The sequence below is a fragment of the Pseudomonas sp. 3HC3 genome, from assembly GCF_044904505.1.
In the GTDB taxonomy this organism is placed as follows: domain Bacteria; phylum Pseudomonadota; class Gammaproteobacteria; order Pseudomonadales; family Pseudomonadaceae; genus Aquipseudomonas; species Aquipseudomonas putida_Y.
Genome location: NZ_JADDRH010000009.1, coordinates 57,043 through 113,756, shown reverse-complemented (window position 1 = coordinate 113,756; position 56,714 = coordinate 57,043). Strand labels below are relative to the sequence as shown.

The 56,714-nt window shown below is 61.2% G+C and carries 54 protein-coding genes and 1 riboswitch (2 of these 55 only partly in view); of the genes, 26 read left to right on the top strand and 28 right to left on the bottom strand.

Annotated features, from left to right (window positions below; translation table 11 throughout):
• Positions 1-708, bottom strand: the 5' portion of a protein-coding gene (locus INQ47_RS14790; RefSeq protein WP_404701999.1) for a hypothetical protein. Its footprint begins 333 nt before the window's first position; only the first 708 of its 1,041 coding nucleotides appear in the window; the start codon lies at positions 706-708; its stop codon lies off the left edge, out of view.
• Positions 709-969: 261 nt separating this feature from the next.
• On the opposite strand from INQ47_RS14790, the gene INQ47_RS14785 reads away from it, so the two are divergent.
• Positions 970-1,854: a sugar nucleotide-binding protein gene (locus INQ47_RS14785; RefSeq protein ID WP_404701998.1), complete on the top strand. Its 885-nt coding sequence runs from the start codon at positions 970-972 to the stop codon at positions 1,852-1,854.
• On the top strand, positions 1,847-2,779 hold the full coding sequence (locus INQ47_RS14780) for an NAD-dependent epimerase/dehydratase family protein (RefSeq protein ID WP_252460342.1): 933 nt from the start codon (positions 1,847-1,849) through the stop codon (positions 2,777-2,779). Before INQ47_RS14785 ends, INQ47_RS14780 begins: the two co-directional genes overlap by 8 nt.
• 30 nt (positions 2,780-2,809) lie before the next feature.
• Here the strand turns inward: INQ47_RS14780 and INQ47_RS14775 are convergent, their stop codons facing one another.
• Complete coding sequence (locus INQ47_RS14775) at positions 2,810-3,253, bottom strand: helix-turn-helix domain-containing protein (RefSeq protein ID WP_103443409.1); 444 nt, start codon at positions 3,251-3,253, stop codon at positions 2,810-2,812.
• Positions 3,254-3,355: 102 nt separating this feature from the next.
• Here INQ47_RS14775 and INQ47_RS14770 point away from each other — a divergent pair, with 102 nt between their 5' ends.
• Positions 3,356-4,561 (top strand): MFS transporter, encoded by a 1,206-nt coding sequence (locus INQ47_RS14770; protein WP_404701997.1) that lies wholly within the window; start codon positions 3,356-3,358, stop codon positions 4,559-4,561.
• Here INQ47_RS14770 and INQ47_RS14765 read toward each other — a convergent pair.
• From INQ47_RS14765 to INQ47_RS14745, 5 genes are all read right to left on the bottom strand, one after another.
• The gene (locus INQ47_RS14765) at positions 4,549-5,232 is read right to left on the bottom strand and encodes an OmpW family protein (RefSeq protein WP_021783920.1); all 684 of its coding nucleotides are present in this window, start codon (positions 5,230-5,232) and stop codon (positions 4,549-4,551) included. The genes INQ47_RS14770 and INQ47_RS14765 overlap by 13 nt on opposite strands.
• A 109-nt stretch (positions 5,233-5,341) precedes the next feature.
• On the bottom strand, positions 5,342-5,854 hold the full coding sequence (locus INQ47_RS14760; RefSeq protein WP_404701996.1) for a DUF3299 domain-containing protein: 513 nt from the start codon (positions 5,852-5,854) through the stop codon (positions 5,342-5,344).
• A gap of 126 nt (positions 5,855-5,980) precedes the next feature.
• Positions 5,981-7,246, bottom strand: coding sequence for an ABC transporter permease (locus tag INQ47_RS14755; RefSeq protein ID WP_404701995.1), 1,266 nt, complete (start codon positions 7,244-7,246; stop codon positions 5,981-5,983).
• Complete coding sequence (locus INQ47_RS14750; protein ID WP_209968263.1) at positions 7,246-7,956, bottom strand: ABC transporter ATP-binding protein; 711 nt, start codon at positions 7,954-7,956, stop codon at positions 7,246-7,248. The genes INQ47_RS14755 and INQ47_RS14750 overlap by 1 nt, the downstream gene beginning before the upstream one ends.
• Positions 7,957-8,550: a DUF2796 domain-containing protein gene (locus tag INQ47_RS14745; protein ID WP_404701994.1), complete on the bottom strand. Its 594-nt coding sequence runs from the start codon at positions 8,548-8,550 to the stop codon at positions 7,957-7,959.
• Positions 8,551-8,680: 130 nt separating this feature from the next.
• On the opposite strand from INQ47_RS14745, the gene INQ47_RS14740 reads away from it, so the two are divergent.
• Positions 8,681-9,025, top strand: a complete 345-nt coding sequence (locus tag INQ47_RS14740; RefSeq protein ID WP_404701993.1) for a hypothetical protein — start codon at positions 8,681-8,683, stop codon at positions 9,023-9,025.
• Between the two features lie 150 nt (positions 9,026-9,175).
• Here the strand turns inward: INQ47_RS14740 and trxA are convergent, their stop codons facing one another.
• Genes trxA through INQ47_RS14725 form a run of 3 tightly spaced genes read right to left on the bottom strand, consistent with a single transcriptional unit; the run spans position 9,176 to position 11,186 of the window.
• The gene (gene trxA / locus INQ47_RS14735; RefSeq protein ID WP_404701992.1) at positions 9,176-10,048 is read right to left on the bottom strand and encodes a thioredoxin; all 873 of its coding nucleotides are present in this window, start codon (positions 10,046-10,048) and stop codon (positions 9,176-9,178) included.
• Between the two features lie 31 nt (positions 10,049-10,079).
• Positions 10,080-10,739, bottom strand: coding sequence for a class I SAM-dependent methyltransferase (locus INQ47_RS14730; RefSeq protein WP_404701991.1), 660 nt, complete (start codon positions 10,737-10,739; stop codon positions 10,080-10,082).
• Complete coding sequence (locus INQ47_RS14725; protein ID WP_404701990.1) at positions 10,740-11,186, bottom strand: YbaY family lipoprotein; 447 nt, start codon at positions 11,184-11,186, stop codon at positions 10,740-10,742.
• 106 nt (positions 11,187-11,292) lie between these two features.
• On the opposite strand from INQ47_RS14725, the gene nrdR reads away from it, so the two are divergent.
• The 12 genes from nrdR to INQ47_RS14665 all read left to right on the top strand — a co-directional run bounded on the left by nrdR (position 11,293) and on the right by INQ47_RS14665 (position 20,046).
• Entirely contained in the window at positions 11,293-11,757 is a 465-nt protein-coding gene (gene nrdR / locus INQ47_RS14720) for a transcriptional regulator NrdR (protein WP_003255402.1), read from the top strand.
• A gap of 2 nt (positions 11,758-11,759) precedes the next feature.
• Positions 11,760-12,890, top strand: a complete 1,131-nt coding sequence (gene ribD / locus INQ47_RS14715; protein WP_404701989.1) for a bifunctional diaminohydroxyphosphoribosylaminopyrimidine deaminase/5-amino-6-(5-phosphoribosylamino)uracil reductase RibD — start codon at positions 11,760-11,762, stop codon at positions 12,888-12,890.
• A 42-nt stretch (positions 12,891-12,932) separates the two neighbouring features.
• Entirely contained in the window at positions 12,933-13,598 is a 666-nt protein-coding gene (locus INQ47_RS14710) for a riboflavin synthase (protein WP_003255399.1), read from the top strand.
• 18 nt (positions 13,599-13,616) lie between these two features.
• Positions 13,617-14,708: a bifunctional 3,4-dihydroxy-2-butanone-4-phosphate synthase/GTP cyclohydrolase II gene (gene ribBA, locus INQ47_RS14705; protein ID WP_021783930.1), complete on the top strand. Its 1,092-nt coding sequence runs from the start codon at positions 13,617-13,619 to the stop codon at positions 14,706-14,708.
• A gap of 91 nt (positions 14,709-14,799) precedes the next feature.
• A complete protein-coding gene (gene ribE / locus INQ47_RS14700) occupies positions 14,800-15,276 on the top strand; it encodes a 6,7-dimethyl-8-ribityllumazine synthase (RefSeq protein ID WP_003255395.1) in 477 nt (158 codons plus the stop codon).
• On the top strand, positions 15,273-15,773 hold the full coding sequence (gene nusB / locus INQ47_RS14695) for a transcription antitermination factor NusB (protein WP_003255393.1): 501 nt from the start codon (positions 15,273-15,275) through the stop codon (positions 15,771-15,773). The genes ribE and nusB overlap by 4 nt, the downstream gene beginning before the upstream one ends.
• Positions 15,774-15,791: 18 nt before the next feature.
• Positions 15,792-16,760, top strand: a complete 969-nt coding sequence (gene thiL, locus INQ47_RS14690; protein ID WP_028697793.1) for a thiamine-phosphate kinase — start codon at positions 15,792-15,794, stop codon at positions 16,758-16,760.
• Entirely contained in the window at positions 16,757-17,260 is a 504-nt protein-coding gene (locus INQ47_RS14685) for a phosphatidylglycerophosphatase A (protein ID WP_028697792.1), read from the top strand. The genes thiL and INQ47_RS14685 overlap by 4 nt, the downstream gene beginning before the upstream one ends.
• 16 nt (positions 17,261-17,276) lie before the next feature.
• Positions 17,277-18,020 carry an ABC transporter substrate-binding protein gene (locus INQ47_RS14680; protein WP_021783933.1) on the top strand — a complete coding sequence of 248 codons (744 nt, stop codon included), beginning with the start codon at positions 17,277-17,279 and terminating at the stop codon, positions 18,018-18,020.
• A 180-nt stretch (positions 18,021-18,200) separates the two neighbouring features.
• On the top strand, positions 18,201-18,818 hold the full coding sequence (ribA, locus tag INQ47_RS14675) for a GTP cyclohydrolase II (protein WP_003255389.1): 618 nt from the start codon (positions 18,201-18,203) through the stop codon (positions 18,816-18,818).
• Positions 18,815-19,234 carry a hypothetical protein gene (locus INQ47_RS14670; protein ID WP_021783934.1) on the top strand — a complete coding sequence of 140 codons (420 nt, stop codon included), beginning with the start codon at positions 18,815-18,817 and terminating at the stop codon, positions 19,232-19,234. Before ribA ends, INQ47_RS14670 begins: the two co-directional genes overlap by 4 nt.
• Complete coding sequence (locus INQ47_RS14665) at positions 19,234-20,046, top strand: cobalamin-binding protein (protein ID WP_404701988.1); 813 nt, start codon at positions 19,234-19,236, stop codon at positions 20,044-20,046. Before INQ47_RS14670 ends, INQ47_RS14665 begins: the two co-directional genes overlap by 1 nt.
• On the opposite strand, the gene INQ47_RS14660 is transcribed toward INQ47_RS14665, so the two are convergent.
• The 5 genes from INQ47_RS14660 to ribB all read right to left on the bottom strand — a co-directional run bounded on the left by INQ47_RS14660 (position 20,024) and on the right by ribB (position 26,094).
• Entirely contained in the window at positions 20,024-21,895 is a 1,872-nt protein-coding gene (locus INQ47_RS14660) for a TonB-dependent receptor domain-containing protein (RefSeq protein ID WP_404701987.1), read from the bottom strand. The two genes, INQ47_RS14665 and INQ47_RS14660, sit on opposite strands and share 23 nt — an antisense overlap.
• Positions 21,896-21,998: 103 nt before the next feature.
• The gene (gene dxs / locus INQ47_RS14655) at positions 21,999-23,894 is read right to left on the bottom strand and encodes a 1-deoxy-D-xylulose-5-phosphate synthase (RefSeq protein ID WP_010951809.1); all 1,896 of its coding nucleotides are present in this window, start codon (positions 23,892-23,894) and stop codon (positions 21,999-22,001) included.
• A gap of 177 nt (positions 23,895-24,071) precedes the next feature.
• Entirely contained in the window at positions 24,072-24,959 is an 888-nt protein-coding gene (gene ispA, locus INQ47_RS14650; RefSeq protein WP_404701986.1) for a (2E,6E)-farnesyl diphosphate synthase, read from the bottom strand.
• On the bottom strand, positions 24,956-25,198 hold the full coding sequence (locus tag INQ47_RS14645; RefSeq protein WP_003255380.1) for an exodeoxyribonuclease VII small subunit: 243 nt from the start codon (positions 25,196-25,198) through the stop codon (positions 24,956-24,958). Before INQ47_RS14645 ends, ispA begins: the two co-directional genes overlap by 4 nt.
• A gap of 245 nt (positions 25,199-25,443) precedes the next feature.
• Complete coding sequence (gene ribB / locus INQ47_RS14640) at positions 25,444-26,094, bottom strand: 3,4-dihydroxy-2-butanone-4-phosphate synthase (RefSeq protein ID WP_404701985.1); 651 nt, start codon at positions 26,092-26,094, stop codon at positions 25,444-25,446.
• A gap of 80 nt (positions 26,095-26,174) precedes the next feature.
• A riboswitch (FMN riboswitch) is annotated at positions 26,175-26,316 on the bottom strand.
• A gap of 149 nt (positions 26,317-26,465) precedes the next feature.
• On the opposite strand from ribB, the gene INQ47_RS14635 reads away from it, so the two are divergent.
• The 6 genes from INQ47_RS14635 to INQ47_RS14610 all read left to right on the top strand — a co-directional run bounded on the left by INQ47_RS14635 (position 26,466) and on the right by INQ47_RS14610 (position 38,375).
• Positions 26,466-27,446, top strand: coding sequence for a zeta toxin family protein (locus INQ47_RS14635; RefSeq protein WP_404701984.1), 981 nt, complete (start codon positions 26,466-26,468; stop codon positions 27,444-27,446).
• Between the two features lie 448 nt (positions 27,447-27,894).
• Entirely contained in the window at positions 27,895-29,475 is a 1,581-nt protein-coding gene (locus INQ47_RS14630; protein WP_404701983.1) for a diguanylate cyclase, read from the top strand.
• Positions 29,476-29,608: 133 nt separating this feature from the next.
• A complete protein-coding gene (locus INQ47_RS14625; protein ID WP_404701982.1) occupies positions 29,609-30,739 on the top strand; it encodes a response regulator in 1,131 nt (376 codons plus the stop codon).
• 62 nt (positions 30,740-30,801) lie between these two features.
• A complete protein-coding gene (locus INQ47_RS14620) occupies positions 30,802-32,499 on the top strand; it encodes a putative bifunctional diguanylate cyclase/phosphodiesterase (protein WP_404701981.1) in 1,698 nt (565 codons plus the stop codon).
• A 46-nt stretch (positions 32,500-32,545) separates the two neighbouring features.
• Entirely contained in the window at positions 32,546-37,423 is a 4,878-nt protein-coding gene (locus INQ47_RS14615; RefSeq protein WP_404701980.1) for a PAS domain S-box protein, read from the top strand.
• On the top strand, positions 37,413-38,375 hold the full coding sequence (locus INQ47_RS14610) for a diguanylate cyclase domain-containing protein (protein ID WP_404701979.1): 963 nt from the start codon (positions 37,413-37,415) through the stop codon (positions 38,373-38,375). The genes INQ47_RS14615 and INQ47_RS14610 overlap by 11 nt, the downstream gene beginning before the upstream one ends.
• Positions 38,376-38,549: 174 nt before the next feature.
• On the opposite strand, the gene INQ47_RS14605 is transcribed toward INQ47_RS14610, so the two are convergent.
• The 10 genes from INQ47_RS14605 to INQ47_RS14560 all read right to left on the bottom strand — a co-directional run bounded on the left by INQ47_RS14605 (position 38,550) and on the right by INQ47_RS14560 (position 48,789).
• Entirely contained in the window at positions 38,550-39,020 is a 471-nt protein-coding gene (locus INQ47_RS14605) for a hemerythrin domain-containing protein (protein WP_404701978.1), read from the bottom strand.
• A 557-nt stretch (positions 39,021-39,577) separates the two neighbouring features.
• Positions 39,578-40,279, bottom strand: a complete 702-nt coding sequence (locus INQ47_RS14600; RefSeq protein WP_404701977.1) for a helix-turn-helix transcriptional regulator — start codon at positions 40,277-40,279, stop codon at positions 39,578-39,580.
• Between the two features lie 185 nt (positions 40,280-40,464).
• Positions 40,465-40,992: an inorganic diphosphatase gene (gene ppa / locus INQ47_RS14595; protein WP_003255365.1), complete on the bottom strand. Its 528-nt coding sequence runs from the start codon at positions 40,990-40,992 to the stop codon at positions 40,465-40,467.
• 92 nt (positions 40,993-41,084) lie between these two features.
• Positions 41,085-41,900, bottom strand: coding sequence for a zinc-dependent peptidase (locus INQ47_RS14590; protein ID WP_404701976.1), 816 nt, complete (start codon positions 41,898-41,900; stop codon positions 41,085-41,087).
• A gap of 20 nt (positions 41,901-41,920) precedes the next feature.
• The gene (locus INQ47_RS14585) at positions 41,921-42,568 is read right to left on the bottom strand and encodes a DedA family protein (protein WP_021783945.1); all 648 of its coding nucleotides are present in this window, start codon (positions 42,566-42,568) and stop codon (positions 41,921-41,923) included.
• Positions 42,569-42,757: 189 nt separating this feature from the next.
• On the bottom strand, positions 42,758-43,216 hold the full coding sequence (locus tag INQ47_RS14580) for a GNAT family N-acetyltransferase (protein WP_021783946.1): 459 nt from the start codon (positions 43,214-43,216) through the stop codon (positions 42,758-42,760).
• Positions 43,217-43,324: 108 nt separating this feature from the next.
• Positions 43,325-44,143: an ethanolamine ammonia-lyase subunit EutC gene (eutC, locus tag INQ47_RS14575; protein ID WP_404701975.1), complete on the bottom strand. Its 819-nt coding sequence runs from the start codon at positions 44,141-44,143 to the stop codon at positions 43,325-43,327.
• Between the two features lie 8 nt (positions 44,144-44,151).
• Positions 44,152-45,546 (bottom strand): ethanolamine ammonia-lyase subunit EutB, encoded by a 1,395-nt coding sequence (locus tag INQ47_RS14570; RefSeq protein WP_104886750.1) that lies wholly within the window; start codon positions 45,544-45,546, stop codon positions 44,152-44,154.
• Between the two features lie 46 nt (positions 45,547-45,592).
• On the bottom strand, positions 45,593-47,041 hold the full coding sequence (gene eat / locus INQ47_RS14565) for an ethanolamine permease (RefSeq protein WP_021783949.1): 1,449 nt from the start codon (positions 47,039-47,041) through the stop codon (positions 45,593-45,595).
• Between the two features lie 227 nt (positions 47,042-47,268).
• Positions 47,269-48,789, bottom strand: a complete 1,521-nt coding sequence (locus tag INQ47_RS14560; protein ID WP_021783950.1) for an aldehyde dehydrogenase family protein — start codon at positions 48,787-48,789, stop codon at positions 47,269-47,271.
• Between the two features lie 255 nt (positions 48,790-49,044).
• Here INQ47_RS14560 and INQ47_RS14555 point away from each other — a divergent pair, with 255 nt between their 5' ends.
• The 4 genes from INQ47_RS14555 (at position 49,045) to INQ47_RS14540 (ending at position 53,386) form a co-directional block, all read left to right on the top strand.
• Positions 49,045-51,060: a sigma-54-dependent Fis family transcriptional regulator gene (locus INQ47_RS14555; RefSeq protein ID WP_404701974.1), complete on the top strand. Its 2,016-nt coding sequence runs from the start codon at positions 49,045-49,047 to the stop codon at positions 51,058-51,060.
• Between the two features lie 66 nt (positions 51,061-51,126).
• Entirely contained in the window at positions 51,127-52,476 is a 1,350-nt protein-coding gene (mpl, locus tag INQ47_RS14550) for a UDP-N-acetylmuramate:L-alanyl-gamma-D-glutamyl-meso-diaminopimelate ligase (protein WP_003255349.1), read from the top strand.
• Entirely contained in the window at positions 52,473-53,102 is a 630-nt protein-coding gene (gene ubiX / locus INQ47_RS14545) for a flavin prenyltransferase UbiX (RefSeq protein WP_013970698.1), read from the top strand. The genes mpl and ubiX overlap by 4 nt, the downstream gene beginning before the upstream one ends.
• Positions 53,099-53,386, top strand: coding sequence for a YceK/YidQ family lipoprotein (locus INQ47_RS14540; RefSeq protein WP_404701973.1), 288 nt, complete (start codon positions 53,099-53,101; stop codon positions 53,384-53,386). The genes ubiX and INQ47_RS14540 overlap by 4 nt, the downstream gene beginning before the upstream one ends.
• A gap of 107 nt (positions 53,387-53,493) precedes the next feature.
• On the opposite strand, the gene INQ47_RS14535 is transcribed toward INQ47_RS14540, so the two are convergent.
• The 3 genes from INQ47_RS14535 to INQ47_RS14525 all read right to left on the bottom strand — a co-directional run.
• Entirely contained in the window at positions 53,494-54,138 is a 645-nt protein-coding gene (locus INQ47_RS14535) for an oxidoreductase (RefSeq protein ID WP_252459503.1), read from the bottom strand.
• A 27-nt stretch (positions 54,139-54,165) separates the two neighbouring features.
• A complete protein-coding gene (locus INQ47_RS14530; protein ID WP_404701972.1) occupies positions 54,166-55,899 on the bottom strand; it encodes a C13 family peptidase in 1,734 nt (577 codons plus the stop codon).
• 212 nt (positions 55,900-56,111) lie between these two features.
• Positions 56,112-56,714, bottom strand: partial view of a 2,3-butanediol dehydrogenase gene (locus INQ47_RS14525; protein ID WP_404702009.1) — the 3' portion only. Its footprint extends 462 nt past the window's final position; the window shows 603 of its 1,065 coding nt (coding positions 463-1,065); its start codon lies beyond the right edge, outside the window; the stop codon is at positions 56,112-56,114.

Sequence of the window (56,714 nt, the reverse complement as noted above, 5' to 3'; positions counted from 1 at the left end):
TCCCTGAGCGAAGCAGTCACTGCGTGTGAAGTCGAAAGACTTTGAAGTCAGCGCAAGTGTGTCCAGGTTACTCAAGCGTTCGATGATTTCCCGGAGTGGGAAGACATTCGTAGGTTCATTGGCGGGGTTCCAGCGCGCAGTGAGAATCAGTGCTGAGGGAGCAGGGGAGTGAGCGTTGCTGGCGTTTGTTGAGCAGTTGTAAGGTGCTTCAGTGTGTGGCCCTAAGCGCAAGCCCGCATGCGAGCTGGTTTCAACCTCCAGGCAGGGATCTTCGTCGGGTCGCAGGACGCGGCCACCGCCCTTGAAGTTGCCGACCAGGCGGACCTGTTTGCCATCGTTGTCGATATCGAAGGCGAAACTGCGGTGGCGTACGAGTTCCAGCAGCAGTTGATTGCGCGAGGCAAGGTATTGGCAGCGAGGGCTTTGCGCCAGGGCGGTAATGTCGGGTAGGTATTCTGGTATTGGCTCGTTGGCACAGTGCATCTGCCTGTACATCAAGGCAGATAGATGGCCTTCACTGAAGCGCCGGAGGAGCGCACGCTGTTCTTCACTCAAGGCTTTTTCGAGTTGATCGGCGAATATACGAGCCTGAAGTGCTACTCCTTTAGCCTCCGGTCCACCCAAATCAGCAAGGGTTTGGCTTGCAAAGGCTATGGCCTGGCTTTGCTCTGGGTAAAAATCCAGGTACGCAGCTTCGGAATGAGGCATTGAACGTTCCTTGTAGTTTTTTTGTGAGGCTCCCTGCCTGGCAAGTGGGGAGTCGACTATTCAATGCAGTTATGCCGATACGTGGAAGTCAGCCCATTCCTCGTATGTCGTAGGAGATTTCTGTCTGTGGCGGTATTGAGCGGTGAAACTGTGGAATCGCTCCCGCCTGCGGCATCCAACGGGGCCGGTGTTGGACTTCCCGGGCAGGAAACCGCAAAATAACCCCTTTACTTCATCAACCTCTCCGGATCTGCTGACTCTATGCGTATGCGCCTAATGCTGTTGGGTGGTGGCAATGCCCTCGGGCAAGCGCTGATTCGTCTTGGGGCCGAGGAGGACATCGCATTCCTGGCACCGCGCCCGCCCGAGAACGGCTGGGCGCCCTCAAGCCTCACTCAGCTGCTCGATGACCATCGCCCCGACGCGCTGGTCAACCTGGCCTATTACTTCGACTGGTTCCAGGCCGAGTCGGTCAGCGATCAGCGCCTGGCCCAACAGGAACGGGCGGTGGAGCGGTTGGCAGAGCTGTGCCAGCACCATCAGATCACCTTGGTGCAGCCATCCAGCTACCGTGTGTTCGATGGCTCGCGGGCCACGGCCTATAGCGAAAAGGACGAGCCAGTGCCACTGGGTCTGCGTGGCCAGGCGCTATGGCGCATCGAGCAGAGCGTGCGTGCGGCCTGCCCGCAGCATGTGCTGCTGCGCTTTGGCTGGTTGCTGGACGAGAGCATCGATGGCGCATTGGGACGCTTCCTGACCCGTGCCGAGCAGCCACAGGAGCTGCTGCTGGCCGATGATCGACGTGGCAACCCGACGCCGGTCGATGATGCCGCCCGAGTGATCCTGTCGGTGCTCAAGCAACTCGATTGCAATGCGCCGCTGTGGGGCACCTACCATTACGCTGGCAATGAGGCGACCACGCCGCTGGCGCTGGGCCAGGCGATCCTCGCCGAGGCCGGTCAATACCGCCAGCTGGCCGTTCAGGCCCCCACGCCGCAGGCCCATGCCGCGCGCCCGGATGCCAGCGAAGAACCACAACACGCGGTACTGGCCTGCAAGAAAATCCTTCATACCTTCGGTATCAAGCCGCGTGCCTGGCGCGCTGGCTTGCCACCTCTACTGGACCGGTTCTACCGCCATGGCTGACGCCCCCATCCTGATCACCGGCGGTGCCGGCTTCATTGGCTCCCACCTGTGCGATGCGTTGTTGGGCAAAGGCTACGCCGTACGCATTCTCGACGACTTCTCCACCGGCCGGCGAAGCAACCTGCAGGTCGACCACCCACGGCTGGAACTGATCGAAGGTGATGTTGCCGATGCCGGGCTGGTCACTCAGGCTGCGGCTGGCTGCCGTGCTGTGGTGCATCTGGCCGCGGTGGCCTCGGTTCAGGCCTCGGTCGAAGACCCGGTGCGTACTCACCAAAGTAACTTCATCGGTACCCTCAACGTTTGCGAAGCCATGCGCGTGCATGGCCTGCGCCGGGTACTGTTCGCCTCCAGCGCAGCGGTATACGGCAACAATGGTGAAGGGAAGTCGATTTCCGAAGACACACCCAAGGCGCCGTTGACCCCTTACGCCGTGGACAAGCTGGCCAGTGAGCAGTATCTGGACTTCTACCGCCGCCAGCATGGCCTGGAGCCGGTGGTGTTTCGCTTCTTCAATATCTTCGGGCCGCGGCAGGACCCTTCCTCGCCGTATTCCGGGGTGATCAGCATCTTCTGCGAGCGTGCTGTGCAGGGCTTGCCGATTACGGTGTTCGGTGATGGCGAGCAGACCCGGGACTTCCTCTACGTGGGCGACCTGGTGCAGGTGATGGTACAGGCACTGGAGCAGCCGCAGGTCGAGGAGGGGGCGGTGAACATCGGGCTGAACCAGGCGACCTCACTGAACCAGTTGCTGGCTGCGCTGGAGAAGGTTGTAGGGAGCTTGCCAGCGATCAGCTATGCGGCGGCGCGATCGGGTGATATCCGCCATTCGCGAGCGGATAACCAGCGGTTGTTGGCGCGGTTCGAGTTTGCGCAGGTGACGCCGATGGTTGAAGGCCTGGCAAAGCTTCTCGGTAAAGGCTGAACCCCTCGGGGCTGCGCCGCGGCCCTGACATCACCCATGCCGCACCCTTCTGCGCTGGCAATCTTCGGGATGTAAGGCCCGCCCATCCTGGCTGCGGACCTGCAATATTTGAAGCGCTTGCCCCGTCACGCCGTCCACCAGCTCCGAACGCGTTTCACCCGCCTCGAACAGAAACCGCTCCCCCCACTGCCTCAAACCAACCACCACTGGAAATACCGACTGCCCTTTGTCGGTCAGCACGTACTCTTTGTAGGCACTGCCATCCGACGCCGGCTGTGTCATCAGCAACCCACTTTCCACCAACAGCTTTAGCCGCGAGGTGAGGATGTTCTTCGCCAACCCCAGGTTCTTCTGAAATTCACTGAAGCGCCGTAGGCCGTCAAAGGCATCGCGCAGGATCATCAGCGCCCAACGGTCACCCAGCACCTCCAGAGCCCGGGCCACGGGGCACTGCGCATTGTTTTCATCGAGCATGGGGCACGCCTGTCTTGATTATCTGGTTGCAGATTAAAACCACATTTGTTAAATAGCCAGCGTGTGGTTTCAAATTGAAACCAGATTCCAGAGGCTGGCCCGATGACACCTTCGCTGACACGCTGGATAACCCTGTTGCTTGCCACCACCAGTGCGATGGCTGTGGCGACGGTGTACTTCGCTCAACCGCTGCTTGAGTCGATGGCTGCTGAGTTGGGGGTGGCGCAGCAGCAGATTGGCTGGGTAGTCGGCGCGACCCAGGCGGGCTACGCCCTGGGGCTGCTACTGATTGTGCCGCTTGGGGATTTGATCGACCGTAAACGTCTGTTGCTCGGCCAGATGCTGTTCTCGGCGCTTGCGCTGGTCGGCGTTGGCATGGCGCCGAACTGGGCAATATTGCTGCTGGCTCTGGCTATCACCGGGTTGATGGCCGTCATGGTGCAGGTGATGGTGGCTCATGCCGCGAGCCTGGCCTCACCTGGGCAGCAAGGGCAGGCGGTAGGCACCGTCACCAGTGGCGTGGTGCTGGGTATTCTGCTGGCACGGCTGGCTTCGGGCGGGCTTGCTGACCTGGCCGGTTGGCGAAGTGTGTACCTGGTCGCCGCAGGACTGTTGATGTTGTTGGCGCTGGTGCTGTGGCGCAGTCTGCCCGGAGGGCAGCCGATGAGGAGCCGGCCGCGTTACCGGGCGCTGATCATGGCCCAGTTCAGCTTGTATCGGCACGACCGGTTGCTGCGCCAGCGCGGCGTGTTCGGTGTGTTGATCTTCGCCGCATTCAGCGTGCTGTGGAGTGCCATGGTCATGCCACTCAGTGCTGCGCCGCTGGCGCTGAGCCATACCGAGATCGGCCTGTTTGGCCTGGCAGGTGTCGCGGGTACGCTGGCGGCTTCGCATGCCGGTCGTCTGGCTGACCTTGGGCGGGGTGAGCGTACGACCGGGGTGTCGTTGGCCCTGCTGATGCTGTCGTGGCTGCCAACAGCGTTCGTCGAGCATTCAATGCTGGCCTTCGTGCTGGGTGTGCTGATGCTGGACTTTGCCGTGCAGGCAGTACATGTCACCAACCAGAGCCTGTTGCTGGCCGGGCGTGGTGCGATGGCTAGCCGTTTGATCGGCGCCTACATGTGTTGCTATTCGCTGGGTAGCGGTTTGGGGGCCGTGCTGGCGAGCTGGGTGTTTGCACACTGGGGCTGGGTTGCGGTGTGTGGGCTTGGCATGGGCATCAGTGCCGCCGCGCTGTGCTACTGGCTATGGCTGCAACGCGCGAGGGCGGCCGAGGCCGCCCTGCAATGTTCAGGTCAGAACTTGTAGCCAAGGCCGACCATATATACCCACGGGTCGACGTCAACGTCGACCTTGGTCTTGCTGTAGCCAAGGGCGGTCGGGCCGTTGACGCTGGCCTTGGTGTCGATGTCGACGTACCAGACCGAGGCGTTTACCAGCAGGTTGTCGGTCAGCATGTAGTCCATGCCCAGTTGGCCGGCGATACCTACCGAATCCTGCAGCTTGAGGTTGCTGAAGCCTTGTTGCTTGCGTGCGCTGCTCAAGTCTTCGTCAAAGAACAGGGTGTAGTTGATACCGACGCCAGCGTACGGCTGGAAGCGCGAATTCGGCTCCATTGGGTAGTACTGCAGCGACAGCGTCGGCGGCAGTTGCTTGATGTCCGCCAGCTTGCCGTCCAGCCCGCCGCCCAGACCTTTTACGGCGACGGTGTGCTTGAACGGGGTAGCTGCCAGCAGCTCCAGGCCGATGTGGTCGGTGAGCATGTAGGCAAAGGTCAGGCCCAACTGGGTATCGCTGTCCAGGGTCGCCTTGGTGCCCGACACCTTGTTGCCGTCGAACTTGAGGTCGCCGCTGCTCTCGTTCGGGGCGGTGGTGATGGCGCCTGCGCGCAGGATCATGTCCCCCGCCTGATAGGCGTGGGCGGCAGGGGCGGCGAGCGCAAGGGCCACAAGCGAGGCACCCAGCAAGGACTTGTTCATGGAAGCTCCCAAAGGACGTTATTAATCGAGTAGTCCAATGGTACGGAGCTGGTTAAACGGAAAGTTTGACCCAGCTCAACGAAGCGTCTTCACGAATTCGAAACAGTTCTCATCTCAGCTCATAAGCGTAGATTTTCTCGGCTTCCATCTGGTAACCGGCGTCGGCCAGTTCGCTGCTGGAAGCTCTAACCTGCATCTTTCCCTCGATCCAGTAGGGCTGGTAGAGGTCTTCGACGCGCACGCCCATCTCGCTGAAGATATGCACGATCTGGTTCGGCGGTGGCGGCGGCACGTGGATGCACGCACCGTAGTAAGGGACCAGCAGGAATTCGGTGGTGCGGCCTTCTTCGCTGACCTCCAGTGGCACGATGTAGCCGGGGAGCTTGACCTGTTGGCCGTCGAGGCTTTTTACCACTGGCGCATTGGGCGCCTGCTGGCGCGCGGGTGGGGCGGATTCGGCAGACAGGGCGTTGCTGAGCTGTGACATGTCGTGCAGCGGGGTGAGTTGCGGCGGGATGACCGGTGCACCTTCAGGGATCAGGGCGGGCCAGTCCAGCTCCTTGGGTTCGACGGCCCATAGAGGCATCGCTACCAGCAACAGCAGGGCCAGCAGCATTTGCATTGCCGGCCTCTTCGCGGGCATGCCCGTTCCCATAGGTACTGCACAAGGTCCGAAGCCTGCGGGGCTCCCTGTGGGAGCGGGCGTGCCCGCGAAGCAGGCGGTGAGATGTTTGATCATTACGCGCACTCAGAGGTGGATGGACAGGCCGTCGGCCAGCGACTGCCGGTAGGCCCGCCACGCCGGCACGCTGCCCATCAGCAACGCCGCCCCCAGGATGATAGCCAGCAAGGTCCATTCATGAGTACTCGGCAGAGCCAGTGGCAAATACAAACCATAGTTGGCCTGCACATACCCCTGTGCCAGGGCGATACCCGCATATAGCAAGCCAAGCCCTGCCACGATACCGACCGACGCCAGTGACAGTGCTTCCAGTACCAGCAACCCTGCAATATGCCAAGGCCGGGCCCCGACTGAACGCAATATTGCCATTTCTCGGCGGCGTTCGTTGAGGCTGGTGAGAATCGCCGTGAGCATGCCGATCAAACCGGTCAGCACCACGAACAGTGACACCACGAACAATGCCTGCTCTGCGGTGCCCATCAGGCTCCACAGCTCTTGCAGGGCGACCCCAGGCAGGATCGCCAGCAACGGCTCGCTGCGGTATTCGTTGATTTCCCGCTGCAGACTGAAGGTTGCGATCTTGCTGTTCAGGCCAAGCATGAATGCAGTGATGGCAGCAGGTTGCAGGTCCATCGTACGGGCCTGCTCGGCGCTGATGCGCCCGGCGCCACGGGCGGGTACGCCGTTGTGCCAGTCGATATGGATCGCCTCCATGCCGCCCAGGCTGATATGCAAGGTGCGGTCGACAGGTGTGCCGGTGCGCTTGAGTATGCCGACCACGGTAAACGGCTTGTCGTCGTGCTTGACCAGACTGATTGCGGCCACACCGTGGGCCAGCACCAGCCTGTCACCCAGCTTGTAGTGCAATGCCTCGGCCACTTCGGCGCCGAGCACCACCTCGAAGGGGTCGTTGGCAAACTCACGCCCCTGGCTCAGTTCCAGATGCTGGCGGCGGCCGTACTGATAATGGCTGAAGTAATCTGTGGTGGTACCCATCACTCTGTAGCCACGGTGCGAGTCGCCCAGCGAGATCGGGATTGCCCACTTCACCCGTGGGTCCTGGGCATAGTGCTGAAAGCTGTCCCAGCGGATGTTATTGGTCGCGTTGCCAATGCGGAACACCGAATACAGCAGCAGGTTTACCGAGCCAGAGCGTGCACCGACGATCAGGTCGGTGCCGCTGATGGTGCTGGCGAAGCTGGCACGGGCTTCGGTACGGACCCGCTCAACAGCCAGCAGCAGGCACACCGACAGGGCAATGGCGAAGGCGGTCAGAAACGCGGTGAAGCGGCGGTTGGCCAGGCTGGCCAAGGCAAGGCGGAGCAGGTACATCAGGCCTCCCGGGGCTTGGCGGCACGGTTCAGTTCAGCAAGCGACAGGTGACGGTCGAACAGCGGTGCCAGGCTCTGGTCGTGGCTGACGAACAGCAGGCTGGCGCCGGCGGCGCGGCACTCATCGAACAGCAGGCGGATGAACGCTTCGCGGGTGTCTGCATCCAGAGCCGAGGTCGGTTCGTCGGCAATCACCAGCTCAGGCTGGCCGATCAGTGCGCGGGCGGCTGCGACCCGCTGCTGCTGGCCGATCGACAGGCTGTCGGCGCGGCGGGCAAGCATGGCAGGGTCGCCTAGGCCCAGGTGGGTCAGCAGCGTGCTGGCCGCCTGGTCAACACTGCCATGGCGCTGCTCGGCGCGTGCCTTGCGGCTGCGCGAGAAGCGGCAGGGCAGCTCGACGTTTTCACGTACCGAGAGGAACGGCAGCAGGTTGAACTGCTGGAATATGTACCCTGTGTGATCGACCCGAAAGCGGTCGCGGGCGCCCTGGCTCAGGCTGCCGAGATCCTGGCCGAGCAACTGGATGCGGCCCTGAGCCGGCACGTTCACCCCGCCCAGCAGGCCCAGCAAGGTCGTCTTGCCACTGCCGCTAGGGCCTTTGAGAAACAGTGCTTCACCAGCGTCCAGGCGCAATGCCGGAATATCCAGCAGCGGCGGGTGGCCTGGCCAGGCGAACACCAGGTCATGCAGATCGATCAACGGCTGGTTCATTCAGAAGGCGACCGCTGCCTTGGCCGGCGTGGTTTCCACGCCTTTCTGGCCATTGGGGCCGATCAGTTGCACGTTGATTTTCTGGGTGGCGGGGAAGGCCTTGAACAGCGGCGCCAGGTCCAGCTGGGTCAGTTTGTCGGGGTTGGCGCACGTCAGCTGATAGTGGGCGCCGATGTCGCTGTGCTGATGGCCGTGTTCATGTTCATGTTCATGTTCGTGCTCGTCACCATCGTCGTCGGCCTTCGAAGCGTCACCGAACAGAGGGCTTTCCAGCGCCTGCTGCTCTTCCTTGCAGTCCGCGGCAGCAGATAGGCCGAACAGCTTCAGTGGTTGTTCAAGTTGCTGGCGCACGGCGGCGACTTTGGCCTTGTCGGCATCGCTGCTGGCGGCATGCTCGAAGCCGACCAGGTTCATTGCCGGGCTGTCCAGCTCCAGTTCCAGGGTATTGCCATCGAGTACCGCGTTGAGCTTGGCCACGCCATGCTCGTGGGCGCCGAGCGAGCCGTGGGCGTGGTCATGATCATGGTCATCGTGGGCATGGGCAACGGCCAGTGGCAGCAAGGCGAAGGGCAGGGCGAGCAGCAGGCGACGCATGGACGACTCCGGAGCGGGCTGAAAGATTCGGTTATGTTATAACAACTTTTCTGCTTGCCGCCAGTCTGTGTGGCACAGGTTTCATGTTGCGGTAGCATGGGTACATTGACGTGGGCTCAAGGAAAGCATCGTGAGAATTCGTGGACAGATTGGTGACTGGCCGGTGGACCTGACCATCGAGCTTACGCCTGAAGAGTGGGCGCAGTTGGGGCGGCAGACCGAGGTGCCGGTGGTAGCCCAGGCGGCTGCGACAGCTGCGGTGGCCGGGCCGCGCCAGAATGACGCTCAGTGGGCTGCGGCGCGTGAAGTGTTGCGTCTGGCAGGACAGATGAGCGGGCCGGAATTGCTGGACCGGCTGGAAGGGTTGGCCGGGAGTACGGCGGCGGGCAAACGGCTGCTGGTGCGTTTGCGGCACAGCAGTGAGGTCAAGGTGGAGAGTGGCGTGGATGCGCCGGTTTATCACTGGTTAGGGTGAGCGCTGTTTTCGCTGTTGGAGCAAAGCCTGCGCGGTCGCCTGTAGGAGCGGGTTTACCCGCGAACACCGGCAGAGCCGGTGCCATCCACCGCGTTGGCTTCTTCGCGGGCATGCCCGCTCCCACAGGTACAGCGCAGGCTTCAAGGTCACTCAGAACATTGCCGCCGACAGCTTGCGACGATAAACACCAACCAGCGGGTGATCGCCACCCAGCAATTCGAACACCTGCAACAGCGCTTTCTGCGGCAGCCCGTTCTCGTAGCCACGGTTACGCTGGAACAGCTTCAGCAGCCCTTCCAGCGCCGCCTCATACTGCTGGCGCGCCAGTTGCTGAATGCTCAGCTGATAAGCCGCCTCGTCGTCTTGCGGGTTCTGCGCCAGGCGGCTTTTAAGGTCAGCCACTTCCGGCAGGCTGGCGGCCTGGCGCAGGAAGGTCAGCTGGGCCTTGGCGCCGGCCAGTGCAGCTTTGTGTTCGTCAGTCTTGACCGCATCCAGCACCACTTGCGCTTCGCCCAACTCGCCACGCTCGGCCAGGCAGCGGGCATACAGAATCAGCGCTTCGGCATTGCTGTTGTCCTCACCCAGCAGCGTCTGCAACAGCGCTTCGGTTTCGGCAAAACGGCTTTCGGCAAACAGCGCCTTTGCCTGCTCCAGTGGTGAGGCAGTGGGCGCGGCTGGCATTTGTACATGCGGCTCGAGCATGGCGCGGATCGCCGATTCCGGTTGTGCCCCGGCAAAGCCGTCTACCGGCTGGCCGTCCTTGAACAGCACCACTGTCGGCAGGCTACGGATGCCGAACTGGGCAACCACCTGTTGCTCCACGTCGCAGTTGATCTTGGCCAGCAGCAGTTCGCCCTGGTAACCCTCGGCAATCTTTGCCAGCAATGGCATCAGTGCCTTGCACGGCGCGCACCACTCGGCCCAGAAGTCCACCAGCACCGGTTTGTGGAAGGAGTTCTCGATCACCAGTTGCTGGAAGTTGGTATCGGTGGCGTCGAAAATGTAAGGCGTGTCTTGGGTCATCGCGACTCTCGCAAACTCGTGTATGGCAACACTATAAGGTGTCGCGGCTGGCGTGGTACAGGCTGACCCGGCGGAATTCGTGTGGCTCGGCCAGGTCCGGCAGGGTCAGTGCTTCGAGCACGCCCAATTGCTGGTACAACGGGTGGCGAAAGTCACGTACCCGCGAGTCGGCCACCAGGGCCTGGCGACCGCGGCTCAGGAAGGCATCCAGCAGCGGCAGGTTGGCGCGGTCGTACAGCACATCGGCAACCAGGATCAGGTCGAAGCGGTCTTCCTCGGCAAAGAAATCGCTGCTGTAGCTTAGTGTCACCCCGTTCAGTGCCGCATTCGCACGGCAGGCATCAAGGGCCAGCGGGTCGAGGTCGCAGGCCATCACTTCCAGTGCACCGGCGCGTGCAGCAGCAATGCCGGCGATACCAGAGCCGGCACCAAAGTCCAGCACGCGCTTGCCCGCCACCCACTCCGGGCGTTCGGCCAGGTAGCGGGCCATTGCAAGCCCACTGGCCCAACAGAAGCTCCAATAGGGCGGCTCTTCGAGAATGCGCCGGGTTTCTTCGCTGCTGAAGGCGCGATCCATGTTCTGGTCGTCGATCAGCCATAGCTTCAGGTCGCAATCGGGCAGTTCGCTGACGATCAGGCGCGCTTCACCGATCAGGCCGCAGAGGGCCTGTTGCAGGGCCAGCGGCGCCACTTAAGGCGCCTTCTCGAAACGCAACGGGCCGGTAGCCTGGGTCTGTGCCTGGGTAATGCGCACCGGGGGCAGGTGCATGATCAGCTGGCCGGAGTTGCTGGCGCGGCCACGCAGTTCGACCCGGGCACCAGGCGGGAAGGCTTCGGGGTTGAAACGCAGGTGGTAGGGCAGTGCCTGGCCAGTACCGGTCAGGTTACTGCTGGCCAGCAGGCGCTGCGGGCGGTCGCGTTCGTCGATGACCAGCAAGGCCAGTTCCACTTCGGCACCCGCCGGGACTTCCAGCAAGGTGCCGCTCAGCTCGCGCTGGTAGGCCGGTAGCGGGCCCGGTACTTCGGCCTTGGCCGAGCGGGCTGGCGTGGGCGCCGGGTTGTCGGTCTTTGGCCTGTCGCTGCCGCAGGCAGCAAGCAGAGCGGCGCAGCACAGCACGACGAGCGCTCGGTAGTGCATGGGGGAGTCCTTCACGGGCATATTTCCCATGGATGTTAACCCCTTTGGCTTGTCTTGCCAGTGCAATGCGCTACCATGGCCCTCCCTTTTTTTGTTGCCTGCCACCATGCACTGTCCCTTTTGCGGTGCCAACGACACCAAGGTCATCGACTCTCGCCTCGTTGCAGAGGGCGAGCAGGTGCGCCGCCGCCGTGAATGCGTGGCCTGCGGCGAGCGCTTCACCACCTTCGAAACCGCCGAGCTGGTGCTGCCCCGGCTGATCAAGCAGGACGGCACACGTCAGCCCTTCGACGAAGAAAAGCTGCGCGCCGGCATGCAGCGGGCGCTGGAAAAGCGTCCGGTCAGTGTCGAGCGCCTGGAGGCTGCGTTGGCGCACATCAAGAGCCGGCTGCGAGCCACTGGCGAACGCGAAGTCAAATCGCTGGTGGTCGGTGAAATGGTCATGGCCGAGCTGCGCAAACTCGATGAAGTGGCCTATATCCGCTTTGCCTCGGTGTACCGGCGCTTCCAGGACCTCGACGAGTTCCGCGAAGAAATCGACCGCCTGGCCCGTGAGCCAGCTAAAGAGTGAACATGCCCAGCCAAGCCGCCATCCTTGATGCCCACTACATGGCCCGCGCGCTGGAGCTGGCGCGCAAAGGCCTGTACACCACCCACCCGAACCCGCGGGTAGGCTGCGTGATCGTGCGTGATGGCGAGGTGGTTGGCGAAGGCTGGCACGTACGCGCCGGCGAGCCGCATGCGGAAGTGCATGCCCTGCGTCAGGCGGGTGAACTTGCCCGCGGGGCTTGTGCCTACGTCACCCTGGAGCCATGCAGCCACCATGGCCGTACGCCGCCGTGTGCCGAAGCGCTGGTCAAGGCCGGCGTGGCGCGTGTAGTAGCCGCCATGCAGGACCCTAACCCGCAAGTGGCGGGACAGGGCCTGCGCCGCCTGGCCGAAGCCGGAATCGAAGTGGCCAGCGGGGTGCTCGAAGCCGAGGCCCGCGCCCTCAACCCAGGCTTCCTCAAGCGCATGGAGCACTGCCTGCCGTTCGTTCGCGCCAAGCTGGCCATGAGCCTGGATGGCCGCACAGCCATGGCCAGTGGTGAAAGCCAGTGGATCACCGGCCCGGCCGCCCGCTCGGCGGTACAGCGCCTGCGCGCCCGTTCCAGCGTGGTGCTGACCAGCGCCGCCAGTGTACTGGCCGATAACGCACGCATGACCGTGCGTGGCGCCGAGCTGGGCCTGGATGCCGAAACCACCGCCCAGGCACTCAGCCGCACACCATTGCGAGTGTTGATCGATGGCCGCCTGCGCCTGCCACTGGCTGCGCCGTTCTTCCAGGCCGGTCCAGCTCTTGTGGTGACTGCTGTCGCAGATGACCCGCGCTATGCCGCTGCCGGCCACGAATTGCTCAGCTTGCCGGGCGACAATGGCCAGGTCGACCTTGCGGCGCTGCTGCAGGCCCTGGCCGCCCGCGGCGTAAACGAAATCCTGCTGGAAGCTGGTGCTGGCCTGGTGGGTGCCTTTGCCAGGCTGGGCCTGGTCGATGAGTTCCAGCTGTTCGTCGCCGGCACCTTCCTCGGCTCCCACGCCCGCCCATTACTGGACTGGCCACTGGAAAAGATGAGCGAGGCGCCGCGGCTGAAAATTACCGAAATGCGCGCAGTGGGCGATGACTGGCGGGTCACGGCCATCCCCCTGCCGGCGCCCGGCGTATAATGCCGGGCTTGCCCCGCGCAAACCGTTTTTGAGGAAGACCCCATGTTCACCGGCATCATCGAATCCATCGGCACCATCCGCAGCCTGACCCCCAAGGGTGGTGACGTGCGCGTCTACGTAGAGACCGGCAAGCTCGATCTGGGAGACGTCAAGCTCGGCGACAGCATCGCCGTCAACGGTGTTTGCCTCACGGCCGTAGAGCTGCCGGGCGACGGCTTCTGGGCCGATGTCAGCGTCGAAACCCTCAAGCGTACCGCCTTCATCGATCTCAAGAGTGGCAGCAAGGTCAACCTGGAGAAAGCCCTGACGCCCACCACCCGCCTGGGCGGGCACCTGGTCAGCGGCCACGTCGACGGGGTCGGCGAAATCATTTCGCGCAGCGATAACGCTCGCGCCATCCAGTTCCGCGTGCGTGCACCAAAGGAACTGGCCAAGTACATCGCCCACAAGGGTTCGATCACCGTCGACGGCACCAGCCTGACGGTCAACGAGGTCAATGGCGCCGAGTTCGAGCTGACCATTGTCCCGCACACTCTGTCCGAAACCATCATGGCCGATTACCGTGCAGGGCGTCGGGTAAACCTTGAGGTCGACCTGCTGGCCCGTTACCTGGAGCGCTTGCTACTGGGTGACAAGGCCGCCGAACCGAGCAAGGGCAGTGGCATTACCGAAAGCTTCCTGGCCGCCAATGGCTTCTTGAAATCCTGATTGAGAAGGGGGTGCCGCGTGGCGCTCAACAGCATCGAAGAACTGGTCGAAGACATCCGCCAGGGCAAAATGGTCATCCTGATGGATGACGAAGACCGCGAGAACGAAGGCGACATCATCATGGCAGCCGAATGCTGCCTGCCCGAGCACATCAACTTCATGGCCAAGCACGCCCGTGGCCTGATCTGCATGCCGATGACCCGCGAGCGTTGCGAAACGCTGAAGCTGCCGCTGATGGCACCGCGCAACGGCTCTGGCTTCGGCACCAAGTTCACCGTGTCGATCGAAGCCGCCGAAGGCGTCACCACCGGTATTTCCGCCGCCGACCGCGCACGCACTGTGCAGGCTGCTGCTGCCAAGGACGCCAAGGCCGAAGACATCGTCAGCCCAGGTCACATCTTCCCGCTGATGGCCCAGCCAGGCGGTACGCTGGCCCGCGCCGGCCACACTGAAGCCGCCTGTGACCTGGCGCGCATGGCCGGTTTCGAGCCAAGCGGTGTGATCTGCGAAGTGATGAACGACGACGGCACCATGTCGCGCCGCGCCGAACTGGAAGTGTTCGCCGCCGAGCACGGCCTGAAGATCGGCACCATCGCCGACCTGATCCACTACCGCATGATCCACGAGCGCACCGTGCAGCGTGTCTCCGAGCAATCGGTGGAGAGCGAGCTGGGTGAGTTCAACCTGGTCACCTACCGTGACGCGGTCGAAGGCGACGTGCACATGGCCTTGACCCTGGGCAAGATCTGCGCCGAAGAGCCGACCTTGGTACGGGTACACAATATGGACCCACTGCGTGACCTGCTGCTGGTCAAGCAGCCAGGCCGCTGGAGCCTGCGCGCGGCCATGGCCGCCGTGGCCGAGGCCGGCAGCGGTGTGGTCTTGCTGCTGGGCCATCCGCTGGACGGCGATGTGCTGCTGGCGCACATCCGCGAAAGTGCGGGCGATGCGCCGACCAAGGCACCGACCACCTACAGCACTGTGGGGGCCGGTTCGCAGATCCTGCGCGACCTCGGCGTGCGCAAGATGCGCCTGATGAGTTCGCCTATGAAGTTCAACGCGATATCCGGATTCGATCTGGAAGTTGTAGAATACGTGCCCTCCGAGTGACTTGAGGCGGCATTGACGCCCTCTGCTCGAGTCCAGACCCCTGTCGAGGCCGCTTGTATGCGGCCTCGCTCTTGAAGATGAGAATATCGGAATGACCCTGAAGACCATCGAAGGTACCTTCATCGCCCCCAAAGGTCGCTATGCTTTGGTGGTTGGCCGCTTCAACAGCTTCGTTGTCGAAAGCCTGGTAAGCGGTGCCGTTGACGCCCTGGTACGCCATGGTGTCAGCGAAAGCGACATCACCATCATCCGTGCCCCGGGTGCATTCGAGATCCCGCTGGTGGCACAGAAGGTCGCCCAGCAAGGCGCCTACGACGCGATCATCGCCCTGGGCGCCGTGATCCGTGGCGGTACCCCGCATTTCGAATACGTGGCGGGCGAATGCACCAAGGGCCTGGCCCAAGTGTCCATGGAGTTCGGTGTTCCGGTGGCCTTCGGCGTACTGACCGTCGACTCCATCGAGCAAGCCATCGAGCGTTCTGGCACCAAAGCCGGCAACAAAGGTGCTGAAGCTGCCCTGTCCGCACTGGAAATGGTCAGCCTGCTGGCGCAGTTGGAGGCCAAGTGATTAGCGACGAAAGCGATCGTTTCAACCCGCGCGATCCAAAACCTGCGGATGCCGGCAAGCCCTCGAAGAGCGCCAAGCGCCGCGAAGCCCGCAAGCTCGCGACCCAGGCCCTCTACCAGTGGCACATGGCCCAGCATTCGCTGAACGAGATCGAAGCGCAGTTCCGGGTGGATAACGATTTCACCGATGTCGACGGTGCCTATTTCCGCGAGATCCTGCATGGGGTCCCGGCAATCAAGGGCGAAATCGACAAGGCGCTGGTGCCTTGCATGACCATCGCACTGGAAGAGCTCGACCCGGTCGAGCTGGCCGTGCTGCGCCTGTCCACCTGGGAGCTGATCAAGCGCGTCGACGTGCCGTACCGCGTCGTGATCAACGAAGGTGTGGAACTGGCCAAGGTCTTCGGTGCCACTGACGGCCACAAGTTCGTCAACGGCGTACTGGACAAGCTCGCTCCGGCGCTGCGTGAAGCAGAAGTCAAGGCGAACAAGCGCTGATCCTGGCGCTGCCTGGCCATGGGTGAGTTCGAGCTGATCAACCATTACTTCGCCGCTGCGCCCTGTGCGCAGGGCGGCGAGGGCGTGGCGCTGGGTATCGGCGACGACTGCGCCCTGCTAGACCTTCCCCCCGGTGAGCAACTGGCGGTGTCGACCGATACCCTGGTCGCCGGGGTGCACTTTCCTGCTGTTTGCGATCCGTTGCTGCTTGGCCAGCGTTCGTTGGCTGTGGCGGCCAGTGACCTGGCAGCCATGGGCGCGACTGCAATCGGCTTCACCCTCGCACTGACCCTGCCTGATGTTGGCCCGGACTGGCTGGCGGCCTATGCCGACGGCCTTGGTCGCATGGCCCACCGTTGCCGCATGAGCCTGATCGGTGGTGACACTACGCGCGGCCCGCTGAGTATCACCGTCACCGTGTTCGGCCGCGTGCCGGCTGGCCAGGCCTTGCGCCGCAGCGGTGCAAGGCCGGGTGACCTGTTGTGTGTCGGTGGTTCGCTGGGCAAGGCCGCCGGTGCATTGCCGCTGGTGCTGGGTGAGCGCGAGGCGCCTGCCGCGCAGGCCGAACCGCTGCTGGCCCATTATTGGTCACCGATGCCGCAGCTCACACTCGGTGCCCTGCTGCGTGGCCGGGCCACGGCGGCGCTGGACATCTCCGACGGGCTGCTCGCCGACTGTGGGCATATTGCCAAGGCATCCGGTGTCGCGTTGGAGGTGAACCTGGCGCAAGTGCCAGTGTCTCCTGCTCTGGAGGCCTTCCTCGGCCGGGAAGCAGCGGTGAAGGCGGCGCTTACCGGTGGCGACGACTACGTACTGGCCTTCACCTTGCCACCCGAGGCGCTGGCGCCCTTGGCAGCCTTCGATTTTATCGAAGTGCATACCGTCGGCCGTGTGCTCGAAGGGCAAGGCGTGACCTTGCGCGACGCGCAGGGCCAGGACATCACCCCCGTTCAGCGGGGCTATCAACACTTCAGGGAGATACCGTGACCGATCACCCCAATCAGGTGCCTGCGGAGTTCGTTCCGCCTTCGGTCTGGCGCAACCCGTGGCACTTCATCGCTTTTGGCTTTGGTTCTGGCACCTTGCCCAAGGCGCCGGGTACCTGGGGTTCGCTGGTGGCCATACCGTTCATCCCGCTGTGGCAGATGCTGCCCGACTGGGGTTACTGGTTGTTGCTCGGCGTGAGCATGCTGTTTGGCTTCTGGTTGTGTGGCAAAGTTGCCAATGACTTGCGCGTACACGACCATGAAGGCATTGTCTGGGACGAGATTGTCGGCATGTGGATCACCCTCTGGCTGGTGCCGGAGGGCTGGCAGTGGCTGTTGGCAGGGTTCCTGCTGTTCCGCTTCTTCGACATCCTCAAGCCGTGGCCGATTCGCTGGATCGACCGCCATGTGCACGGGGGCGTCGGCATCATGCTCGACGATATCCTGGCCGGCGTGTTTGCTTGGCTGGGCATGCAGGTTCTGGTGTGGGCGGTTGCCTGAAACAGGGGGCGCGTGAATGGCCATAAGGACTGTGCTGCTGGCAATGCTGCTGAGTGTTGCCCCGTGGGTAATGGCTGCCGAGGGCGTGCCGAAACAGATCCATCTGGTTAGCGAGGAGTGGCTCGACTACACCAACGCCGACGGTACCGGGGTAGCCTGGGATGTGCTGCGCAAAGTGTTCGAGCCGGCCGGGGTCAAGGTGGTTACCCAGAGCGCGCCCTACAGCCGGGCGGTTGGCCTGGTCAAGCGCGGCGAGGCTGACGCCTGGGTTGGCTCGTACAAGGAAGAGAATGACTACAATCTGTACCCGCGCTGGCACTTCGATATGGACCATATCTATGCCCTTGGGCTGGCCAGCAAACCTGCGCCTACCCTGGAGACCATCGGCAAGTACCGGTTGGCCTGGGTGCGTGGTTACGATTACGGCAGCTACTTGCCCAATGTGCACGAGTTCCGCGAAATCCAGCGTCGCGAGGGCATTTTGCCAATGCTCGATCATGACCGGGTGGACTACTACATCGATGCACTGACCGAGGTCGACTACGTGCTCGGGCAAGCCTCCCAGCCCGAGCGCTTCCGCCGTACCCATGTGGCCGAGTTGCCGTTGTACCTGGCCTTTGCCCGTAACGACCAAGCCAAGGCCCTGCGCGACCTGTTCGACAAGCGCATGAAAGAGCTGGTACGTAGCGGCGAGCTGAAGCCGATTTTCGAGCACTGGAAACAGCCCTATCCATTCAATGCGGATAGTCGCCCGCACTGAGACTGAATACATCAAGGTATAGCGCGGTCCGCTGTGGCGGCGGGCTGGTGATTGAGGGATGGCTTTTAATAAGTATCGAACTTTTCGATCTTAACCCACTGTATACAGCCAGCCCACATCCCCCAACCTGCTGATACAATCGGCCCACGAGAAATTTCCTACTTATTCCAGGAGCACAACGTGCCCGTCGTCTTTGTTGCCGCCTCTAAACTCCCGACGCCCTTCGCGACCTTCACCATGCATGGTTTCCTCGACGAAGCCACAGGCCGTGAGCATGTGGTGCTCAGCCTGGGTGATATCGCGGACGGCCAGCCGGTATTGGGGCGCCTGCATTCCGAGTGCCTGACCGGCGATGCACTGTTCAGCCAGCGCTGCGACTGCGGCTCGCAGTTGGAAGCCGCGCTGCAGGCCATCGCCCGCGAAGGCCGTGGGGTGCTGTTGTACCTGCGTCAGGAAGGCCGTGGCATCGGCCTGCTGAACAAGATCCGCGCCTACGAACTACAGGATGGCGGCGCCGACACCGTAGAGGCCAACGAGCGCCTGGGCTTTGCTGCCGACCAGCGTGACTACGCCATATGCCTGCCGATGCTCGAGCACCTGGGCGTGAAGTCGCTGCGCCTGATGACCAACAATCCGCGCAAGGTCAAGGCCCTGACCGATATGAACATCGTGGTTGCCGAGCGTGTGCCGCTGCACACCGGGCATAACCCGCACAACCGCTACTACCTGGCGACCAAGGCCGGCAAGTTGGGGCACATGCTGGGCAACGAACACCAGGGCGAGGTGCCCCAGGCGTGACCCGCGCCGAGGTCAAGCGGCGCCTGGCGCTGGCCTGGTGGCAGTACCTGGCGGTTGGCCTGGTGCCGCTGCCCGTCATGGCTTGGGCCTTTGGGGGAGGCGATGCGCTGATCCCGGTGCTGGCCATGCCACTGTTCATTGCCGGTGCGGCCACCATGTTCCTCAGCCTGCCGCGCTTCGGCGCCTACAAGCGCGCACTTATTGCCACCTCCAAGGTGCTTGGCACGGGCGAAGAACCCACTGCCTGGATCGAACTGGCGCGGGTACGGCGCATGGCCATGCTGTATGCCTGCTTTCCGGCTTGGGTCGCCGCACTGTCGGTGCTGGTCGGCCTGGAGGCTGTGCCGCAGATTCTGCTCGCACTGTCGACGGTTGTAGTGCTGTACCTCTATCGTATTCCGCGTCAGTTAGGCTGATGCGACTGCTACCTGGCCTACTGGCGTTTTTCGCCTGTACCGTGCTGGCTGCAGAACCGCTGCGTGTTGTCAGTCTGGCCCCTTCAATGAGCGAGATCATGCTTGAGCTGCAGGCCGACGACCTGCTGGTGGGCGTGCTCGATGGCGGCGAACGGCCGGCTGCGCTGCGCCACTTGCCTTCGGTCGGGCGCCAGGGGCAACTGAACATGGAGCGCCTGCTCAGCCTGCGCCCTGACCTGTTGCTGCTGTGGCCAGGCAGTGTGCCACCGGCCCAGCGCGACCAGCTCAAGCACCTGGGTATCGCCACCTTCAGCGCCGAACCCCACGACATCAGCCAGCTGATCGAGCAGATCGAGGCCATTGCCGGGCGTATCGGGCGTGCCGAGCAAGGCCACTCATACGCGCGAGCCCTCCGTGAGCGGCTGCAGCAGCTGCGCCAGCAGTATCGGCGTGACGAACCCTTGCAGGTGTTCTATCAAGTCTGGGATCGGCCGTTGTACACGCTCGGTGGCCGCCAGGTGGTGACCGACGCCCTGGCCGTGTGCGGGGCGCGCAATGTGTTCGCCGACCTTGGCCAGCCGGCGCCACAGGTGAATGTGGAGTCCGTGCTGCTGCGTAATCCGCAGGTCATCCTGGCAGCCGATGAGGCGCAACTGGCAAGCTGGAAGGCCTGGCCGCAGATTCGAGCGGTTGCTGATGGTCGCCTGCTGGTGGTGCCGGACAAGGGGCTGGAGCGCCCCAGCGGGCAGATGATCGAAGCCACCGCCCGCTTGTGTGCGTTGCTGGACGCTAAAGCGCCGGTGTCCAGGTGATGCTGAAGAGCACAGTGCGGCCCTCTTCGCGGTAAGGGTGATACGCACCCTCGTAGCTGTAAAGGGCGCGGCTGTAGCTGCGGTCCAGCAGGTTATCCAGCTTGGCTTCGAGTTTCAGTTCGTCGCTAGCCGCCCAACTGCCGCGCAATCCCAGCAGGCCATAGCCACCGATACGGTTACGGTTGGCCTCATCATCATAACTGCTGCTGACCGCCTGCCAGCTGGCACCCACGCTGAAACGCCCGAACTCACGGTCCAGGTCCAGGCTCATGGTGCGGCGGGCGCGGCGGGCGAGGGTGTGGCCAGTGTCGCGGTCGCGTGGGTCGATCAGCGCCAGGCCAAGCTGGCTGTGCCAGGCGCCCCATTGCTGCGCCAGCGCCATTTCCACGCCATTGATTCGTGCTGAGGCGACGTTTCGGGGTATCGAGTCCTGGCCAAAGATGATCGCGTCCCGCAGGTCGGTGCGGTACAGCGAAGTCTCCAGCCGGCTCTCTGCAGTCAGCTGGCTGCGCCATTGCAGCTCGTAGCTTCTGGAGTGCTCTGGGTCCAGGTTCGGGTTGCTGAACTGTGGGTAATACAGGTCGTTGAATGTTGGCGCACGGAAGCCTTCACTGTAGGAAAGCAGCACATCGTTGTGCGCGTTCAGCGGTACGGTCAGGCTGCCGCTCCAGGTGGTCTGGCCACCAAACTGCTGGTTGCGGTCATGGCGCACGCCCAGCTCAGTGGAGAACTGCTCGCCCTGATAGCGGTGCTGGGCGAACACGGCACGGTTCCAGCGGCTGTCCTCAGTGAAATCGGTACTGCCGTGTACGCGGTCTTCGTACCAGTCGCCACCGATCAGTACGGTGTTCTGTTCGCCAAAGGCCAAGTCGTTCTGCCAGGTAGCCTGATCGCGGTAGGTGTTGAACACGAAGCGCTCAGCGCTGAGCTTGTCGCGTTTGTCGTCCCGGTTTTCGCTATGTGCCAGTTCAAGGCGTGAGTGCCAGGTTTCGGTGACCTGAACGTCAACGTAGCTGCCCAGGCTGCTGACGCTGAAGTCGGTGTAGGGTTGTTGACCGAAGCTTTCGAAGGTGACCGGGTCGAAGCCTCCGAACGGATTGTCGTACTCGCTGCGACCACGGCTGTCGAGCAGGTTCAGGCCGGCTTCGACGCGCTCACCGAAGGTGTGGCTCAGGCTCAGGTTCAACGCCTTGTTGCGGTAGGCGTCGTGGTCACCATCGCTGGCGAAGGACGGCCCGGTCGAGTCGATGCCGGTTGTTTCATCCAGGCTGGCGCCAAGGTTGAAGCGAGTTGTGTCGTTGCCACCAGAAAGCCCCAGGCTGCGTTGGAATGTCTGGTTGCTGCCGGCGGCCATGCGCAGGCGTGGCTGCAGACCGGGGCCATTGCTGCGTCGGGTGAATATCTGGATCACCCCACCAATGGCATCGCTGCCGTACACCGCCGAGCGCGAGCCACGCAGCACTTCAACCCGCTCGATCTGGTCGACGTCCAGAAACTGCAGGCCGCTGTCGCCCGAAGTGGCATTGGCGATGCGTACGCCATCGACCAGCACCAGGCTTTGCGCCGCTTTGGTGCCACGGATAAAGATGCCAGGCAGGCTGCCACGGCCACCGGTAGGTGCCACTTGCACGCCCGGTACGCGGGAGAGCAGCTCGGTGACGCTGGTGGGTTGCAGGCGGTCAATGTCGGTGCGGGTGAACACCGTGTTTGCAGCACTGGTGGCGGTACGCGACTCGACCTGGCGGCTGGCGCTGATCAGCACGTCGGGGAGCTTGAGGGCGTCGTCGCGTTCAGCGGCCAGAAGGAATGTTGGAGCGCAGAGAATTGCGGCGCAGGCAGACTTCTTCATGGGCAGTTCCAAAGCATTCGCGGGTCAACCCGCACCCACAGGACTTCCACAGATCTTGAGCACTGTGCAGTCCCTGTAGGAGCGGGTCACCCGCGAAAGAGCCCTAGAGGCCGAGCCTGGCCATGCGGGCCTTCACCGAGGCCTCGATCCCGGCCGCATCCAGCCCGCACTCAGCCAGCATTTGCGCAGGCTTGGCATGCTCGACATAGATATCCGGCAGCCCCAGGTGCAGAAGCGGCTTGAGCACTGCCTGGCTGGCAAGGAACTCACCCACAGCAGCGCCCGCGCCACCCATGATGGCGTTTTCTTCGATGGTTACCAGCAGCTCATGGCTGCCTGCCAGCTCCAGCACCAGTGCCTCGTCCAGCGGCTTGACGAAGCGCATGTCGACCACTGTGGCGTTGATCTGTTCGGCCACTTGCATGGCCTCGGCCAGTTGTACGCCGAACACCAGCAGGGCCACTTTCTCGCCCTGGCGGCGGACCACACCCTTGCCGATCTCCAGTGGTTGCAGGTCACCGCTGATCGGCGCATTCGGGCCGGTACCACGCGGGTACCTTACAGCTGCCGGGCCGTTGTACAGGTGGCCGGTGCTGAGCATCTTGCGCAGCTCGTTCTCGTCGCTGGGGGTCATCACCAGCATGCCCGGGATGCAGCGCAGGTACGACAGATCGTAGCTGCCGGCGTGGGTCGGGCCATCCTCGCCGACCAGGCCGGCACGGTCGATGGCGAACAGCACGTCGAGGTTCTGCACCGCCACGTCGTGGATCAGCTGGTCGTAGGCACGCTGTAGGAAGGTGGAGTAAATCGCCACCACCGGCTTGCTGCCCTCGCAGGCCATGCCGGCCGCCAAGGTCACGGCATGTTGCTCTGCGATCGCAACGTCGAAGTAGCGCTCAGGGTAGCGCTCGCTGAAGTCGACCAGGTCCGAGCCTTCCTTCATCGCTGGGGTAATGCCCACCAGGCGGTTGTCGGCGGCGGCCATGTCGCACAGCCACTGGCCGAACACCGCGGAATACTTCGGGCCGCTGGCTTTCTTCGGCGCGGCGGGCTTGTCGGCCGGCTCCAGCTTGGTGATGGCGTGGTAGCCGATCGGGTCGATCTCGGCAGGGGCGAAGCCTTTGCCCTTCTTGGTGACCACATGCAGGAACTGCGGGCCCTTCAGATCACGCATGTTGCGCAGGGTGGCAATCATGGTGGGCAGGTCGTGGCCGTCGATCGGGCCGATGTAGTTCCAGCCCAGCTCTTCGAACAGCGTGCCTGGCACCAGCATGCCCTTGGCGTATTCCTCGGTGCGACGGGCGATTTCCCAGGCACCTGGCAGTCGCGACAGCACTTTCTTGCTGCCTTCGCGCATGCTCGCGTAGGTGCGGCTGGAGAGGATCTTGGCCAGGTAGTTGGACAGGCCGCCGACGTTGCGCGAAATCGACATGTCATTGTCGTTGAGGATCACCAGCATGTCGGCATTGACTTCCTGGGCGTGGTTCAACGCCTCGAATGCCATGCCGGCGGTCAGCGCGCCATCACCGATCACCGCGATCGACTTGCGCGCGCTGTTCTGCAGGCGGGCAGCAATGGCCATGCCCAGCGCGGCGCTGATCGAGGTGCTGGAGTGGCCAACGCCAAAGGTATCGTACTCGCTTTCGCTGCGGCGCGGGAAGGCCGCGATGCCGTCCTTCTGGCGCAGGCTGAGCATGCGGTTACGGCGCCCGGTGAGGATCTTGTGCGGGTAGGCCTGGTGCCCCACGTCCCACACCAGCCGGTCGTCCGGGGTGTCGAACACGTAGTGCAGGGCGATGGTCAGCTCGATCACGCCCAGGCCGGCACCAAAATGCCCACCGGTCTGCCCGACGGTGTAGAGCAGTTCCTGGCGCAGTTCGTCGGCCAGCGTCTCCAGGTCGGCTTCGGCCAACCGACGCAAGCCGGCAGGCGTGTCAGCGCGGTCGAGCAACGGCGTGACCGGGCGTTCGCGGGGGATCTCTTGAAACGTCGTGGGCATCAGGCGAGTCGTTATAGGTGTGTGAAGACGCGGCAGTTTACCCCATTGTGGGAAAAGTGCCCATTCGACCACAGGTTACGCGGCCCCCTGTAGGAGCGGGTTTACCCGCGAATGCGTCGGCAAATTCAAGATCGCATTCGCGGGTAAACCCGATCCTACGGGGATAGGTGACGCTGTTTAGTTACGGCGTTCGACGATGTAACGCGCCAAAGCCCGCAGCGGTTCGGCCGTTTCGCCGAACCCTTGCAGTGCGGTCAGCGCCTGGTCGCGCAGTTCGATTGCATAGGCTTTGGCGGCTTCCAGGCCCAGCAGGGCCGGGTAGGTCGGTTTGTCACGCGCTATGTCTGCACCTTGGCGTTTGCCCAGGGTGGCCGTGTCGCTTTCCACGTCGAGGATGTCGTCCTGCACCTGGAATGCCAGGCCAATGGCCTGTGCATATGTCTGCAGGGCATCCAGCTGTGCCGGTTCGGCGCGGGCGCTGGCCAGGGCGCCGAGGCGTACGCTGGCTTCGATCAGCGCGCCGGTCTTGTGTCGGTGCATGAACGCCAGCGCCTGTTGATCCAGCTTCTGGCCCACCGAACCGAGATCGATGGCCTGGCCGCCAACCATGCCGGCCGGGCCGGCAGCTTTGGACAGTACCTGAACCATGGCCAGGCGAATGCTGTCGATCTGCGGGCTCAGGCATGGGTCGAGCAGGGCACTGAAAGCCAGGCTCTGCAAACCGTCGCCAGCAAGGATGGCGCACGCTTCGTCAAAAGCCTTGTGGGTGGTTGGCTGGCCGCGACGCAAATCGTCGTCGTCCATGGCCGGGAGGTCGTCATGTACCAGCGAGTAAGCATGGATCAGCTCGACCGCGCAGGCTGCACCGTTGGCCTGCTCGGCGGGGGCGCCCAAGGCTTCGCAGGCCGCGTAGGCCAGCAACGGGCGCACGCGTTTGCCGCCGTTCATCACGCTGTAGCGCATGGCGGCGTAAAGGCGTTCCAGCTCTTTGGTCGGGGCGATGAACAGCGGTTCGAGGGCTGCGTCGACGCGCGCCTGGCAACTGGCCTGGTAGGTGCCAATCATGCTTCGGGCTCCGCGTCGAAGGGCTGGGCAGCCAGTTCGCCGTCGCGCTCCAGCAGAATTTGCACCTTCTGTTCGGCCTGGGCCAGGGCGCCCTGGCAATCACGGGTCAGGGCGATGCCTTGTTCGAAGGCGGCCAGCGACTCTTCCAGCGACAACTCGCCGTTCTCCAGGCGCTCGACCAGTGCTTGCAGGTCTGCGAGGGATTGCTCGAAATCGAGGGAGGCTTTTTTGCGGGCCATGGCGACTGTCTCGGTGGCATTCAGAACGGCGCGACACTAGCAGAGCGGGGCGGGGGGAGCAAACTTGTGTGGAGCAGGCCTCTGGGGCGAACCTCGATACTGTATGAAACAAACAAGGCGATCGCGCGCAGGCACAGATGTTACTGGCCCGAAAAAATGTAGGAGCGAGCTTGCTCGCGATGCGCCGCGTGGGCGGCGCTCGATTTCAGCGCCGCCATCTACCTCAAGTCAGGCGCAGGAAACCATCAAGCCGTAGCAGCTTCCCGTTCCACCATCGCCTCACGGTACTGCGCCAGTTCCTCGATGGTCAGCACCGGCAAATTGTACTGCCGCGCATATACCGCCACCTGCTCACCACGGGCCATGCTGCCATCGGGGTTCATCAGCTCGCACAAGACCGCTGCCGGGCGCAGGCCGGCCAGGCGCGCCAGGTCTACCGAGCCTTCGGTGTGCCCACGGCGGGTCAGCACCCCGCCATTGCGAGCGCGCAGCGGAAAAACATGCCCCGGGCTGACGATATGGCGCTGTTCGGCGCTGGAGCGCAATGCTGCGTCAATGGTGGTGATGCGGTCCTGGGCGCTAACCCCGGTGGTGATACCTTCGGCCGCTTCGATGGTAACGGTGAAACCGGTGCCGTGCCGGGCCTGGTTGTTCTGCACCATGGGCGCCAGTTGCAGTTCGTCGACGGTGGCTTCGTCCAGGCACAGGCAGACGATGCCGCTGCAATCGCGAATCATCATGGCCATGGTCTGCAGCGAAATGTTCTCGGCGGCAGCAATGATGTCCGCTTCGTCCTCGCGGTCGTCATCGTCGAGCAACAGTACAGGGCGCCCGGCCTTGAAGGCGGCGATGGCGGCGGAAACATTGGGGAATTGCGCGTGGTGCTGGGTGAACATGAAACGCTCCTCGTGAATGATCGATGAACGTCTCGGGGCGAACAAAATGCGCGCGCAAGGGCGCCCGGATGGCCCCTGCATAACGCCTTCTTTCATCCGGACTATGACCGTCGGCTCTGGAGTTGCACCAGATCTGCTGACCCCCGACATGGTCGGGGCGCTCGCGGGCTCATCTTTCGATTTACCGCCGGTGGGGACTTTCACCCCGCCCTGAAGACCGCCCAAGCATACAGCACAGTGCCGCCTCACTGGCAACCCGCTGTTCTACTACCTTCGATGAGACTTGCAGCAGTAACCATCTACCCCTTTTCACCTGCCGCAGCGCCTACCTTCGTGACGGTCACATTGGCAAACCCAGGAAACGAACCGTCATGTCCTCTCTCTATCCTTTTACCGATACCGATCTCCATCTCGCATTCAGAAAGGTCGTCGACACTTTGTTCGACAAGAAGCGCGACTACGTCGACGGCGTGCTCAAGCCCAAAATGCTCATCATTGCCGGTGCACAGGGCTCGGGTAAGACGTACTTGCTGGAAAACACGCTGCTGAAGAGCGGGCGGTACGACAATTATGTTCGCCTTTACGAAACCCATTTTCGTGAACTGCACCCTCATTATCGGGCGATGGAAGACAAAGGCGTGCTGCATGTCTATGAGCATACCGAGTCGTTCATCTGGCGCCTGGGGGCAATGATTTGCACGTATGCGATGGAAAACAAATACAACATCATCATGGAGACCGCCCTCGACAGCCCTCATTTCGCTGATTTTCCACCTGAAGCCGCCAGGCAGGGCTATCAGAGCGAGGTCCACCTGATAGCGTGCCAGAAAGAGTTCAGCCACTGGTCGACCCTGGACCGTGTGGTCAACAGCGTTGGCAATCATGAAATCGAGCGTGTGGTCAGCCTGACGCAGATAGAAGAGGCGCAAATCAATGGCAGGTCCATCATCGATGCTTTCGAAAACGCCTGTATCGAGGTACCGGGTTCCGAAATCGTGATCTATCGACGTGGCCTGGAGACGGCTAAGAACAGCCTGCCGGTCTGTCACAGCACCTGCCCGGAAAAAGGGCTTCTCGTGCCCCAGCAGACCTATCAGGGCAGAGCATTCTTCCGCGGGGCAGACCTGAAGATCGACTTCAAGGTCCAACGCAGCCCCCAGGCCGATTTCCCCTGTTCCTATATTCAGTATGCGCAGGTGGTGCATGCCGGCCTGCTGGGTTCGGAACACCGTCGGGCGATGGCCGAACTCAATTGCAAAACCCTCGGTCAGGCTCAGAAGCTGATGTCGCAGTTGCCTGTCGATGTCTATCGCGAGCTGTGCCTGTACGTGCTCAAGTACGCGAAACCTTGAGTCGACCAGGGGCAGGGCTGATCACTGGCCAGGCATGCCTTCGATCACCCGCGCCTGTCGGACAATCGGCCATCCCGCCACCACAGTGACGGGGTGTGCATTTCTTTGTCCTTTTGTCTGCTGCCCCTAAATCCATTCTTCAGCGTCCAATGGGTTGTTGTCATTGGATCTTCATTCTGGATGTTGGGGCAGGCTGACCCACGGAACTTCAATGCAATCATTGAGCACCTTAAGCCGTGAGCTCACATCGCATTACGGGATATCAGCCAGTTCACCATGAGTTACCTGTTGGTCACAGGTGGGCAGGCATGAGAGACTCACTACAAGTTAGACCGCTGTTTGGGATATTGCAGGTATCGCGCAAGGGCCGGAAAAAGCTTGAGATTTCGCGTGTTTCATGAATCTTGTGATTTGACCAAGCTAGATTTTCCTGCTCTTGGAACAATGAATGCCTAGCCAATCGAAACCCAGGTTGAACCTGCGTATTGTACTGCTCACGTTTGCGTTGATCAGCGCGGCAGCCACGCTTGCCAACACATTCTGGGTAATGTTCAAAACGCAAGAGCAAGAGCTCATTGGGAACGCGCTAGATGCTAACAGAGCCTACGCTATGCGCATCGCTACAGGCGTAGAAGAGGTACTAAGCTCGGACCTTGATCGTCTCGGATACAGCGCGACGATTGTCGCAGAGACATTCACCGATCAGCAGCAACTAGAGCTTGAGGTTCGACGGCTGCTTGGACAGGATGACAGCTTCAATTCAGTGCTTATCGCCAATGCCGACGGCACCATCGTTGCGTCCGCACCAGAGATTTTGCACCTGAATGGTCAAGCGCTTCAAAAGCGTGAGCCGCTGCAGCGGCGTCAGCCAATGATCAGTAATGCCTTTGAGTCCCTCTCCGGCAATCTGGTGGTTTTCGTTTCCTATCCGGTTTTCGATGTGCAAGGGCAATACCTTGGACTCGTGGGGGGCACGCTTCGTTTGGCGCAGGAGAATTCACTGCGAGCCCTGATGGATTTGAACCATCGACAAAATGGTGCCTACGTCTTTCTCGTGGACAGCCAGCGTCGTGTGCTTTACCACCCTGATCCTCGGCAGATCGGCAGGATCATCAAGCAAGACAAGATCGTTGATGCTGCATTGAGCCAAGCGCTTGGCTCCATCCGGGCGGTGGATGGTCAGGGTAATGAGATGCTTGCGGGCCATGCGATGATTTCCAGTAGCCACTGGGGGATAGTTTCTACGCAACCCATGGCTGGCATTCAGGATTCATTGTGTACGAGTGCGCTGAAGGTCGCCAAAGGCATCATACCGCTGGGCTTGCTGGGCTTGCTGCTGATCTGGTGGCTGGGCATTCGGCTCTCCAGGCCATTGTCTCGCTTGGCGGACAGTGCCAAACGGTTGGACTTACCTGAAAGCTATGAGCGCATCAGCATGATTCCTGTGGACTATGCGGAGAGCTGGCAATTGCGTCGAGCGCTTTTGCTCAGTGCAACTCTATTGCAGGAAAAAATCGGCACGCTCAACCGCCAGGCTCAAACAGATGCACTCACGGGGCTGGCCAATCGTCGGGCGATGCAAGACGCACTTGCCGTCTGGTTGGAGACGAAAAACTCAATCGCTGTGATTTCGCTGGATATTGATCATTTCAAGCGTGTGAATGACACCTATGGTCATGCCGTCGGTGACGAGACACTCAGTGCGGTGGCCGCGTTGATGAAGCAGAACGCTCGGCCCAGCGATCTGCTTTGCCGTACTGGCGGTGAAGAGTTCGTTGTGCTGCTTCCCGAGAGTTCGATCGCAGCGGCGACAGCTCTCGCGGAGCGGTTACGTCTCTCGATAGCATCGGCCGACCTGGAAACAGTAGGCCACATCACTGTTTCACTGGGCGTGGCGCTGTGGCGGCCTGGTGACTCGATGGCGGAGGTTTTCGATAAGGCAGATCAACTGCTCTATCGTGCCAAACAGCAAGGGCGTAATCAGGTGGTAGCAGAAACACGATCAAGGGTAATCGAACGAGTGCACTGATACACCCTTTGCCGGAGCGTGCTATACCCTAGGCACTTGCAGCACTGGTGCAGTCTGGCTTAGCTTCGTGGGTGCCCAGCGGCACTGCTGACAGCGAGCAGGCGTAAGGCCTTTTTCAACGGAGTGATTCGTCTTGTCGATACGCATCATGGTGGTAGACGATGATCCTTGGATGTCTGAGCTGATCCGCCAGATGATCCATGCTTCTAGGCCCGCGACCGAGGTCGAGTGCTTTTCTTGTGTCGAAGCTGCGATGGCGGCGTGGGCAAGTGGTCACTACCAATTGGTGTTGTCTGACTGGAATCTTCCCGACGGTGCAGGTGTCGACTTGCTTCGCTTTATACGCACGTCTGATACGGAAATACCCTTGGTGGTCATTACTGGGCGCTCTGACCGGCAGAGCGTTTTGGAAGTAAGGCAATTGGGTGTCAGTGCTTACATCACTAAACCTTTTGATGTTCCTGCCGTCATGGCAAAGATCAATGCACTGTTGCCGGATGACGAGCTGGCCCCGGCGGTGCCTACCCTCAGTGATAGCCTGGATACTTACCTGAGTCAGTTGTCGGCTTCCGATCTGGACCTTCCACTGTTTTCCAGTGTGAAAGAAAGCCTCCAGCAAGCCTTCAGTGGTGTGCCGATGGATTTCCGCGAGCTGGCTATGCGCTGGCAAAACGAGCCGGCGCTGTGCGCTTACCTCATTTCGGCTGCGAACAGTGCCGCTTATGGCGGTGGGGTACAGCCGTGTGAGGGCTTGGCGCAAGCGTTGACGCGCCTTGGCGGGCGAACGGCGCTCAACCTGGCGATAGCGATGGCATTGCGTCAGGCATCGGTCGTTGAAGACCCGCTGATTGGATTATGGTTACAAGAGCAGTTTGTGGCCTCGGAGCGCTTGGCCGAGCGGGTTGTACCCCTCGCCAGGCAATGCGACCTGGACCCGGCGCCGCTGCATGCCGCTGCGTTACTTCACCGGATCGGCGAGCTGTGTGTCTTGTATCAGGCTGATCTTTGGGCAGGGCGCGGACATGCAATTGATGACGATATGCTATCGCTGGCGGTTGCAACTTATGGCCGCGCTTTCGCGCTTGCACTGAAGGCGCGTTGGGCACTGCCGATGTCGATGCGTGAGTTGATCGGCGCTGTGTATGCTTTGCCAAAGTCCCATGTTCACCGCAATCAGGTGATCATGCGTCTGGCGGCTGCGCTCGAACACGATGAACCGACGGAAACGGTCACACGTCTGAAAGCCTTGGCGGGGCTCGTCTGACTGCGCAATTCGCAGCTGATCGTCTACGCTGACGCTTTGAAATGGATTTCCAGGAGCAACACATGCTTGATCTGGCAGATCAGATGAACTCTGTGATCCTGATCGTTGATGACCAATCAAGCGATCGTGAAATTCTTCAAGGGTCTGTCAGCAGCTTCGGTGAGGTTCATGTTGCCCATGACGGCCGTGAAGCGCTGCAGGTGGCCGGGGAATACCGCCCCGACCTGATCCTTATCGACATCGAGTTACCCGACATGAATGGCTTTGCATTGTGCCGGGCGATCAAGACCGACCCAAAGCTCTGTGACGCTGCCGTCCTGTTCGTCAGCTCCCATACCCAGTGCGGCAATCAAGTTCGTGCCCTGGAGTTCGGAGGGGTTGGCTTTATCCAAAAGCCTATCAATGTTCCCGTGGTGAGGGCCCATGTACGCGCCCACCTAAATCTGCGCAATGAAGCCAAGCGCTTGGCCTATTTCGATGCGCTAACTGGCTTGCCTAACCGTCAACTATTCACGAACCGCGCAGCACAAGCGATCCAGCAGGCCCAGAGCAACGGCAGTAAGGTCGCGTTGTTACTGTTGGATCTGGACCATTTCAAGAGCATCAATGACTCATTGGGGCATTCAGTCGGGGATGCCATTCTAAAGTGCGTCGCTGAGCGTTTGGCCAGCAGCGTTCGGCCGCAGGATACGGTGAGCCGGCCAGGAGGCGATGAGTTCGTGATTTTACTGCCGCAAGTGGTCCGGCTAGAAGCGATCGGGGACTTGAGCGAACAGTTATTGCGGACGCTTGCGTCCCCGATGCAGATTGGCGAGAAGCGTTACAGCATCACTACCAGTATTGGTGTCAGTATCTACCCCGAGGACAGTACCGACCTGGAAGCGCTTTACAGTCACGCCGATGCAGCCATGTATCAGGCCAAACGTGAAGGCAGGAATCGCTCCCGCTTCTTTTCCCGGACATTGGAAACCAGCACCCGTGCCAGGCATATGCTTGAACAACATATGCGCAGCGCCTTGGAACAGGGGGTCTTCGAGGTTTTCTATCAGCCGAAAATGGATGCCCGAACGGGGTGTATACGTGGCATGGAAGCGTTGATTCGCTGTCGACAATCCGATGGTACGCTGCTTTCACCAGGTGAATTCATTCCGGTCGCAGAGGAGACTGGATTGATTGTTCCGCTGGGGCGTCAAGTACTGACGCAGGCCTGTAAAGACGCCTGCCTATTGATGGAATCAGGATTTCAAGTACCCGTCAGCGTCAATATTTCCGCTGTTCAATTTCGTGAAGATAATTTCTTCGACATGATACGTAGGGGGCTCCAGGACTCAGGGCTTCCTGCGTACTTGCTTGAGCTGGAAATCACGGAGGGCGTGTTGGCAGACAATGTCGTCAAGGCGCGAGAAACACTTGAGGCGCTGAAGTGCATGGGTGTGCGGCTGGCAATCGACGATTTTGGTACCGGCTACTCTAGCCTGAGTTATCTCAAGCAACTGCCCATCGATGTGCTGAAAATCGACCAGAGTTTTGTGCGCGACATGCTTGACGACCACAGTGATGCCGCCATCATCGAAGCCATTGTGCGTATGGGCCAGGCGCTGGGGTTGGAGCTGATTGCCGAAGGTGTGGAAAACCAGGAGCAGGCGATCAGCCTCATGGCACTGGGTTGCTGGCTGATGCAGGGATATCACTACTGCCGCCCGGTACCGTTCCTGCAACTGCAACAGATGCTGAAGACCGGCAATCTGAGGCCAATCTAGCGCAATCGATTTTTCTCGTTCGGCCAGCCGCTGATGTGGGGTGAAATTGAAAGATCGTATTCTGAAGCTTGGATCTGTTACAGCGATGATCGCTGTGTTTGTTGCAGGCCTGGCGGTTACCCTTATGGCCTCCTACGTTCTGATGAATCAGAACAGGGCGCATGCCGAGGCTGCATTGACCCGTGCAGTCCAGCGTACAAGTGATGCTGTTGCTGCTCGCATCCATCTTTATGAGTTCGGCTTGAGAGGGGCGCGTGGTGCTCTTCAGGTCATGGGCGAGCAACAGGCCAGCCGTCATGGCTTTTTGACTTACATCAAGACTCGAGACCTCGATACCGAGTTTCCGGGGGCCCGCGGCTTCGGTTTCATTCGTCGCGTTCCAGCCAGTGCCGAAGCGGCTTTCCTGCAAAAGGCCAGGCTCGATGGCAAACCTGATTTCACGATACGCCAGCTTACGCCACATGAGGGCGAGCGCTTCGTCATTCAGTACATCGAGCCTCAGGAGAAGAACCTGGCAGCGGTAGGTTTGGATATCGCGTCAGAAAAGAACAGGCGAGAGGCTGCTGACGCGGCAATGCGCACGGGAGCTGCGCGTCTCACGGGCCCGATCACCCTGGTCCAGGCGACGGGTAAGCCGCTGCAGTCATTCTTGTTCCTGCTGCCGATCTACCGAACGGGAAATACGCCGGATACCGTTGCCGAAAGAATGGCACAAGGTTTTGGTTGGAGTTATGCACCGCTGCTGACCGAGGATGTCCTCGAAGGGCTTCCATTGCCATCTGATGGAGTGTGGTTGCGTTTACGGGATGTGACCGATGTTGCCAGCCCGGTGCAATTCTACGAACTCAAACACAATGGTGGGGATGAGCAGGAGGTCATGCGCACTCATTTGACTCAGGTGGTTTCTGGTCGGCGTTGGGATATCGAGTTGGTTGCATACCCCTCTTTCGTGCAGGAGTTACGCCAGTTCTCCCCCCGCAGTGCCTTTGGCATCGGGCTGTGCAGCACCCTGTTGATCACGGCATTGGTGGGGGTTTTCAGTGTCAGCCGTAGACGTCGACGCGACGTTCTGGCGGAACAGGCCAAGCTCGCGGCCATTGTTGAGAACTCCAACGATGGAATCATTGGCCAGACCCTGGATGGCATCGTCACGGCCTGGAACCATGGCGCCGAGAAGATTTTTGGCTATGGCAGCGACGAGGTACTGGGCCGCACTTTACTGGGCCGGATATTGCCCAGCGAGTTGGCGGACGAGGAAGTGCATTTGCTGGAGAAAATAGCTCGCAGCGAGCGTATCGAGCACTTTGAGACCCGACGAGTGCGTAAAGACGGCCAGTCCTTAGATGTTTCGGTAACAGTCTCGCCTATTTGTGATGCTGCAGGGCGGGTTGTTGGGGCCTCCAAGACCGTTCGCGACATCACCCAGCAGAAGCGGGCAGAGGCACGCATTCTGGAACTGAACGTTGGCCTGGAGCATCAGGTGGCCGAGCGCACGACAGAGCTGCGCGAGCTGAATGCCCTGCTGACCAACGTCCTGCACTCGGCATCACAGGTCTCGATCATCGCGACCGACCTCGAGGGCATCATCACCGTTTTCAACAGAGGGGCTGAGCAATTGCTTGGCTATACGGCCGAGGAAGTCGTTGGCCTTCGCACCCCCGGTATGTTCCATCTGGATGAGGAAATGGCACAACGAGGCGAGGAGTTGAGCCGGGCCTATGGAGAAACGATAGGGGGCTTCCGCGTTTTTGTGCACAAGGCTTCTCTGGGCGAGGCGGAGGTTCGGGAATGGACGTACGTGCGCAAGGACGGCACGCGTTTCAGTGTTACGTTGCTGGTTACCGGCATGCACAATGCCGATGGCAGGTTGAGTGGATACCTGGGTATCGCTATCGATATCAGCCGGCGCAAGCAGGTAGAGGAGCGCTTGGCCGACAGCCTGGCACTGACACAGACCATTCTTGATACAGCCGTCAACCCTGTCATCAGGATCGATCGGACAGGGCTGATTCAGTCTTGCAATCGTGCTACGCAGAACGTTTTCGGCTACCAACCTGACGAGCTTGTCGGCAGTGACGTTGGAGTCTTGTTGCCTGCTTTATTCGAGGGTGACTTGTCGCTCTCGCAGGATGCGCTTGGTGATCCGGCCAGCAGCAATATGACCGGGGTTTCCCGAGAAGTGGAGGCTCGCCGCAAGGATGGGCTTATCTTCCCCGCGCAGGTCACGCTGGGCTGCATGCAGATTGGCGGTCAGCCCATGCTCGTCGCCGTGCTCTTCGATCTTTCCGAACAGCGGCGTCAGCATGATGCCATCGCTTCGGCACGCGACCAGCTGGCCTTGGCTTCGGATGTGGCGAAACTGGGGGTGTGGACGTGGTCTCCCGAAGACGATGATCTGCAGTGGAATGATCGGATGTTCGAGATTTATGAACAGCCGCTCGCCTTGAAAGCGGTTGGCCTGAGTTACAAGCACTGGCAGGAGCGCCTGCACCCCGACGACGCTGAAGTTGCCGCCCGATTGCTACAGGGATTACTTGATGGGAACGGCGTATTCGAGACACTGTTCCGCCTTCAGTTACCCGGTGGCGGTATTCGTTATGTTCAGGCCGCTGCCAGGATCGAGTATGTTGCTGAAACAGGCTGCCGGAAAGTTATAGGCATAAATCGCGATGTCACTGTAGAACATGAGCTGCAGTCACGCTTGTTTCTCGCTAAAGAACAGGCAGACGCGGCCAATGCCGCCAAGAGTGCTTTCCTGGCCAACATGAGCCATGAAATTCGCACACCCATGAATGCTGTGCTGGGCATGCTGCATTTGGTTCAGGCCACAGAGCTTGATGCGCGGCAGCTTGACTATATCCGCAAGGCGCACGGCGCTGCCAAATCGCTTTTGGGGCTGCTCAATGACATTCTTGACTACTCCAAGATCGAAGCCGGCAAGCTGCAGCTCGATCCACATCCCTTCGAGATCAATGGGCTGATGACGGACCTTGCTGCGGTGCTGGGGGGCAACCAGGCAGATAAGGATGTCGAATTGTTGTTCGATCTCGATACCTCATTACCCCCATGCCTGGTGGGCGACAGCCTGCGTCTGCAACAGATTCTTATCAATCTGGCTGGCAATGCGCTCAAGTTCACTGAGCGTGGCGAGATTACCGTTAGCATCAGAGTCTGTGATCGTCGGCCCGATGCTGTTCGGCTGCGAATTTCTGTGACCGATACGGGAATAGGTATCAGCGAGGAGCAACTCCAGCGGATCTTCGACGGGTTCAGCCAGGCCGAGGCCTCCATCAGTCGCCGCTATGGTGGGACGGGCCTGGGGCTGGCGATCTGTAAGCGGCTGATCGAGCTGATGGGCGGCACCCTGAGAGTGGACAGTCAGCCAGGGGCGGGCAGCTGTTTTTGGTTCGAGCTGGAGTTTGCTTTGGCGAATACCATTGAGACAGAGCACACGACAGTTTTTCCTGACCTCAATGTGTTGGTGGTCGACGACAATCACACGGCCCGCGAAGTACTTGCTAGAACTGCTGTCGCGTTAGGATGGCAAGTCGATCAGGCCAGTAGAGGGCGAGAGGCGGTGGAGCGCGTGCTAACTGCCGCGAATGTGCGCCCTTACGATGTAGTGTTGATGGATTGGCGCATGCCGGATGTCGATGGCTTGACTGCTGCTCGCCTTATACGGGACTCGCTCATGGATTCTGCGCCGGTAGTGGTGATGGTTACTGCGCATAGTCACGAGGTGTTCGCGAGTTTACAGCAGGGGCCACAGGAGCCTTATGTTGCGGTCTTGAGCAAGCCAATCACCCCTAAGCAGCTTGCCACTACTGTGGGGCTTGCAGTTTCAGGTACGCAACCTTCCAATGTCACTGGGCCCGTGAGCCCGCTATCCAGGCTAGACGGTATCAAGTTATTGGTGGTTGAGGATAATCCGCTCAATCGCCAGGTGGCTCAGGAACTGTTGGAACTCGAGGGGGCCAAAGTGACGTTGGCTGAGGGGGGGCAGCAGGGTGTCGAGGCCGTGTTGAATGGCGTGCAAACCTTCGATGCGGTACTGATGGATATCCAGATGCCTGACATGGACGGGCTGGAGGCAACCCGTCGGATTCGTCAAAGCCCCCTTCATTGGGGCTTGCCTATTGTCGCCATGACTGCAAACGCCTCAACCTCCGAGCGTGAGGCGTGCCTGGCCGCAGGAATGAATGAACATGTAGGCAAACCTGTTGATCTGGAAAACCTTGTAGCGGTTCTCAGGAAGCTGCTGGACCGAGAGGTGCCTGTCCGGCCGGCCATTCAATCGAGCGACTCGCCGAGCGATGAGTCAACCGAGAGTGTGTTGCGGCGCTTCGGCGGTAACTTGACACTGTTGCGTAATGTGCTGCAGCGTTTTCCAGATGAGATGCGACAAAATCTTGATAAACTGGAGCGGCACTGCAGCAACGGCGAAAAGGCCGGTGTGTTGATGCAATTGCACACCATCAAGGGCAGTGCCGGCACCATGGGTGCTAGTGGGCTATCCGCGCTGGCTGCCGAACTGGAGCAGCGCCTCCTGCAGGCGTCGCCGGAGGAGGGGCAGTCGTTCATGGCCAATCCTCGGTGGCTATCGCACCTGCACATGCAACTCGCGTCTGACTGCACACGGCTCAATCTTGCCTTTGTCAGTCCCGTGGTGTTCGCTACTGAACGACCACTTGCATTCACGGACAGGGACTTGGACAGTGAATTGGGTGGCCTGCGAGCGCTGTTGGTCAGCAGCAATCTCGTCGCACTCCAGCGAGCTGAGTCCTTGCAGGATGCGGTACCGTTACACAGCAAAGCGATCTTTGACGCGCTTAAGCAGGCCGTCGACGATCTAGATTTCCAGTCAGCCACCCTGTGGTGCGATAAGCTGACCGACTCACTCAAAAGGAATGTTGATGGACGATGAATCTGGACATCCAAAGGTCAAGCCGCGTTTATTGATCGTGGATGACCAGGCACTCAATATCCACGCGCTGAATGAGTTGTTTCGTGCTGACCATGAAATTTACATGGCCATGGATGGAAATAAGGCAGTGGATATGGCCCTGACACAGTTCCCGGATTTGATCCTGCTCGATGTGATGCTCCCCGGCATAGACGGCTATGAGGTATGTCGTCGACTTAAGGCCAGTCCGTTGACGGCGGGCATTCCTGTGATATTCGTAACCGCCAAGGGGGAAGAGGCGGACGAGGCAAAAGGACTTGAACTTGGTGCTGTTGACTACATTAGCAAGCCATTTCATCCCGGTATTGCCCGCGCTCGGGTAAAAACCCATCTGACTTTGAAGTTGCAAAGCGACTACTTGAAGAGCCAGGCGTCGATCGACGGTTTGACAGGCATAGCCAACCGACGAGTGTTCGAGCAACACCTCCATGCAGCTTGGAGTCACTTGTGCCGTGACGGAGGGTGGCTGGGTCTGATTCTTGTCGACATCGATTACTTCAAACGCTTCAATGACCACTATGGGCATCTAGCGGGGGACCAGTGCCTGCGCCTTGTTGCAGCGGCTCTGGACAGTGGGATCAGACGACCTTTGGATATGGTTGCGCGCTATGGCGGTGAAGAGTTTGTCTGCGTTCTGCCCGGCACCCACCTCAGTGGCGCCGCTACCGTTGCTCAGCAGTTATCTGATGCTGTGGAGAATCTGAAGATCCCTCATGTGGAGTCATTGGTCGCTGACCGGGTGACTATTTCACAAGGTGTAGCCTGTCTCCAGCCTAAGCAGGGGCAGGACGCACATCAGCTTGTAGGCCTGGCAGATCAAGCTTTGTATCAGGCCAAGGAGAATGGCAGAGCAAGGTTCAGGCTTTCTGAGGTATGCAACAGCAAGCTGCAAAGTCCTTCAGTCGGTCACTGATAGTACGCATCGGAATGAGCGTCAAGAATGTGCTCTCTGGAACCCTATCGTATGCGTCCGGCTAATCCACCTTACGGTAAATTGCCATAGGAGGGTATATGTCCCATCGGGTATCAGTGCAATAAAGTTGCGAGCTCGAGTATTAAGCAGTGCCCTGATTTTAATACACGATATTTAAAGTGCTGACTGGTGCCATTGAAGCTTTATTTCCTGCCATTGGGTGTCTGACAACCACTTGTCTGCCACCGGAAAGAAAATATTCTCCTCAGCATCCATATGATCATAGTATTTCTTGATGAAGTCTTCGATCGTGTCGGAGATTACTCTCGCTTCCTGCGTTGAGTGCTCCAACATCTTGAGTTGTCCGGCAATTCGCTTGAAGGCTTGATGATCTTGCTCGATATCCTTGACCCGTTGGTGGATCGGGGCCTCGGTCGCCAGCAAGGCCAGCCGAATAAGCTCTTCGTTTTCATGGTGGTGCCGCTCTGCATCACCATGCAAGGCTTCCAGTTGCTTAAATAACAGCTTGCGGTCATCGGCACCCGCAGATCCGTGCCTTATCCTCTCCAGTAACTCTTTGATCTGATTAATTTTGGTGGCCACCTCATGATGATAGGCGTGCAGCTCTTTCAACAAGGCGTTCATATTAAATCCTCATCGCCACATCAAGCCTTCACAGATTAAATATCATTAATCAGCAGTCTTCGAGGGTAGCAGCAGGTGTCGGCTTGCATCTAATCATTTTATTATAGTCTGGCGCGAAACGCTCACCTCAAAAAAATCCTCTTCATTGGAAGATTTCGAAATATCAACTTGATGTCCATATACGCTGCAAGAAAAAGCAGGCACACCAAGACCGCTTGCGACAGCGGGGGGGCTGAGCGCAACTGGAGGTGCAAGTGGCTTCGTTCTATGGGCTGAGGTAGGTGTTGGAAAGCCGCGGATTGTGAACGCTTTTTAAAGGCTTGTTGAATTAAAAAGCCGGCTTGTGGCCGGCTTCTCGGGGACGCTTCCGACTAATTTATGGTAAGCCGCAATCGCCTTAACTGTGTGGCCATCAAGGGCCTGAAAGAGATGGCAGATGCCCGTGTGGGATATCGCCGAGCCCTCTGGACCGCGGCTTGCGCCGGTCGGGGCTTAATGTGCGGCGTAGCATACAAGGGCGGGCGCAGGATGCCCAGCAAAAAATTGCGCAGGGTGCTTCAACTGGGCCGCTGCTGGCGCAAATGTGACCAGTGGAACACCCAGCCAAGAATTTCCAGGCCCTGCGCCTGGCGCTGAGCAGGGGTGTATCGTTCGACCGCATAGTTGCGCCGGTCATGGCTGTGCAGGTACAGGGTGTCGTGCGGGCCAAGACTGAGGTTGTTCACCCTGAGCATGCCGTTTTGCAGCAGGGCATAGGTTTCGCCCTCGACCACCTGGGTCATGCCCAAGTCGATGGCCAGCGTAGCTTGCAGCGGAATCAGCGGGAGCATGTTGCTGGCCGGCATTGCCAGGCAGATTGCGTTGCCGGCTTGCACACCCAAGCCCTTCAGGGTGTTTGCCGGCAAGCGCAGGTGCTTGCTGCCCACCGGCGACAGCAAGCCGTTGTGCACTTCGTAGTAGGGCACCTTCAGTACCCGGCCACGATGTTCCGAAAGCGGGGTAAGCGGGTTGGCGGGCACTGGCCGTGGACAACCGTTACGCAGGAACGGGTTGGGGTGTTTGGGGCCTTCACCGGTACGCAGCCAACGGCGGTGCACACAGAACAGATCGGCCAGTTCGTCCAGCCGGGCCAAAGGCACGCCGCGTTTGAACCAGTTGTTGACGTGCTGTGCTGTGACGCTGCGCTGAGCGGCGAAATCGGAAGGGGTCAGGCCACATTCATGGAGCAGGGCTCTGAGTCGGTCGCCAGAAGTGTTCATGGCTGCGAGTGTAGCGGCGAGTTGCCAGCAAGGATATGAACCGGATGTTGACTGAACTTGTAAGAAAAGATGCTGCTTGTAGGATGCTGGTGTAGGACTGTGTAGGATTTATTCTCGGCAATGCGCGCGTTGCCCATTCAGGCATAAAAAAACCCCGCCAAAGCGGGGTTTTTCTGCAGTCGGAATCAGCCCTTGTAGGCAGCGACCGATTTGGTGATCGCGGCACGGGCGGCGTCGGCGCCTTCCCAGCCTTCGATCTTGACCCACTTGCCCTTCTCGAGATCTTTGTAGTTGGCAAAGAAGTGCTCGATCTGCTGGATCAGCAGGGCTGGCAGGTCGGTGTATTCCTTGACGTCAACGTACAGCTGCGACAGCTTGTCGTGAGGAACAGCGATGACCTTGGCGTCGCCGCCACCGTCGTCGGTCATGTTCAGCACGCCGACCGGACGGGCGCGGATAACCGAGCCTGGGGCCACCGGGTAAGGGGTAACCACCAGCACGTCCAGCGGATCACCGTCGTCAGCCAGGGTGTTCGGGATGAAGCCATAGTTGGCTGGGTAGAACATTGGGGTAGCCATGAAACGGTCGACGAACAGTGTGTCGCTGTCCTTGTCGATTTCGTATTTGATCGGCGCGTGGTTGGCCGGGATCTCGATGGCGACGTAGATGTCGTTCGGCAGGTCTTTGCCCGCCGGAATCTTGCTGTAGCTCATTGGGCAGTGCCCCCGTGTTTGACCAAAAAGTGGCGGCGATTATAGGCACATTCTGCCGGGGCATGCCACGCTTGGCCTGATGTGCGGGCCCGTCAGGCGTGGCTTTCGCGGTACTCGGGGTGTTCCGCCTGCAGCCGGCACAGGCGCGCCATCGGGTCTTGCCGGTAGAACAGCGACAATTGTTGGTAGACCCGTGGATAAGCCTGATGTAGCAGGTCGGGGGCACTAAAGAAGTACTCGCTGGTAACGGCAAAGAACTCCGCCGGGTTTTCCGCAGCATAGGGGTCGATGGCGGTTTCGGCGTCGGGGTTGGCATCCAGTTGCTGGTTGAGATCGTCGTAAGCCTGCTGCATGGCGCTTGCCCACTCATCAACTGGCATGCCGCTGTGCAACGGTGGCAGGCCGTTGGCATCGCCATTGAGCATGTCAAGCTTGTGCGCCAGCTCATGGATGACCAGGTTGTAGGCCTCCCAGCCACCACTGGCCAGCACGCCGTTCCAGGCCAGGATGATCGGTCCCTGCTGCCAGGCTTCGCCACTGTGCTCGCCGTCCCATACATGCTCCACGCCACTGGCATCGCGGTGGCGCTGGGGGCTCTTGAAGTCGTCGGGGTACAGAATGATTTCGTGGAAGCCTTGGTACCAGTTCAGCTCACCCAGGTGAAGCAGCGGTAACTGTGCCTGGGCAGCCAGCAACAGGCGCTGCTCGTCGTCCAGTTCGACACCGGGCAGGCAGGTGAGGTGCTTGTCGAGCAGGAACAGGATGCAGGCTTCGCGCAGCCAGTGGTCTTCAGCGTCGCTGATGCCGTCCAGCATCGGCAGCCGCTCGCGTACGGCCTGCCATTGCTGTGGCGTGATCGGGTAACGCGCCAGAGTACGCTTGCGCCGCCAGGCGCTGAATGACCACATGCCGTTCGTTCTTTACCTGTTCAGTGAGCCTTGGCCGTACGGCCCAGGCGCCCACGCAGCAAGCCGATGATCATCGGCACCAGCGACAGGATGATGATGCCCACGACCATCAGCGACAGGTGCTGCTTGATGAACGGCACGTTGCCGAAGAAGTAGCCCAAGGTGACCAGGCCGCCGACCCATAGCAGCGAACCGGCAACGCTGAAGCCGAGGAAGCGTGGGTAGTGCATGTGAGCGATGCCCGCGACGAACGGTGCAAAGGTACGCAAGATAGGCAGGAAGCGCGCCATGGTCACGGTCTTGCCGCCATGGCGTTCATAGAAATCGTGGGTACGCTGCAGGTAGTCGCGGCGGAAGATCTTGGAGTTGGGGTTGTTGAACAAACGCTCGCCGACCGTTCGGCCGATCACGTAATTGGTGCTGTCGCCCAGGATTGCAGCGGCCATCAGCAGGCCGGCCAGCAGCACCGGGTCCATGCCACCACCCGCCGCAACGGCGCCGGCGATGAACAGCAGCGAGTCGCCCGGCAGGAATGGCATGACTACCAGGCCGGTTTCGCAGAAGATCACGGTGAACAGGATGGCGTAGATCCAGGGACCGTAGTTGGTGACCAGCAGATCGAGGTAGGCATCGAGATGCAGGATAAGGTCCAGCGGGTTGAAATCCATGTACAGCACCTGTGTTCTTGGGCGTAGGCTTGGTTACCGGGGGAGGGGTAAATTTTCACACATGACAGGTGCGCCATTATACGGCTAAGTGAGGATCATGCCCGAGGAGTTTGTAGCGGGGGGTTACGGTAGAGGGGTATTCCTTTACCAGCCTCTTAGCGGGCACACCCGCTAAGAGGCTGGTGCCGGTCAATCCTGACTGATCGGCAGAATGTAGCTCTTGAACTCGGTATCCTCGCGAAAACCGATGGATTCGTAAGTCTTGTGCGCCACTTCATTGTTCGCGCTGGTCGACACCCGCATGCGCACAGCATTGGTCTCTTTGGCCATTTTCTTCGCTTCGCGAATCAGGTGGTCGGCCACCAGCATGCGCCGGGAGTCCTCAGCTACATAGATATCGTTGAGAATCCATACCCGCTTCAACGACAGCGACGAGTAGCTCGGGTACAGCTGGCAAAAGCCCAGCAGTTTGCCGTCGTCATCATCCGGAAGTGCCAGGTAAATCACCGATTCATCCCGCTTCAGGCGCTTTTCCAAAAAGTTGCGCGAGCTGTCGGGGTAGGGCAACTGCCCATAGAATTCACGGTATTTGACGAACAACGGCGTGATCAGGTCGAGGTGTTCCAGGGTTGCCTTGATGATGCGCATGTGCGGCCCTCAGAGTCCATTTGGGAAACAGCGGAATGCCAGCAGCGTTCAAGGGCATGCTGCCCCAATGCACGGCACAAGTGCAATCCGCCTTCCGTGACAGGTTTTTTACCCTTTGCCGAGCAGGAAGTTACCTTTCTGGCTGGCGCTGTCTTCATTCTCCAGGCTATGTACCTCGGCTTCGTCCTTCAGATTCACCCCGGAAAGCTGGCGCCGGCAGGCTTCGCGCATCAAGTACAACAGGCGGTGCGCTGCCATGCCATAGCTCAGCCCCTCCAGGCGGATATTGGAAATGCAGTTGCGGTAGGCATCGGTCAGGCCGACCTTGGGTGCATAGGTGAAATACAGGCCAAGGCTGTCGGGCGAGCTCAGCCCCGGGCGTTCACCGATCAGCATCACCGTCATCCGGGCGCCCAGCAGTTCGCCGACCTCGTCGGCCACTGCCACACGGCCCTGCTGCACCAGCACCACCGGGGCGCTGGTCCAGCAGTCGGCGGCAGCCTGTTCCTCAAAGCGGGTCAGGAACGGTAGTGTGTGGCGATGCACGGCCAATGCCGAGAGGCCGTCAGCCACCACGATGGCCAGGTCGACGCCGCCGGGGTTGGCCTGGGCGTGCTGGCGAAGGGTCGCAATCGAGTCTTCGTTCAGCCGGCGGCCAAGGTCCGGCCGCTGCAGGTACTGGTGGCGGTCGCTGGCAGCGCTGTGCAACACCAGGCTTTCGCGCCCGCGGTCACTCAGCTGGCTGGCCAGGCCGGCGTGGTCGAAAGCCAGGTGCACGGCATCACGTGCCTGGGCATGGGCGAACTGGAAGTCCAACTGCGCCCCGGTCGGCAGGCTGGTGCCGGTGCGGCCCAGGGCGATGCGCGCCGGGGTCAGGTTGCGAAGGGCCAGCCAAGGGTTGTCGGGGGTAGGCGTGCGATGGTCCATGGTCATCCCTATGCAAGCTGTGCCAAGGCCTGGCGGAAGGCCGGCGGCAGGTTGTCACCGAAACGCACCCGGCCGTCGGCCTGGGTGAAAATGCCGGTGCGGGCCAGCCATGCCTCGAATTCCGGCCCGGGCTTCAGGCCCAGGGTCTGGCGCGCGTACAGCGCGTCATGGAACGAGGTGGTCTGGTAGTTGAGCATGATGTCGTCGGAGCCGGGGATGCCCATGATGAAGTTGATGCCGGCCACACCCAGCAGCGTCAGCAAGGTGTCCATGTCGTCCTGATCGGCTTCGGCATGGTTGGTGTAGCAGATATCGCAACCCATCGGCACGCCCAGCAGTTTGCCGCAGAAATGGTCTTCGAGGCCGGCGCGGATGATCTGCTTGCCGTTGTACAGGTATTCCGGGCCAATGAAACCGACCACGGTGTTGACCAGGAACGGCTTGAAGTGACGGGCCACGGCATAGGCGCGGGTTTCGCAGGTCTGCTGGTCGACGCCGTGGTGGGCGTTGGCCGAGAGTGCGCTGCCTTGGCCGGTTTCGAAATACATCAGGTTTTGCCCGAGGGTGCCACGTTTCAGTGACAGACCTGCTTCGTAGCCTTCCTGCAACACGTTCAGGTTGATGCCGAAGCCGGCGTTGGCCGCCTCTGTGCCGGCGATGGACTGGAACACCAGGTCCAGCGGCACACCGCGGTTGATCGCTTCGATCGAGGTGGTGACGTGGGTCAGTACGCAGGACTGGGTGGGGATGTCGTAGCGCTGGATGATGGCGTCGAGCATTTCCAGCAGGGCGCAGATCGAAGCGATGCTGTCGGTGGCCGGGTTGATGCCGATCATGGCGTCGCCGTTGCCGTACAGCAAGCCGTCGAGAATACTGGCGGCAATACCGGCCGGTTCGTCTGTCGGGTGGTTGGGTTGCAGCCGGGTCGACAGGCGCCCGCGCAGGCCCATGGTGCCGCGGAACCGGGTGACCACGCGGATTTTCTGCGCCACCAGCACCAGGTCCTGCACGCGCATGATCTTCGACACGGCAGCGGCCATTTCCGGGGTCAGCCCGGGCGCCAGGGCGCGCAGGCTGTCTTCATTGGCTTCCTCGCTCAGCAGCCAGTCGCGCAGGCCACCCACGGTCAGGTGGCTGACCGGGGCGAAGGCCTGGGCATCGTGGGTGTCGATGATCAGGCGGGTAACTTCATCTGCTTCGTAAGGGATCAGTGCTTCATTGAGAAAGTGCGTCAGCGGAATATTGGCCAAAGCCATCTGCGCGGCGACGCGCTCGGCGTCGTTGCTGGCCGCCACGCCTGCCAGGCAGTCCCCGGAGCGTGCCGGGCTGGCCTTGGCCATCACGTCCTTGAGGCTGTCGAAGCGGTAGACCAAGTGGCCGACCGTGTGTACGAAACTTGCCATACAGAATCTCCAGAGCCGCGGGTTGCCCCGCGGCGGGTGGCGGCGATCAGTGCAGGGCCTCTTCGGCCTTCTGTATCGCGGCGAATTCCTCTTCCGGTGTGCCCGCAACCAGGTGGTGGCGGCTGTAGAAAGCAAAGTAGGCAATTAATACCGCATAGATCACTGCAGCGCCAATGACTACCCGCGGGTCAACCAGGAATCCGGCGACCACGGCGATGCACGCCAGCACCAGGGCCAGACCGGAGGTGAAGATGCCACCCGGGGTGCGGTAGGGGCGTTCCATCTTTGGCCGGCGGATGCGCAGGGTGATGTGCGCAGCCATCATCAGCACGTAAGACAGGGTAGCGCCAAACACTGCCACCAGGATCAGCAAGTCACCCTGGCCCGTCAGCGACAGGGCAAAGCCGATGATGCCCGGGATGACCAAGGCCATTACCGGGGCCTTGCTCTTGTTGGTTTCCGACAGTTTGCGCGGCAGGTAACCGGCGCGGGACAGGGCGAAGATCTGCCGGGAATAGGCATAGATGATCGAGAAGAAGCTGGCGATCAGCCCGGCCAGACCGACCAGGTTGACGAAGCCGCCCATCCAGGTGGAGCCGCCGTAGGCCTTCGACAGGGCTTCGACCAGCGGGTTACCGGAGGCCTTCAGCGCCTCGGAGCCTGCGCCGCCCGGGCCGACCACCAGGATCAGCAAGGCGAAGGCCAGCAGTACCAGCATGGCACCGATCAGGCCGCGAGGCAGGTCACGCTTGGGGTTCTTGGTTTCTTCTGCGGCCAGCGGCACGCCTTCGACGGCAAGGAAGAACCAGATGGCGTAGGGGATGGCTGCCCACACGCCGACATAGCCGAACGGCAGGAAGCTGCTGGCGCCGACGGCGTCCGTTTTGGCGATGTCGAACAGGTTGGCCGCATCAAAATGGGGCACCATGCCTATCAGGAATACGGCCAGGGCAATGGCGGCAATGGCGGTGATGATGAACATCAGCTTCAGTGCCTCACCCACGCCGAAAATGTGGATGCTGATGAACACGATGTAGAACGCCAGGTAGATCATCCAGCCGCCGATACCGAACAGCGATTGGCAGTAGGCGCCGATGAACACCGCGATGGCGGCAGGGGCGATGGCGTATTCGATAAGGATCGCCGTGCCGGTCAGAAAGCCGCCCCACGGGCCGAAGGCACTGCGGGCAAAGCCGTAGCCGCCGCCAGCGGTGGGGATCATCGACGACAGCTCGGCCAGCGAGAAGCACATGCACAGGTACATGGTGGCCATCAGCAAGGTGGCCAGGAACATGCCACCCCAGCCGCCCTGCGCCAGGCCGAAGTTCCAGCCAGCGTAGTCGCCGGAAATGACGTAAGCCACGCCCAGGCCGACCAGCAGTACCCAGCCGGCGGCGCCTTTTTTCAGTTCACGTTGCTGGAAATAGTCAGAGCCGACTTTCTCGAAGTCGACGGAAGAGCCTGCCGGCGATCCGGCGGAATGTTCGCTTGGCATAGATTCACCTGTTGTTTTTCTTGGTGGCCGGAAGGGTTCCGGACCGATGGTGATGGGTGCTGCAGGAAGCGAGCCAGAGCGGCTGGTGCACGGTTGCCGCCCTGGGTTTTGTGTAAAGCAGGTCCGGCCTCTTCGCGGGCTTGCCCGCTCCCACAGGTACCGCACCGGTTCTGGAACCAACGGTGAACCTGTAGGAGCGGGTTTACCCGCGAAGAAGGCGACGCGGTCTAGAAGAAGCCCAACGGATTGATGTCGTAGCTCACCAGCAGGTTCTTGGTCTGCTGATAGTGATCCAGCATCATTTTGTGCGTCTCACGCCCGACCCCCGACTTCTTGTACCCGCCGAACGCGGCATGCGCCGGGTACAGGTGGTAGCAGTTGGTCCACACACGGCCAGCCTTGATGCCGCGGCCCATGCGGTAGGCACGGTTGATGTCGCGGGTCCACACGCCGGCGCCCAGGCCGAACTCGGTGTCGTTGGCAATCGCCAGTGCCTCGGCTTCGTCCTTGAAGGTGGTGACGCTGACCACCGGGCCGAAGATTTCTTCCTGGAACACGCGCATCTTGTTGTTGCCCTTGAGCAGGGTCGGCTGGATGTAGTAACCGGTAGCCAGCGCACCTTCCAGCTTCTCGACCTTGCCGCCGGTGAGCAGCTCGGCGCCTTCGTCCTGGGCAATCTGCAGGTACGAGAGGATCTTTTCGAACTGCTGCTGCGAGGCCTGGGCGCCGACCATGGTGTCGGTGTCCAGCGGGTCGCCGCGCTTGATCTGCAGCACCTTCTTCATCACCACTTCCATGAACTGCGGGTAGATCGACTCTTGCACCAGGGCACGCGACGGGCAGGTGCACACTTCACCCTGGTTGAAGAACGCCAGCACCATGCCTTCTGCCGCCTTCTCGATGAAGCTTGGCTCGGCCTGCATGATGTCTTCGAAGTACACGTTCGGCGACTTGCCACCCAGTTCGACGGTGGACGGGATGATGTTCTCGGCCGCGCATTTCATGATGTGCGAGCCCACCGGGGTAGAGCCGGTGAAGGCGATCTTGGCGATGCGCTTGCTGGTGGCCAGGGCTTCACCGGCTTCGCGGCCGTAGCCTTGCACCACGTTGAGCACGCCAGGTGGCAACAGGTCGCCAATGACTTCGAGCAGGACGGTAATGCCCAGCGGCGTCTGTTCGGCAGGCTTGAGCACCACGCAGTTACCAGCGGCCAGTGCCGGGGCAAGCTTCCAGGCAGCCATCAGGATCGGGAAGTTCCAGGGGATGATCTGCCCGACCACGCCCAGTGGCTCGTGGATGTGGTAGGCCACGGTGCCTTCATTGATTTCGGCAGCACCGCCTTCCTGGGCGCGGATGCAGCCAGCGAAATATCGGAAGTGGTCGACTGCCAGCGGAATGTCGGCGTTGAGGGTTTCGCGGATCGGCTTGCCGTTGTCCCAGGTTTCGGTGATGGCCAGCAGTTCGAGGTTCTGCTCGATACGGTCGGCAATCCTCAGCAGAACGTTGGAACGATCCTGCACTGAAGTGCGGCCCCAGGCGTCGGCCGCAGCATGGGCGGCATCCAGGGCTTTCTCGATGTCTTCGGCAGTAGAGCGGGGGAATTCAGCGATCAGCTTGCCATTCACCGGGGAGGTATTTTCGAAGTACTGCCCCTTTACCGGAGCAACGAACTCACCACCGATGTAGTTGCCGTAGCGGTTCTTGAAGGAAACCTTCGCGCCCTCGGTACCGGGATGTGCATAACGCATGGTGTGTCTCCTTGGTATTGTGCTTTTTAGGGAGTTGAAAAGCATAGAGCAAGGGTTGGGCCAGTGTTGGCCGTGCCAGGCAAATCAATGACTTGGGTCGTTTTTACCGGCCCTCTCAAAGAGGGGGTGTGCCGGCGTCGGTACGCCAGGGGTGACACTTTGTGCCGTTTGCGACACGTCATCGGTGTGTGCATTGCAAAGCCTACCCGGGTGGAGGATGCTGGGCTGACGCTCTATCTGCGGAGAATTACAACAATGCAGAGCAATCACTTCACTCGCCATGCCCGGCAGGTCCATAGCGTTGCCCATGGTGGGGCCGGGGAGGGCGGCAGTGACCCGTCCATCGCCCGTTCCTGGCTGCGCTGCCTGGAGGACTACCACCTCGACCCGGCGGTGATCGAAGCCCCGGTGGTGCTTGAGCATGGGCGCCTGCTGGAAAGCCGCGAGCGCCTGCACCAGGTGCTGCAAATTGCCGACCATGAAATGAACAGCCTGCACCAGCAGCTTTCCGGCGCGGGCCACGCGGTGCTGCTGACCGACGCCCGCGGGGTGATCCTCAACTGCGTCAGTGCCCCCACCGAGCGGCGCAGCTTCGAACAGGCCGGGCTGTGGCTGGGCGCCGACTGGAGCGAGGCGCGCGAGGGCACCAATGGCATCGGCACCTGCCTGGTCGAACGCCAGGCGCTGACCATCCACCAGAACGAGCACTTCCGTGGCCGTCACACCGGCCTGACCTGCTCGGCCAGCCCGGTGTTCGACCCGCATGGCGAACTGCTGGCGGTACTCGACGTGTCCTCTGCCCGCCCCGACGTATCGCGGCAAAGCCAGTTCCACACCATGGCATTGGTCAACCTGTCGGCGAAGATGATCGAGAGCTGCTATTTCCTGCGCCATTTCGAGCAGCAATGGTTATTGCGTTTTCACCTGCAAGCCGAGTCGGTCGGCCTGTTCAGCGAAGGCTTGCTGGCGTTCGACGGCGATGGCCGCATTTGCGCTGCCAACCAAAGCGCACTGAACCTGCTGGGCACGGTACGGGGTGGCGTGCTGGGCAAACCGTTGGAGTGCTTTTTTGCGTGCAGCCATGACGAAATGTTCAGCCGTGCCACGCCCGGCGGCAGCACTGTCTGGCCGCTGCGCACCCTGGATGGTCGCCAGGTGTTCGCCAGCCTGCGGGGGCAGGCCCGGGCGCCGGTTTGGTCAGTGCCGGCCGCCCAGCCGCGGCCTGCACGTGAAGTGGAGCCGCTGGTCTGTCTGCTGGACCCTGCGTTGCAAAATGATTTCCGCCGCAGCGTGCGGGTGTTCGAGCGCGATGTGCCATTGCTGCTGCGCGGCGAGACCGGCTGTGGCAAGGAGGCCTTCGCCCAGGCTGTGCATCAGGCCAGTGAGCGGCGCGGCAAGCCGTTCGTAGCCATCAACTGCGCTTCTATCCCGGAAAGCCTGATCGAGAGTGAGCTGTTCGGGTACCGCGGCGGCAGTTTTACCGGCGCGCGCAAGGAGGGCATGCGCGGCAAGCTGTTGCAGGCCGACGGCGGCACCTTGCTGCTGGACGAGATCGGCGATATGCCGCTTGCCCTGCAAACCCGCCTGCTGCGGGTGCTGGAGGAGCGCCAGGTGGTGCCGATCGGGGGAGAGCCACAGGCGGTGGACGTGCGCATCGTCAGCGCTACGCACCGTGACCTGCTGGAACGGGTTGAACAGGGTAGTTTCCGCGAGGACCTGTATTACCGCCTCAATGGCCTGGAGGTGGCGTTGCCGGCGGTGCGAGAACGCAGTGACAAGGCGCAGTTGCTGGACTTTCTGCTACGCCAGGAGACGCAGGGGCAACGCATAGACATCGAGCCCAGGGCGCGGCAGGCGCTGCTCGAATTTACCTGGCCGGGGAACGTGCGGCAGATGCGCAATGTGCTGCGTACTTTGGTAGCGCTTTGTGAAGATGCCCGCATTACCTTTGCGGACCTCCCCGCAGTCATCCGCACCAGCCCACCTCCCGTGGGGGCGGGCGAGCCCGCGAAGATGTCCTACCAGGCAATAGAGGGCGAGGGCATTGCCCTCGTTGGCGGGCAAGCCCGCTCCCGCAGGTCCGGCGGTGCCGCAGAGATTGAGGATGAATCTGTAGGGAGCGAGGTTCTGCTCGACGCGGAGCGGCAAGCGCTGAAGGAGGTCCTGGAGGCAAAACACTGGCATCTCACCCGCGTCGCCGAGCACTTGGGCATCAGCCGCAATACCTTGTATCGAAAACTGCGCAAACACGGCATTACAAGGGGCGACTGAGCGAAACAGCGGGTGCGATTTGTCGCGCCCTGGGCTACCCTGCCTCGATGTTTTGCGAGGTCGACCATGCATATTCACATTCTCGGTATTTGCGGCACTTTCATGGGTTCGCTGGCGGTGCTGGCCAAGGAACTTGGCCACCGCGTCACCGGCTCCGACGCCAACGTCTACCCCCCGATGAGTACCCAGCTCGAAGCCCAGGGTATCGAGCTGACCCAAGGCTATGACCCGGCCCAGCTGGATCCGGCGCCAGACCTGGTGGTCATCGGCAACGCCATGTCGCGCGGCAACCCCGCGGTTGAATACGTGCTGAACAAGGGCCTGCCCTATGTCTCCGGCCCGCAGTGGCTGGCCGACCACGTGCTGCAAGGGCGCTGGGTGCTGGCTGTTGCCGGTACTCACGGCAAGACCACCACCAGCAGCATGTTGGCCTGGGTGCTGGAACACGCCGGCATGAGCCCGGGTTTCCTGATTGGTGGTGTGCCGCAGAACTTCTCGGTGTCGGCCCGTTTGGGCGACACGCCGTTCTTTGTGGTGGAGGCCGACGAGTACGACAGCGCCTTCTTCGACAAGCGCTCGAAGTTCGTCCACTATCACCCGCGTACCGCGATCCTCAACAATCTTGAGTTCGATCACGCAGACATCTTCCCGGACCTGGCCTCGATCGAGCGGCAGTTCCACCACTTGGTGCGGACTATCCCCAGCGAAGGCCTGGTCATCCACCCGACCACCGAGCAAGCGCTGGAGCGTGTGATCGGCATGGGCTGCTGGACCCCTGTGCAAACCACCGGGGAGGGCGGCCAGTGGCAAGCCCGCCTGCTCAGCCCCGATGGCTCGCGCTTTGAAGTACTGTTCGAGGGTGAAGTGCAGGGTGTGGTGGACTGGGCACTGACCGGCCAGCACAACGTCGCCAACGCCTTGGCCACCCTGGCAGCCGCGCGTCATGTAGGCGTGGTGCCGGCCATGGGCATCGACGGCCTGAGTGCGTTCAAGAGCGTCAAGCGGCGCATGGAGAAGGTTGCCGAAGTACAAGGTGTGACCATCTATGATGACTTCGCCCACCATCCGACTGCCATTGCCACCACGCTCGACGGCCTGCGCAAGCGGGTGGGGGAGGCGCCTGTGATCGCGGTGATCGAGCCACGCTCCAACTCGATGAAACTCGGTGCCCACCGTGACGGCCTGCCAGAAAGCGTAAACGACGCCGACCAGGTGATCTGGTATGCGCCGGCCAACCTCGGCTGGGACCTGGCCGCCACCGCCGCGCAGTGCAAGGTGCCGAGCGTGGTGGCCGATAGCCTCGAAGCGATCATCGAGCGGATCAAAGGCCAGGCTCGCCCAGGCACCCATGTGGTGATCATGAGCAACGGCGGCTTCGGCGGCCTGCACGGCAAGCTGGCCGAGGCGCTGAAGTGAGCGGGCCGGAACGCATCACCCTGGCCATGACGGGCGCCTCGGGTGCCCAGTATGGCCTTCGCCTGCTCGATTGCCTGGTACGCGAAGACCGCGAGGTGCACTTCCTGATCTCCAAGGCCGCACAGTTGGTGATGGCCACCGAGACAGATGTTGTGTTGCCGGCCAAGCCCCAGGCGATGCAGGCGTTTCTGACTGAATACACCGGCGCGGCCGATGGGCAGATCCGTGTGTATGGCAAGGAAGACTGGATGTCGCCGGTAGCCTCGGGTTCTGGCGCCCCGGCGGCAATGGTGGTGGTCCCCTGTTCCACTGGCACTTTGTCGGCCATCGCCACTGGCGCCTGCAACAACCTGATCGAGCGGGCTGCCGACGTCACCCTCAAGGAGCGTCGTCAACTGATCCTGGTGCCACGCGAAGCGCCATTCTCCACCATCCACCTGGAAAACATGCTCAAGCTGTCGCAGATGGGCGCGGTGATCCTGCCGGCGGCACCGGGGTTTTATCACCAGCCGCAGACCATCGACGACCTGGTCGACTTTGTCGTGGCACGTATCCTCAACCTGCTGAACATCCCCCAGGACATGTTGCCGCGTTGGGGCGAGCACCACTTCGGGGTGGATGATTGAAGCGAGCACTGGCGGGGTTGCTGGCGCTTGTGATGCTGGGTGGGTGCGCCACTGTGCGCACGCTGGATGCCAACAAGCCCGACGCACCGGTGGTGTATGCCGGTACCCGGCTGGATTTGTATGTGATCAATGGCGGGTGTTGCCCGCGGGATCATTACGGGGCGGACGCTCCGGCGTATCCGCGCCTGGATCTGCCCGGCAGCATGCTACTCGATACCCTGCTGCTGCCGTTGTCTTTGCTGACAGCGGCCGGCATAGGCTTCCAGGCTACCGGCGGCCTGTGATGGCCTCTTCGCAGGCACGCCCATTCCTACTGGTGAGTAGTCACTGGAAGATTATGGAGACCCTGTGGGAGCGGGCGTGCCCGCGAAGAGGCCAGCACAAGCGAAGCCTAGATCCTGCCCAACTTGCGCAACTCATCCGACTCCACAACCCGCACGCCGTCTTCTTCCTCCAGCGCCAGCCGCCACAGGGCCCGCGCCAGGGTACAAGCCTCGATTCCCCGGTACTTCCCGGGAATCAACCTGGAAAACGGCGCCACAAGCTGTTCAGTCAGCCGTGGCTCCAGCCGCTCGCCCAGCAGGAATGAGGGCCGCACGATGGTCAACTGTGGCCAGTCCTGAGCCTTGAGCGCTTCTTCCATCTCGCCCTTGACCCGGTTATAGAAAATTGACGACTTGGGGTCGGCGCCTACTGCACTGACCACCAGCAGATGCCGCGCGCCCATTTCCCGGGCGCGCTTGCTGAAGGCGACCACCATGTCCAGATCCACTGCGCGGAACGCCGACTCGGAGCCGGCCTGCTTCAGCGTAGTGCCCAGGCAGCAGTAAGCGATGTCGACCCGGCCAGCCAGTTGCGGAAGGAATACCGCCGGGTCGCCCACCGGGTTTTCCAGGTGCGGGTGCTCGGCCAATGGTCGGCGTGTAGGCGCCAGTACACGGGTGATGGTGGGCTCGTTGAGCAGGCGGTCCAGTAGGTGCTCACCGGTCAGGCCGGTGGCTCCGGCAAGCAGGACATGCTGAGGCGTCAAGTACATGATGTCTCTCCCTTGTTACACACAAGTCTAGTGAGTGCCGGGCGTTTTTGCCTGTTCCCTCACGTTGGCCTGTGCGGCGTTACGCAACGCTTCTTCGGCTTGTTGCTGGCGCAGGTGCTGCCAGTGCTCAAGCACGGCGGGCGGTGCCCACAGCTGCGGCTCGGAGGCCTCGAAGCCTTCCCTATGTTCTCTTTCGGCAACGCTGGCGCGCGCCAGTTCAAACGCCTGTTTCAGGTCGTCGGTCTGGTTCAGCGCTTCCGCGAACAGGGCATCGCCAAAGTAGGTGAAGTCGGCTTCTTCCGAGCAACCGAAGGAGACGCGGTCGGCCCGGGCAGCGGTCATGATCAGCGTGCGCTCGTCTTTGAGCGGGGCGATATAGCCCCCTGAATAGCAGGCGGAGATGACGATTACCTTGTCGCGATCCTTCAGCGGGGCCAGGGCAGTGGCCAGCTCGTCAGCAGACAGATCGGCCAGTTGCAGGCGGGGCTGGTCGAGCACCAGTTGGTGGTCCTGGCTGCCATGGCTGGTGAGGTAGATGAACACCAGGTCTTCGGGGCCGCTGCGCTCTGCCAGGGTTGTGGCGGCGCGGGACAGGTTCTCGCGGGTGGCCATGGGGCGTGTGGCCATGTGGTCGCGGTGGTTGACCAGCGTGACCTGGCCACTCGCGCCAAAACGCACCTTGAGCATCTTGCTGACGTAGTCGGCTTCGCGCAGGAATACGCTTTGCTGGCCATCGCCGGCCACTACCAGGCTATACAGCTGGATCGGTGGCGCCGAGCGTGGTACCCGAGCCAGTGCCTCGTTCAGCAGCCGGCCCTGGTTGAGCAAAGCCAGGTCCAGTGGGTCTGGCAGCAGCTTGCCATTCTGGTCGCGCACGCGCACGCCGTTGGCCCACGTTCCGCTTTCGACCTTGCCACTGGCCAGGATCAGTCGCCCGTGGCCATGGTAGGCATCGTTCAGGAACCCGCCGATGTACTTGCTGCCGTCGGGCAGTTGCAGGCTGCCCTGGCCCGACAGATGCCAGTCGAAGAACTCACCCTTGTAGTGGCTGCCATCGCTGCCCAGTAGTTCCCCTTCGCCGTTCAGCGAGCCGTCCTTGAATTCACCGATCCACACATCGCCATCGGCATTTTCGTAGCGGCCACGGCCCTCCAGGCGGTTGTCCTTGAACTCGCCGATGTACTGCTCGCCATCAACGCTGTCGTAGGTGCCGGCGCCTTGTAGCTGGCCGTTGACGAAGAGGCCGCTGAACTGGTTGCCGCTGGCATCGCTGCGCACCCCGGCGCCGTTGGGCTTGCCCTTGGCGAACAAGCCTTGATAGCGACTGCCGTCGGCCAGCTCCAGCTGGCCTGCGCCGTCGTACAGGTCGTCCTTGAACTGGCCGCGATAGGTCTGGTCGGCTTGCTTGAGGGTGCCCTCGCCGTCGCGGCGGCCGTGGCGGAAGGTGCCGCTATAGTGGCTGCCCGGGGTGGTCAGGTCGCCCAGGCCCTGAAACAGCCCCTCGGCGAACTGGCCGCGGTAGACCTCGCCGTTCTGGCCATGCCATTCGCCCTGGCCGTGCCACTGGCCGTCCTTGAAGCTGCCGGCGTACCAGCTGCCGTTGGGGTAGTCGATCCGGCCCTCGCCCTGCAGCAGGCCATCGACCACCTGCCCCCGGTAACGCCCACCGTCAGGCAGCCGTGCGTCCGGCGGGAGCAGCGATTCGCCATCGCCACAGGCGGCGAGCAGCAGGACCAGGGTAATGGGGAGCAATGGACGCATGGCAAGGACCGGGCAATAGGTCTGCCGAGTATGACGCAGAATGGGATCCTGAGACAGCGAGCCCATGTGTCGGCGCACAGCCTTGGAACCTTGCGCGTGCCCTGTAGGAGCGGCTTCAGCCGCGAACACCGGCGAAGCCGGTGCCCTCCACCGTGTTGCTTCTTCGCGGGCGCGCCCGCTCCCACAGGTGCCACGTTGCCTTCAAGGTGCAATCAGCGCACACCTGGTGAAACGATGATCTTCACGTTCTCCTCTTTGTTGTTCACCAGTTCCTCGAAGCCCAGCTCAACAATCTGCTCCAATCCGATCCGGCCGGTTACCAGCGGGCGAATATCCAGACGACCATCAGCAATGAAGGCAATCACGTCGGCAAACTCGCCGTTGTACGCCAACGCCCCCAGCACCTGCTTCTCGGTGGACACCAGCTCGAAGAAGTTGAACTCGCTGGGCTCTTCGAAAATACCCACCAGCACGCACTTGCCTGCTTTACGGATGGTGTCGATGGCCAGCTTGGCCGTATTTTTGTTGCCGATGCACTCAAAACTCACATCGGCGCCCAGCCCTGCTGTCAGTGCGCGGATTTCCGCCAGGGCATCGCACTGGCTGGGGTCCAGCACCACGTTGGCGCCTACCTCTTTGGCTTTGGCTTTGCGCGCAGAGGACATCTCAAGGGCGATGACCTGCGCCGCCCCCGCAGCCTTGGCGCACATGATGGTGCACAGGCCGATGGTGCCGGCCCCCACCACTACAACGGTTTGCCCAAGCAGGCTGCCGGCCTTTTTCACCGCGTGCATACCCACCGCCAGCGGTTCGAT

What these genes read in the sequence shown, in the direction of transcription:
- INQ47_RS14785 (WP_404701998.1), top strand. Translation starts at nt 970, where the DNA reads ATGCGTATGCGCCTAATGCTGTTGGGTGGTGGCAATGCCCTCGGGCAA.
- INQ47_RS14780 (WP_252460342.1), top strand. Translation starts at nt 1,847, where the DNA reads ATGGCTGACGCCCCCATCCTGATCACCGGCGGTGCCGGCTTCATTGGC.
- INQ47_RS14775 (WP_103443409.1), bottom strand. Translation starts at nt 3,253, where the DNA reads ATGCTCGATGAAAACAATGCGCAGTGCCCCGTGGCCCGGGCTCTGGAG.
- INQ47_RS14770 (WP_404701997.1), top strand. Translation starts at nt 3,356, where the DNA reads ATGACACCTTCGCTGACACGCTGGATAACCCTGTTGCTTGCCACCACC.
- INQ47_RS14765 (WP_021783920.1), bottom strand. Translation starts at nt 5,232, where the DNA reads ATGAACAAGTCCTTGCTGGGTGCCTCGCTTGTGGCCCTTGCGCTCGCC.
- INQ47_RS14760 (WP_404701996.1), bottom strand. Translation starts at nt 5,854, where the DNA reads ATGCAAATGCTGCTGGCCCTGCTGTTGCTGGTAGCGATGCCTCTATGG.
- INQ47_RS14755 (WP_404701995.1), bottom strand. Translation starts at nt 7,246, where the DNA reads ATGTACCTGCTCCGCCTTGCCTTGGCCAGCCTGGCCAACCGCCGCTTC.
- INQ47_RS14750 (WP_209968263.1), bottom strand. Translation starts at nt 7,956, where the DNA reads ATGAACCAGCCGTTGATCGATCTGCATGACCTGGTGTTCGCCTGGCCA.
- INQ47_RS14745 (WP_404701994.1), bottom strand. Translation starts at nt 8,550, where the DNA reads ATGCGTCGCCTGCTGCTCGCCCTGCCCTTCGCCTTGCTGCCACTGGCC.
- trxA (WP_404701992.1), bottom strand. Translation starts at nt 10,048, where the DNA reads ATGACCCAAGACACGCCTTACATTTTCGACGCCACCGATACCAACTTC.
- INQ47_RS14725 (WP_404701990.1), bottom strand. Translation starts at nt 11,186, where the DNA reads ATGCACTACCGAGCGCTCGTCGTGCTGTGCTGCGCCGCTCTGCTTGCT.
- nrdR (WP_003255402.1), top strand. Translation starts at nt 11,293, where the DNA reads ATGCACTGTCCCTTTTGCGGTGCCAACGACACCAAGGTCATCGACTCT.
- ribD (WP_404701989.1), top strand. Translation starts at nt 11,760, where the DNA reads ATGCCCAGCCAAGCCGCCATCCTTGATGCCCACTACATGGCCCGCGCG.
- INQ47_RS14710 (WP_003255399.1), top strand. Translation starts at nt 12,933, where the DNA reads ATGTTCACCGGCATCATCGAATCCATCGGCACCATCCGCAGCCTGACC.
- ribE (WP_003255395.1), top strand. Translation starts at nt 14,800, where the DNA reads ATGACCCTGAAGACCATCGAAGGTACCTTCATCGCCCCCAAAGGTCGC.
- thiL (WP_028697793.1), top strand. Translation starts at nt 15,792, where the DNA reads ATGGGTGAGTTCGAGCTGATCAACCATTACTTCGCCGCTGCGCCCTGT.
- INQ47_RS14680 (WP_021783933.1), top strand. Translation starts at nt 17,277, where the DNA reads ATGGCCATAAGGACTGTGCTGCTGGCAATGCTGCTGAGTGTTGCCCCG.
- INQ47_RS14665 (WP_404701988.1), top strand. Translation starts at nt 19,234, where the DNA reads ATGCGACTGCTACCTGGCCTACTGGCGTTTTTCGCCTGTACCGTGCTG.
- INQ47_RS14660 (WP_404701987.1), bottom strand. Translation starts at nt 21,895, where the DNA reads ATGAAGAAGTCTGCCTGCGCCGCAATTCTCTGCGCTCCAACATTCCTT.
- dxs (WP_010951809.1), bottom strand. Translation starts at nt 23,894, where the DNA reads ATGCCCACGACGTTTCAAGAGATCCCCCGCGAACGCCCGGTCACGCCG.
- ispA (WP_404701986.1), bottom strand. Translation starts at nt 24,959, where the DNA reads ATGATTGGCACCTACCAGGCCAGTTGCCAGGCGCGCGTCGACGCAGCC.
- INQ47_RS14645 (WP_003255380.1), bottom strand. Translation starts at nt 25,198, where the DNA reads ATGGCCCGCAAAAAAGCCTCCCTCGATTTCGAGCAATCCCTCGCAGAC.
- ribB (WP_404701985.1), bottom strand. Translation starts at nt 26,094, where the DNA reads ATGTTCACCCAGCACCACGCGCAATTCCCCAATGTTTCCGCCGCCATC.
- INQ47_RS14635 (WP_404701984.1), top strand. Translation starts at nt 26,466, where the DNA reads ATGTCCTCTCTCTATCCTTTTACCGATACCGATCTCCATCTCGCATTC.
- INQ47_RS14630 (WP_404701983.1), top strand. Translation starts at nt 27,895, where the DNA reads ATGCCTAGCCAATCGAAACCCAGGTTGAACCTGCGTATTGTACTGCTC.
- INQ47_RS14620 (WP_404701981.1), top strand. Translation starts at nt 30,802, where the DNA reads ATGCTTGATCTGGCAGATCAGATGAACTCTGTGATCCTGATCGTTGAT.
- INQ47_RS14610 (WP_404701979.1), top strand. Translation starts at nt 37,413, where the DNA reads ATGGACGATGAATCTGGACATCCAAAGGTCAAGCCGCGTTTATTGATC.
- INQ47_RS14605 (WP_404701978.1), bottom strand. Translation starts at nt 39,020, where the DNA reads ATGAACGCCTTGTTGAAAGAGCTGCACGCCTATCATCATGAGGTGGCC.
- INQ47_RS14600 (WP_404701977.1), bottom strand. Translation starts at nt 40,279, where the DNA reads ATGAACACTTCTGGCGACCGACTCAGAGCCCTGCTCCATGAATGTGGC.
- ppa (WP_003255365.1), bottom strand. Translation starts at nt 40,992, where the DNA reads ATGAGCTACAGCAAGATTCCGGCGGGCAAAGACCTGCCGAACGACATC.
- INQ47_RS14590 (WP_404701976.1), bottom strand. Translation starts at nt 41,900, where the DNA reads ATGTGGTCATTCAGCGCCTGGCGGCGCAAGCGTACTCTGGCGCGTTAC.
- INQ47_RS14585 (WP_021783945.1), bottom strand. Translation starts at nt 42,568, where the DNA reads ATGGATTTCAACCCGCTGGACCTTATCCTGCATCTCGATGCCTACCTC.
- INQ47_RS14580 (WP_021783946.1), bottom strand. Translation starts at nt 43,216, where the DNA reads ATGCGCATCATCAAGGCAACCCTGGAACACCTCGACCTGATCACGCCG.
- eutC (WP_404701975.1), bottom strand. Translation starts at nt 44,143, where the DNA reads ATGGACCATCGCACGCCTACCCCCGACAACCCTTGGCTGGCCCTTCGC.
- INQ47_RS14570 (WP_104886750.1), bottom strand. Translation starts at nt 45,546, where the DNA reads ATGGCAAGTTTCGTACACACGGTCGGCCACTTGGTCTACCGCTTCGAC.
- eat (WP_021783949.1), bottom strand. Translation starts at nt 47,041, where the DNA reads ATGCCAAGCGAACATTCCGCCGGATCGCCGGCAGGCTCTTCCGTCGAC.
- INQ47_RS14560 (WP_021783950.1), bottom strand. Translation starts at nt 48,789, where the DNA reads ATGCGTTATGCACATCCCGGTACCGAGGGCGCGAAGGTTTCCTTCAAG.
- INQ47_RS14555 (WP_404701974.1), top strand. Translation starts at nt 49,045, where the DNA reads ATGCAGAGCAATCACTTCACTCGCCATGCCCGGCAGGTCCATAGCGTT.
- mpl (WP_003255349.1), top strand. Translation starts at nt 51,127, where the DNA reads ATGCATATTCACATTCTCGGTATTTGCGGCACTTTCATGGGTTCGCTG.
- INQ47_RS14535 (WP_252459503.1), bottom strand. Translation starts at nt 54,138, where the DNA reads ATGTACTTGACGCCTCAGCATGTCCTGCTTGCCGGAGCCACCGGCCTG.
- INQ47_RS14530 (WP_404701972.1), bottom strand. Translation starts at nt 55,899, where the DNA reads ATGCGTCCATTGCTCCCCATTACCCTGGTCCTGCTGCTCGCCGCCTGT.